The sequence below is a fragment of the Bacillus sp. KH172YL63 genome (assembly GCF_011398925.1).
In the GTDB taxonomy this organism is placed as follows: domain Bacteria; phylum Bacillota; class Bacilli; order Bacillales; family Bacillaceae_B; genus Rossellomorea.
In genome coordinates, this window is sequence record NZ_AP022842.1 from 2,088,653 (window position 1) to 2,143,871 (window position 55,219).

Sequence of the window (55,219 nt, forward strand, 5' to 3'; positions counted from 1 at the left end):
CACATCTTCACTTGTTAATTGAAGGGCGATTTTCACCTTCTTCAGCAGCAGGTTATTACCGTGCTCATACGTGATTTCCGGTGTTGCAGGCTGGCCGGGTCTGGGTTCCTGCTTCCCTCTCTTGAAGGTGATGAAACCGTTCAAAAAGGACTCGTACATTTCATCGTCACAATGAATATGATGTTCATCATCAAGGACGTCTTCTTCCATTTCATCCGGGGATTTGGTTAACACTTTCAGCACTTCCTCTTTGCTGAGCTCAATGCCCCCAAGCTTAAAAATCTCCACCATTTCCGTATTTTTCAAATCGAGCGCATAACGCAGCCGGATTAAAATATCATTATTATCTATGTTCATTTGGAAAACCTCCATAAAATATAATCATTCGTTATTCACTAAATGAATATCTTATCATTTTATCATGCTTTTTCCTATCCCTATTGGAGAAACAAAGGTCCGTCCCTCAATCTCGCTTAGAGGGACGGACCTTTGTTTGGCTTTGAATATTGTGGCGAAAGAAATATTGAGTTCGAAAAAGAGGGGCATAAAAAATGTAGTTCAATCAACTTTTAAAAATGATTCTCGACCGAGATGAATGCAGCCTTATTGTTCCACCTGTGTAAATGTCAATTGAACCTGATCTCCGTCAGGCTCATCTGATGCCATGATATTTACATGCTTCATATATCCCGGTACGACATCTTCAAGAAATTCATTCCTTGTCGGCATATCAATCGGAATCATCCCGGGAAGATCTTCTACACTTTCCCCATCTTTCACAAGTTTTCTCTGAATTGTTTCTTCTGCCCTTGTAGGGGCAAAAATCAATTCTAAAATATAACGCCGTGGAAAATCGGGGCGTTCTAAACCATGGGATTTGAATGAACCGTCTTCACTGATTACCATATAATTATCCGAAATTACTTTCGTATAGGCATCCACTTGAAAGGCTTGAATATCCTTGATGGATGCTTCCTCAGGATATGCCCTGAGTCTCGTGTATAGGATGATACCAGGAGGAAAGGTAGAATTTCCTTCCACATGTATTTCAGTGGAATTCAATGTGACTTCAGCATCAAACGTATATGCTGGTTTCTCTTTTTCACCTGCATCCATTTTGTCATCAGTTTGTCCCTTCCCTTCTGTTTTTCTTTTCTCAAGGTCATCATTTTTCACCATTTGCTGCACACTGCTTTTATTTTCCGTGAAATCCAGTCTGCAACCTGTCAAACTAATGAGCAGGGACGGGAGCAGAAACCAGAAAATCCGTTTCTTTAACACTTCTATGAACACCTTCCTTATATCAATAGTCAGAATATTGTTTACAAATAATATCACTTATTGTAACATGTAATATGGTAAATTTGTATGAAATTGTAATAAATTCGGAGGGGTCTATATGAGAAGGGTCGTTGATCTTTCGTTTCATTTCTTGATTGTCATATTAGGATTATTTTTACTGAGCGGTGTCGGTTCATTGCTTGCATATGATACGCAACTTGTCATCACAATCGGTTATTATTTCAATCAATTGTATGAGTCTATTTCAGAGGTCATGGATCCATCTTCTCTCTCTTTGGGATTGGCAGATGGAGGGAGACAATACCCCTTGATCGAAGCATTCCAGCATACATATGGCTACTCTTTCACGATTCTCATTAGTTCGTTTCTAATAGCGGTTTTATTCTCAGGCTTAATGAGCTATTGCATCATGTTCATGCCGCAGCGGGGATATCGGTATACAATGAAGATGTTGAATGTACTCGACGCACTTCCAGAAGTCTTTATCGTCGTATCATTTCAAATCCTCATTATTTGGTTGTACAAAAAAACAGATATTCTGTTCTTTAACATTTATGCCTTCAATGATGAGCGTTCCTACGTCCTCCCGATAATATGCTTATCGATTCTTCCCATTGTATATCTCGTGAAGCAATTTTTATTTCAGCTTAAAGAAGAGGAAAGCAAGCCGTACGTCGAGTTTTCTTATGCAAAAGGGTTCAGGAAAGCTTATACCATGTGGGTTCACTTATTCCGAAATGTATGGATTCATTTTTTTCTGCATTTAAAACCCATCTTCCTCCTGATGCTTTCAAACTTATTTGTCATCGAGATTCTATTTAATATCAATGGATTCATGATGTTGTTATTTCAAGCTTCCACGACTTCCGGTGCAGCCTTTTTCCTTGGAATGATGATGATTTTCGTGCCTTTTTTTCTCGTCTTTCATATAGGGGCGATCGTTCTTGAGAAATGGCTGAAAGGAGGAAAGGATTATGTATAAAAAGCTGTTCAAAGGCATAACCATCCCATTATGTATGATCATTGCTCTCGTGATTCTCAGCTTTCTCGTTCCTTATTGGTTTCCGGATTACGAAGGAGTTGTAAACTATTTAAAGGGAGACGACGGCAGATTGATCGCGGCTCCACCTTTTTCACCAACGGAAATGGCACCGCTAGGAAGTGACCGCTTAGGGAGGAATTTCGCCCTTTTACTTTTGGCAGGAGCAAAGTATACGATTGCGGCTGCATTGTTTGTTGCGTTGTTGCGGATAATATTGGGCTTTATGTTTGCCGTCCTATACACCTTCGTCCCTTCCATAATTGGTAGATTTGTAAAAGGGTTGGGTGAATCATTTCAATATGTACCTCTTGCCATTATTGTGTTTGCCATTTTGATTCCCCTTGAAAGCTCTTTTCAGCCTGGGTTTCTTTCTTCCAGTGAGTATTTCCTCATTCAATTATGTGTTATAGCGATTGTTGCGATTCCTTCCCTGGGTGTGTATTTGGGTGAAGAAATGAAGCTTTATATGGATCAAGAGTTCATCCAAGTTTCCCGCACAATGGGGGCCGGTGGATTCAGCATCGTAATGAGACACCTGCTTCCACAGTTTATGAGGCATGGGATTGTATTGTTTTCTGAACAGCTCGGACAAGCGCTTTCATTGCTTATACAGCTTGGGATTATGTTGATGGCCCTTGGTGGATTGAAGATTGCCGAGTTTGCGTTTACGGACCTTGACCCGAGCAACCCGGTGTATTTCTCCGAAACCAACGAATGGGCAGCTACCATCAGCATGAATATCCAAATGATATTCTCCCATCCGTTTTTGGTCCTCGTCCCACTGGCCTTTTTCGCTGTTCTCATTTTATGCGTGAATACAATAAGCTCTACGTTGAGACAAGTCATTATCGAGCAGGAATATGCGCTGACCAAAGCCAAGGAAAAAAAAGCAGAAGGCCGAGCACCCGCTTCTTCCCCTTCAAAGGATCTTTTTACATTAAATCACTAGTATAAAAAAAGGCAGAGGGTGCGTCCCTATGCCTTTTTCATTAAAATCGTCTGAGTAATTCATCCAAGCCGTCTATCTTTTCATCTTCCCCAGAGACTTCACCAAACCCATAACTGGCGTAAATGAAAGGGATCCCGGCTTCTTTTGCCGCCTGACGGTCACCTTCTGTATCCCCTACATAGACCGGGTCCTTGAGGTTGTTCCGGCTCATGATCAGCTTGATGTTTTCAGCTTTTGAAAGCCCTGTCCGCCCCGGGTTTTCATAATCGATAAAATACCGGTCGAGGCCATGGTACTTGTAGAAGGCTTCTATGTAACCTGCCTGACAATTACTCACAATGAATAGCTTGTATTTCTTTGACAACCGATCCAGCACTTCTTCCACATTGTTGTATAATTGGCCGCCGTGATCCTGCAGGTGTGCAATTTCATGTGTGGAAAGGTCGTTCAGAAATTGTTCCCGTTCGTCTTCATCCAGTTCGGGGAAAAGCTGTTGACCGATTTCTTTCATTTGAAGGCCCATCGTTTTCTCCAGGTGCTCCCTCGTCAGTCCGTCTTTCAGTTTACTATTTTCGATGATGACCCTGTTCCATGCTTCCAACACGGATTCTATCGGATCCCACAGTGTTCCATCCAGGTCGAATATGATACTATCCATTTAGCTCTCCTCCGATTCTTATGTATTGTAATGTGGAAATTTGTTACATTATATATGGAACAGTATAACAAAACTGTGGCAGGCATTTCTAACTAAAATAAGATAAATCTTATAAAACTTCTGAACTAATTAAACCATTCCATCTTCTCACTCTCAGTAATTAATCGAGTTTAAGTACACCTCCTCCAAAAACTATGTCAATTACTTCTTTAAACCACTGTTCCTACTTAGAGAAGCTGGTCACATTATATAAAAATAACAACAATATATACAAAAGAGCTTTGCGAAAAGAATCTTTTCCAGAGACTGACTTACAGATCAGGGTTGAAGTCCTGATGAATTCCGCAAAAAAACTGCCCATTATCATAAAAGGATCACAGACAGCTTTCTATGAAAACTTCTCAGGATGGCTGTCGTCACTTTTCAAGGGAACGCCTGCCTCTTTCTACGTATTGCTTCCTGATCTCCTCAGGTACGAGCTTTCCGCCGGTCGCCCAGACTAAATGGGTCGCATTTTCAAGCTTTCTTACTGATAGAGAGTGAAGATGCCCTGTGATTTCAGGAAGTGCTGGACCGGCCATACCGGCGAGTGCTGAAGGTTCCAGGAAGATGCCTTCAGATCGGTGCAAGAGCCCGAGCATGCGGAACAAATGGTCATCACTGATGGTGTACACACCATTCACCATGTGCTGAATCATCCTGCCGGCAAGGGCTGACGGGCGGCCGACTGCCAATCCGTCAGCTTCCGTACGGTTGCTCAGTCCGATATCGCTGACGGATACGCCTTCATGTTTCCCTGTGGCGAGCCCAAGGAGCATGCAGGGCGAGTTCACCGGTTCGGCAAAGTAACAATGAACATGGTCACCGAAGACATATTTGAGTCCATAGGTCACACCGCCAGGACCGCCTCCCACCCCGCAGGGCAGATATACGATGAGTGGATGGTCGGCGTCAACGATGATCCCACTTTGATCAAGTTGTTTCTTTAGTCTCAATGCGGCAACTGCATAGCCGATGAAAAGGTCCTTTGAATGTTCGTCATCGATAAAGAAGGCATCCGGGTCGTTCATACTTTGCTTTCTTCCCTCTTCCACCGCTTGGGAGAAATCGCTTTTGTGCTCGATCACGGTCACGCCTTTTTTACGGAGAAGGTCTTTTTTCCATGCTTTTGCGTCATAGGACATATGGACCGTTACCCGGAATCCCAATGCAGCCCCGATCGTTCCGATACTTAATGCAAGGTTCCCTGTGGAGCCCACAACAATCGAATAGCCGCCAAGGAATGATTTGAACCTTTCATTGGAAAGGACAGCATAATCGTCTGTGAGGTGAGTGAGACGATTTTCCACCAGTAGTGTTTCTGCCAGTTTCAGTACTTCGTAGATTCCCCCCCTTGCTTTAATAGAGCCTGCAATCGGGAGTTCATGATCACACTTCAACATGAGTCTGCCACGCACCTCGGTGCCGTAATGAAGCTCGATTGCCTGCTTCATTGCGGGAATCGAGATCAGGTCTGATTCAATAAGCCCGTTCGCCTCCTCTGTTTCAGGAAATGCTTCTTTGAGAAATGGTGCAAACCGCTGCAGCCTTGCTTCCGCATCTTCAATGGCTGTTCCATCAAGAGGTGCCAGTGAAGATTTCCTCCTCAAAGACGGGTTGGTCCATAGCGTTTCTTTCCTGCCTTGAAGCGCTTCAAGCAATTGTGGTGCTAATCCATCCATTCTCTTTCTCCTCCCTCATATTATAGTTAATCAATCGTCAGCTTTATTCAGATTGTGAAGAAATGCATGCACTTCTTCTTTGAATGCTGCCTTCTCTTCCAAAAATGGATAGTGATTACTGCGTTCGAATATGACAAGCTTTGAACCAGGTATGCCTTCCTTCATTTCCACCGAGTATGTAAGCGGACATTGTACATCGTGCCGGCCGCAAATTATCAATGTAGGAGCAGAAATGAGGGGCAGTTTCTTCGTCACATCGAACAGTTGGATTTCTCTACTAAAATAGTTCATTCTTAGAGCAGACATTTTTTTATTCGTTGGACGTGTGAATAATTGATCGTATGAGCCCGGATCATATAATGAATATGTGGTCCGTAACCTTGAAAGGCTCTTCCGTTCACCTATGCTGATACCAGAGGTTTTCAATTTCTCATTGAGTTCCTGCATCTGATGAAAATGGGGATGATCAGCATGATAGATGCACTCCGGGGAGAATGTCATATACTCCCTTGCAGCCCCGCCGACAACCATTAAGAAGGACAGACTCAAAGAATGATAGATAGCATACACAATCCCGAGCATCCCGCCGGTTGAATGACCTGCGAACCCCCATCTGTCGAATCCGATTGCTTTGCGGATCGCCTCGAGGTCAAAGGTCGTTTCAAGCATACTGAGTTGATAGGGCTCTGTCGCTTGAGCAGAGTTCCCTGTTTCCCTTAAGTTTACGAGAATCACACGGTGTGAATCTGTGAATGTATCTGCGAAAATATCGCCCGTTGCATCAAACTCTGAGTAAAGGTGGCAGACACAGATAGGCTCACCTTCCCCTTTCATAAATACTTCAAATTTCCCCCTGGATGTATGAACGAAGCTTCTTTCCCAGCTTTTCATTAGACCCTCCTGTTACAAACAAACTTTACGCTTATTATTTCAAATCATTTCCTTAAGCTCAAGAATATCTTCCACAACAACTAGTTCTTTAGACTTATTTTTCACTACAAATATTATATTAGTATATCTAGCATTCAAAACCATTTTCTTATGAACGATATGTTAATCATCCCTTGCCATCAGTGATGTCCCCGCTGAAAAACTCAGCAATATTGACTATTACAAAGAAATGAATGTATACGATTACAAATATAAAATGATTTTTCTGAATAATTTTCCGGCTATTAACAAATGAGCATAAGGTCCGATAACTACTTTGTATTTATTTGGAGGTGCTTATTTATTATTATTCTAGAAAATCAAATTGTTTCACCATTTCTATTGAAAGCAGCCGTCGATTTAAAGTTGCCAATTTATTTCGACAGTGATCATCGTTCGTTATCCATTCAGGATAAGGTGCTGACCAATTCTGAAAGCTGCTTATCCCTATTAGAAAAGGAAAATCCTTCCCATCCGTTTACCAAAACGGCAAAGATGGTGAAGAACAAAGCAGGCTTCAGAAAATTCCTGGCAAGCGTATACCCGGATTATTATTTCCGGCTTCTCTCACTTGATGACCTGATGACACTTGATAAAAAAGAGATTCCGTTTCCAGTTGTCGTGAAACCGAATAAAGGGTATTCGAGTATCGGCGTCTATATTGTTGAGACAGAACAAGAGTGGGAAAATGCAGTGAAAAGCTTGTATGCAGATATGCTTCTTTCTGCCAATACATACTCTAACGCTGTCATTGACGGTGCAGAAATCATTATCGAGGAGTGGATTGACGGGGAAGAATTTGCAGTGGACTGTTATTTCAATGACTCTGGCAAGCCTGTTATCCTTAACATCCTTACCCGTACTTTTCTGAACAACCAGGATACGTCGGACAGGATCTATTATACGTCGAAAGAAATTATAGCTGACATTAAAGCTGACATTGAAGAATTTCTGCAGATGTTAAGTAAACGGATGGATATGAAAAACTTCCCTTTCCACCTCGAAGTGAGAAAAAGTTCAAAAGGGGTGCGGGCGATCGAACTGAATCCACTGAGATTCGCAGGTGCCGGCACGACTGATGTCAGTCACCACGCCTTCGATGTGAATGGTGCAGCCTACTACTTCACCGGAAAAGAACCGAATTGGGAACGTATTCTTCAAGAAGGCGATCAGAGCTACTATGGATTCTTCTGTGCAGAAATCCCTCCTTCTATCAGCCAGCAGCTCATTGAAGGCATCGACCATGACCGGTTAAGGGATGAGTTCAGTCATGTGCTTGAATACAGGAAGATTCAAGCCAACAATGACCGGACGTTCGCCGTTATTTTCTTTAAAACGGATGATTTGGATGAGTTGCAGCATCTATTGCATCTGGATTTATCCCAATACATACAAGTAAATAAAGTGCAGGAGACCATATTATAATGAAAAAATCATTCAATCCTAAAAAATCCATTCAAGCGAAACTATTTATTAATTTTATCATTCCTTTCCTTGTCCTCGGGGCGCTGGTGTTTATCTTCATCCGCTTGTTGACAGGTTATATCATGGATGAACATGTCCTTCCCCAGTTCGAGCAATTGTTAAAGATCAATGGTGAAAATCTTGCTCACAACCTTGACGGGGACATGGTGAACGAAATCATCATGAATGATGATAAAAACAATGGGGAAATCACCAGGGTGTTAGATCAATTCATTGAAGGTAAAAACGGTATTGAATATGTGTATGTCCTCACTGAAAAGGACGGAAAAGAATATATCGTCGGATTGAATGATAGCCCGGATACGATGATCGAATCACCCTTCACGCCAGATCAGGCGAAGGCATTCAGTAATAAAGAATCGATCCTCTCCCCGATTTATACCGATAAGTGGGGAACGCACAAATCATATTTTGTGCCGATGGAGAACTCAGATGCGATCATCGGAATCGATATGAGTGCACAATTTATTTCACAATTAAAGAAAAATATCACCATTTTCCAAACGATTTTCATCGTGGTTTCCATCCTGCTTGGAGGGATTTTATCTTATGTGTTCGGCAGAGGGCTCAACAAGAATATTCAGCAGCTGCTATCTTCAATGAACAAAGTCGGGAAAGGTGATCTGACAGAAAGCATCCACTCTGACCGTGAGGATGAACTCGGTCTGTTGGCAACCCGTTATGAAGAGATGAGAACAGGTTTGCGAGAAGTCATTCATCACGTGCAGGAGAATTCGAATCAAATTAATGATACGAGTGCCGTCCTTGTCACTGCTTTCGATGAGCTTTCCGATGCATCCAATCAGATTGCCATCGGTACAGGTGAAGAAGCACATGCCAGCGAAAACCGTTCCATGCATATTGATGAAATTTCTAATAAAACGACACTTATGTCCAATAAGATCGCGCTTGTGAACAATCAAACGAAAGAGATTGATCAATTCACCAAGAACACCGGGAAAATTGCAGAAGAAGGTACCGGGAAGATCCAGCAAATCACAGAACAAATGAACAAGATTAAAACAAACGGAGAAACGAACTCCAGTAAGTTGACCCTCCTTGAAGGGAAAATATCTCAAATCAACCGGGACATCGAATTCATCAAGGATGTAGCCGACCAAACGAATTTACTTTCCTTGAATGCTTCCATCGAGGCAGCCAGAGCTGGAGAAGCCGGAAAAGGATTCTCCATTGTTGCCCAGGAAGTTCAGAAATTGGCAAACTTAACGGACAATAATGTGAAAACAATCAATGCCGTGTTAAAAGAAATCAATGAGCAGACATCCGAAATGGTCAAGGCCAATCATGAAATCAATACAGATATCAATGATGGTGTTCAACTCATTTCTACCAGCGGCGAATTGTTTCAACAAATTTTCCATTCGGTCAATAGTTTGACGGAGCAGGTCAATGCAATGGTTACCGATGTAGAAGATATCAGTGATGCCTCGAAGAAAACTGTGGAATCCATACATGAGGTAGCTGCCATCTCTGAGGAAGGTGTGGCAACGATTCAGGAAATCTCCGCTGCATCCCAACAGCAAAGTACAACGGTTAACATGTTAAAAGAGCGCAATGACAAATTAAAAGCCATGGCTCTTTCGTTAAACGATCTTGTAAGGAATTATAAGCTCTAATGAAAAAACAAGGAGACGGAAATTCGTCTCCTTGTTTTTATTTGGCTATGATTTCAAGCATTTCTTTTTTTTGCAATAATAAGGTCACTGTGGTCCCCCACCCTACTTTACTTTTCACCGACATCTCCCCTTCATAATCTTTTACGAGTTTGAAACAGATGGTCAGGCCGATGCCGGTCCCTTTTTCTTTGTTGGTGAAATATGGTTCTCCAATACGGGAAAGGCGTTTTTTGGATATCCCTTTTCCATTGTCGATGATCCGAATCCTGACACAGTCTTTCCACAAGTCCAGTTTGATTTTTATCGTCCCCCGTTCAGGTAAGGCTTCCATGCTGTTTTTAACCGTGTTGATGATCACCTGTTTAAAATGAGAACGATAGAAAGAGATGAGCGTCTCTGCAGGCAGTGAGTTGATTACGACAATTTGTTTATTCTGTTCCATTGCAATTCCTTCAAATAGAATCTTTACATTCATGATTTCCTGAAAGACATCCAAGGATAATTCCTGCTCAGTGGGAACCTCTTCGCTTTTTGCTTCGGGCTTGGCCAGTAACAGGAGCTCTTTCAACACTTCATCGATCCGATCTATTTCTCCAAGCATGATTCCCTCAAAATCACTTTCTTTTTTCCTCTCTTTCATCAGCTGTAAGAAGCCGCGAACGGTGGTTAATGGATTCCTGATTTCATGGGCGATGCTTGCGGCAAGCTCTCCGATGACCTTAGACTTTTCAGATGTAATGAGCAGTTGTTCATTCAGCTTTTGGTTGGTGTAATCAATGCCATAACATAGTGTATAATGCTCTTCATGCTGATGTTCGAACGTCATGATTCCCCAATGAATATAGTGGACCTCCCCGTCTTCCCGGGTAAGCTTTAGAAGCTCGTCATTTCCGCCACATAAAGGGAAGCGCTTTAAAAATGAGGTGAAATCCATACCGATCAACTCTTCACGGGTTACTGCCAGCAGTTGGCAGATGGAATGATTGACTTTTACGATCTTGTCATCCATATCCCGTACGACTAGATAGTTCGGGTTAATATTCATCATTTCTTCTAATAATGTACTCTGTTGTCCAAGGGCAAGATTTACAGAATTCAGCCGTTCAGACTGTAGTTGAAAGAAACTGAGGAAAAGAAGAACGGCGACCAGGATCGAATTGAAACTGGAAAAATATAAGGGATACAGGCCGAACCCGCTGAATACACCATTCAGAAATACAAAGAGTGAGCCAAAAGCAAGTTTCGTATAAAATCCCCTGAAATACGCCTCTTTCACCTTGACCGTGATTCTGAGTAAATAAATGGTATGAATGAAGACGATAAGGATGTTGATCAGGAACAAAGAATGAAGCGATCCATACACTGGTACAAAATGAGAAGGTGCGAATGATGTTTCAGGATGAGTCGTATAGGTCTCTACTCCATAGCTCGTGAAATTGACAATATATACGAGCAAACTGAATGCAAGAGATAGATTCAGGCCAACTTTATTAAATATTTTTCGATAATGATGAAATTCTTGATGCACCTGAACGAGATAATAGACAAAATAATAGGAGAGCGGCATCAACATGATAGAACCTATCCGGAACAATCGAAAAGTCCGGTCAATAAATTCTTGAGAGTAGTAGTCATTGGCATATAGAATCGCAATGTCAATTTGCCAAAAACATAAAGATAATAAGAATAGGGATAATGCCTTTGTTAACTTTGATCTGGAATGAAATAAAAGTGAAATGGATATGATTACGGGAATGATTGAAATTGCGACTAACAGGACAAACTCCATTTACATCCCTCCTTTGTTGACGATCATGCAGTGGTTCAGTTCTCCCTTTCAAAGAAATTGATGATGGACATCTCAATGATTGGTTTATTGATGGGCAAGTTAGTGAAAGAAGCGAGAAATGATGTGTCCGCTTCATCTATTCATGCTTATATCGGTAGTGAAAACATTCTCTTGATGAATCTCTGAGTATATTAACCTAGTTGAATCAATGGTGCTTATTCACCATGATATCAGCAGGAATGAATTCAATCTAGAATGAATATGCAGTCATTGCCAATCTCGATATCCTCCAGGTCATTTAGAATGATATGCTTATAAATTGGCGGAACCAAAAAGGCTTGACTTCTTTTCTCTATTGTACTTCTACTAATGTGAACATAAAATACTTACTCTTCTAAAATCACGCGCGTAAATTTATCCTTTTTTACCAGTGTCAGGAAAACATTATACAGAAAAATCCTTTCAAAAAGAAGGAAAAAATGTATTTAATATTCCCATCCGGGTTTTTCAAATAATTCTTTTTCTAGATCAATTGTCTCATTTTTGCAGTGTATGTGATATAATAACTTTTTGTTATCAGTGCAATTCTGACGACATGTCTAAAATGCTAGAGTCAAAGGTGAAGAAATTGAAAGAACGTGACATGCTGCAATCCATCAATAAATTGGGCTCGCTGTTTAAAGCATTCTATGAATGCAGAAGCCCAGCATTAAAAGATAAAATCAAGAGAGAGATCAACATCCTGAGTGAAAAAATCCATCCGAAAAACGATGGATAAATCAAGAAAAAGTGGATGCATGCAGCATCCACTTTTTTTATGTTTAATGCCTGATCAGCTTCATCTCTCCAACCGGCCAAAAAACGATATTGGTCGTGCCAATGACCTGATCAAGAGGGATGGCACCGATCATCCGGCTATCTTTACTGTATGCCCGGTTATCCCCCATCACGAAGATTTCTCCTTCGGGTACAGTGGCTGCCGCCACCGGTGTGTCTTCCAATGTAAAATTCTTTGTCAACAGCCCGGGTGTGTTATTCTTTTGTTCATCTAAATAGGGTTCTTCATATGCTGCCCCATTAATGTAGAGGGTATCGTCCTTATATTCAATCCGGTCTCCCGGCAGTCCGATCACCCGTTTTATATAGTCTTCTGTTTCACTTGCATGAAACACGACAATGTCGAAACGTTCAGGTTTGTCCAATTTATTGACGATCATCCTGTCATGATCCATCAAAGTGGTATTCATCGATGCACCGTCGACCACGATGGGTGTCAGAATAAATGTCCGGATCAGGACCATCAACAGTATGCCAATTAACAGTGATTTGGCCCATTCCCATATTTCATTTCTGCTGTTGTCCAATTTTTTCACCCTTTCTTTTTTCATAAGGTTGTTTTCGTAAACATTGCTGATTTTACCAAGCGAGAGGCGGTTGATTTCCGCTCCAATCAACTGACGAAGATAAATCTTATTAAACTACTGAACTAACTACTTATTCATTTGGTCCCCAACAGTAAACAATATAATTCAATTATATCTTACTTTATTGGTTACTAAGCCCTCTCTTCTTTAAACAACATCCTGAACGAACAGCGCTAAGTAAAAACTATTCGATGTCACCATTATAAAGTCCTCTTTCATTCCGATCATTTATGATATTCACTTTCTATATAAATCTCATCCGCATCTAAAGATGTCCATTCTTCGATCGTCATGTCTTTGTGATTGTTCAAATATTCCTGCATGATCAAGTTCCCCATACGGTAATTCGCCCATTTGGGAATGTTTAATGAATCATTGCCCATGAACCATTGGTTGTACATGTCTCCGTCCCAATAGGCACCGTTCTCTCTTAATTGTGAAAAAGGCATTTCCATCTTTTCACTGGAGATTTTCTTCGTCCAAGGTGTTTCTGTTTCCGGATAGACAAGTCTTGCAAAGGCATCCCCTTTTCCTTCGAATAATACAAAATCCAGCATATTTGTATAGCCTCCCCCATGTTCCATGGTCACAGCATGGTGGTACTCGTGCGCCATCGTATAGGCCAGTCTTTCATTGGAATATGAAGGGTTGAGCATGAGGAGGATCACGTTTTCATCCAGCGTCCACCCTGCCACACCTTCCATCCCCTCCATATTCACCTGGGGGTTGACGGGAAGGATATAAATGAATTTATCTCCGCCTGGTGATAACAAATGAGTGGAGGTTAAAACAGCGGCTTTGATGATTTCATTTGTTTCATCCTGCCGATTCAACAGACCTGCTGTAAATTCTTTCATTTTACCGACCTTCAGTGTGTTTGTAACGGTTGGAGGAATGTCGAGTTTCATGATCATTTTTTGCTTTCTCATTTCTTTTTTCATCGGGTCCATCACCGTGTAATTCCAGGTGCCGAGTGTATTCAGGTTGCTGTTGTCTTCCGCCACTTCAATATAATCCAGCACTTCCTCATAATAAGGGAGAATATGAAACGTTTGGCTACCTGCTGAGAATGTCACGTCTTCCTGCGGCGGGAGGTCTTTTGTGTTGATGGGAGAAGCCTTCTCCTTTTCTGAACAGGCTGATAGGAAGCTGATCAGCAGGAACAGGATGATCAGTATGATTTTTTTCATGAATCTTCCCTCTCATTTCCTTGAAATATGTATTCATTTCTAAGTTATTGCTTGCGCCTTTTAGATTACGAAACCCAGTCGAGTATGGTAAGATAGCACAATATTTGAATGTAGGTGAATAGTGATGAAAAAAACGATGGATCATATCGGGGTCGCTGTCAGAAGGATAGACGACGCCATTGAATTTTATGAAAATGTATTAGGTGCGACTGTGATCGACAGATACAGAAGCGATGCAAAAGGTGTTGAAAGTGAAATCGCGATCATGGATATCGACGGAGCCCGGACCGAGCTTCTTGCACCGACAAACAACGTCACCTCCCCGATTGCCCGCTTCATCCGCCAAAAAGGGAAAGGCGTGCATCATATCGCCTACCGTGTCGATGACCTTGATGAAGCATTGAAAGAACTGAGCGAAAAAGGGATCAGGACCCTTCCGGACACACTCCGCATCAACAAGCATGGACGGCGGTTGATTTATCTGAATCCTGCAGACACAGAAGGCACAATCATTGAGTATTGTGACTATCCTGATGGTGAAAAAATTTAACCCCTTGGCACTTAAAACATATGCAAACCACATAGCAGGTAACTAAACCTGCTATGATTTTTTCTACAGAATGTCAGTTTCCCTGATAGATAACCAGGAGATGATCGTCAGGACCGGCACCATAAGTGCTAAAAGTATCTTCATACCTTTCTCCCTCTAAATAATCGATATTTTCGACTGCCGTACTAGTTCTGAATCCCGGACTCAATATAACTGCGCAAGAGCGCCCATTCTCCATCCCTACTTTTCTTAAAAGTATTGAAAAATAGGTTCGCTGTCTCCATTTTTTTACCGTCCAATTCAATCGTTGCATGAATGATCGCGATAAATTCATCTTTCTTTAATGGGATGGTGGCTTTAACCTGGAGTATCGATGCTGCACGGTTTTCCTTCACAAAATCAAATCCCTGCTCCCAGCCGCTGATTGATTCTTCATAGCCAAAATCGATGATCTCTCCATGTTTGATTTCCCTTGCACGATACTGCTTTGATATGAATGGTTCAAGCTCGTGTATGGAGGAACTGCGCCAAGCCGCCAAAAATGAGTCAAGACACTCCATAAATGATGTACTTTTGCTGTGCGTTTCCCCCGCCATCCCTGAAGCAAACGTAAACTCCGTATTTCCTTCAGAATTGATTTCCTCATTATACATGCCTTCCGTATAGGAGGATACGGTTGATCTCCAGAACTCTCTGGCAGAATGGTTTTCTTTTAGAACGCCTACGTTCCAATTTCCTTGATAGTGATTGAATAATCGGTTGGCCGCTTGTCTGCCAATCAAGCATGATCGAAATTTCTTCAGCACAAAGAATTCAGCCACGGAATAATACCTTTCATTTTCCTCCTCGATGTGCCTGATAAGGGCAAAGCCTGCAAACGAGCCGTCGATCATGATGAAATAAGGGACTCTGCCTTCTTCGGTCCAATAATGATCCAAATAATCATACTCAAAACGTCCGGTTTCATTCACATCTTCTAATGTGAACGCACTGAATTCATAAAGGTACAATTCCAAAAGTTGCTTCAGAGTCGCTTTCCTGTCGATATCCACCTTTTCCAACTGTAGGTTCATCATTCACCGGGCCTTTCTCTTCCACGCGGGATACGATTCTAGTAACTTTAAGTAGAACTTCAGACGGTCTTTCACTTCTTCAGGCGTCCCGAAGCGTATCGCCTGCTCCCGTGTCATGGAAGATTCCTTCGCCAATTCTAAATGGGTATATGCCATCGTGGAAAGCTTCAGAAACACTTCGACATGAAGGTTTTCTGCTTTCTCGTCCGATCCGTCTGTATAGGCATCAGAGAACCCTTTTGCATGGGCATGCAGCTGCGGGATGCATCGGTGGTAGTTCGCTTTTCCGTACCGCTCCGTATGGGATGCACTGTGGAAGAAGGTTTGATAGTTGAATACATGATTGGCGGCAAGAGACGTTCCCGTGTAGAGAATCGGGAAGGGGTCGATCATTTTTGCTTCTCCTGAAAAGATGATATTTTCTGGCGAAGTGTCCTGGTTTGTCAGGACGATCTTTTCCCCGTTGACCGATCGTTGGGAAATGAGATGTGTACCCAGTTCCAAAACTCTTTCTTTATCAAATTCAAAGGAACTTGAAATCAGTTCATGCAGCTCCTCATCGTATTCTTTCGTTTCTTCAATGATGCATTCCTTCAACGGCATGTCCAATTGACCTTCCAGTTTACCGTCTTCTCCAATCTTCAGGTGACCGATGCCGTTAAAAGGAGATGGCAGGCTTTCAAGTGCCAGGAAAAATGCGCCCAGCTCCCTGCCGTACTTTTCTGCCTCTGTTCTTGATTGTGCCCCGATATTCCGGGATTCTCCAAGGTACGTTTCAACTGTATAGGTGAGTTCTTCATTCACTGAAAATGCAAAATGGGTCGGACATATGCCCAGCTTCGCCCGGTTTCCATGTTCGTAAAATGCCTGCGTCGCCTTGTATTCGCCCGTTAACTCCTCCCCATTGAAATGGACTTCCTGATCGTAAGCCATCTTTTTCGGTATCCGGAGCACGAGCCCTTCTTCCTTTATTAAATACGCTGCGTGCCAGGCACCTTCACCAAGCATGACCCATTTAGAATCTGCTTTCATTCCTATATCGAGCAGTGCGGCTTCAATCAGCTCTTTCTCTGTCACTGCAGCCGTTGTAAGTAAGTTCATTTTTCCCGTGGCTCCTTTTGTATGTATGATCTCTTATCATCTTAACATAATTTACCTTTTATTTTTCCGAAAATTCCAATCTTTGAAAAAGAAGTATGAAACCGTGCCCAGTTCCATACTCCCTCCCTTCAGTACGTATATCCATTACCCTCCATCCCTGCCTCAGCTGCCTCTGCATCCGCCTTGGTCTGGTGAACCGTGCCGTGTGGATGCTGAGGCGGGGCGTATATCGAGTACAGTTTGATTGGTTCTTGTCCTGTATTGATCAGATTATGCCATGTACCCGCAGGGATGATGATGGCATCATCTGTTGATACTACTTTCTCGAAAGTTAATAGATCCTGTCTATCTCCCATTTTGACCACTCCATTTCCCTGTTCGAGACGGAGAAACTGATCAAGGTATGGATGGATCTCAAGACCGATCTCCTCCCCCGGTTTGATGCTCATCAGGGTAACCTGCAAATGTCTCCCTGTCCAGATGGCTTTTCTGAACGCTTCATTGTTCACTGTTGCTTCATCAATATTGATAACATACGGCGCCGGACCGTAATCTTCCGATGTGATCCTGCTCAATTCTCCCGCCAGACTGTTTAACTGTTTTGCATGCGCCCAGCCGTCCATGCATGCATTCATCAAAACGTCATACGCCTCCTGATGCCTTGCATTCAAACAGGCGATCCGGAAGTGCTCATAACCAGCCAGCTCTTTTTCATAGCCCTTGTGTAAACCTTCCAGATAAGTAGAAACTTCAATACGTTCAGGGTGAAAAGACGGCTGTGTGCCGGTCATAGACATGTAGAGATCGGTTAACTGCTGCCAATGACGCTGCTCGTCTTCCAACATACGCTGTAGAGACGTACCGTGGTGTTGGGTCGGAGCGGCACCCATTAACCGGTAATAAAGGTCTGTGGAAGCCGCTTTTCTCTTGATCCCTTCAAGGATGGTATGAGCTGAGTCCGGTTCTGTTATCCCGTAAGGAGCCGATGAAATCGATCTGTGATTCATAACGTTCATTCCCTTCAGATTTTTCCACGATATTATATGCAGAAATGGGCATGGTGTTCCCCGATGTCAGAATCAAGCGGAAACGGGTATATTACATGTTTTAAGCAAAATACTAAGGATACTTAGTAAAGGAGGGGGACCCCATGGACATGGACCTGCTGTGGAAAGCGATCATCATCGTAATCGGCGGAACATTATTACTCCGGATCGCCGGAAGAAAATCGATTTCCCAAATGACCCTGGCCCAGACCGTCATCATGATTGGGATAGGTTCATTGCTCATTCAACCCCTCGCCGGTGAAAGCGTGTTTGCTACACTGGCTGTGGGGATGATGCTTGTACTGTCGCTCGTTATCATAGAATATGTCCAGGTTAAATCTGATACGGTTGAAACATTCATCACCGGAAAGTCGAAAATCCTCATTCAAAACGGTCAGCTCAATGAAACCAATCTCAAAAGCCTGAGGTTCACGGTCGATCAGCTGGAAATGAAACTGCGGCAGCACGGCGTCGCCTCCATCGACAACGTAAAGTGGGCAACCCTTGAACCGAATGGTCAGGTTGGTTATGAATTAAAATCCCATGCACAGCATGCCACGAAACAGGACATCGAACGTCTGCAACAGGAAATCCAGCGCATTCACCTGCTATTGGATCCTTCTAGCACAAATGGAATGCAGATGGAGGCCGGGAAGAAGCAGGACATCTTCAAAGAAGTCGCTGACGGGCATCACAGAAACGAACCGCCGCAGCGCCTGCAGTAATTCCTTTCGTACAACTTTTTGATATAAAAAAATCCGAACGATTATTCGACCTACACACTCATCGAATACGTTCGGATTTTTTATTGGGACATGTGATAACAAGTATGGAATTTGATCCCATTCATGAAGAATCAGGAAACATGATCTACCGTCGTGCCGCCGATTTCAGCTTCCCTGCCAAACAGCCGGGAATAGACGCCTGTTTTATCCTGAAGTAAATCTGTGTGCTTTCCTGCTTCAACGATGCGCCCATTTTCTAAGACGACGATTTGATCGGCAGACAGGACGGTGCTTAACCGGTGAGAAACGATGATGATGGTCTGATGTTTCCCTGATCTCAACACAGCTTCGTTGATTTTAGTTTCAGTGATTGGATCCAGTGCTGAACTCGCTTCGTCGAGGATGAGGATCGGCGCGTCTTTCAGGAGGGCCCTGGCGAGTGAGAGTCGCTGTTTCTGACCTCCTGAAAGCAGGCTTCCCCTTTCACCGACAGGGGTTTCAAGCCCTTCAGGCAATGTGGCAAGAAGCTCTCCCAGTCCGCTGTCTTCCATCACTTCAATGAGTTCTTCATCTGTTGCATCCCGTTTTCCGATCCGTAAATTTTCAGCAAGGGTCCCGCTTCTGAGCATGACGTCCTGCGTCACGATCGCCATCTGGGAACGGAGCCATGCCGTATCCCACTCCCGGATGTCCCGGCCGTCGACTTTGATGCTTCCTGCACCGGTATCGTACAGTTTGAATAAAAGATCCACGATCGTCGACTTCCCAGATCCACTCGGACCGACAAGTGCCCACTTTTCACCTGCCCCGACAGTGAAAGAGATCCCTTTAAGGACTTCTTCATCTTTCCCGGGATAGGAGAATGTGACGTTTTCCAGGGAAAGGTGCCCGCTTGCCCGGCCTCCCCCCATTCCTTCTGTACTCTCAGCGATCGACACTTTCTCTGCGAGGAGAAGTTCAGACCGATCGAGTGCCGGACCTGTTCTTCTCACTGACAGCCAGTTTCGGAGAAGTTTCTGCATTTCATTGGCCGCGATGGTTACGAGTCCTCCTGCAGTCAGCATTTGACCGCTCGTCAGATTTCCATCCCAAATCAATAATGTACTGATCAGATAGACGATTCCGAGGGCAAAGCCGTTGTAGCTCGCGATTACGATCACCGACTGCATCCGTGCCTTCAATTCCTTCACAGAATGGCGGACGAAGCTGTCCCGAATCGTCAACACACTATCCACTTCGCTGTCGGATACCCCCATCACCCGCGATAGATGGATCCCTGTCACGGATTCCCTGAGTCTTTCAAGATACCTCGAAGCTTCTTTCCTTGCATCGGCAGCAGCGGACCTTGTCCGTGCGCCCACCACATTCGATGTCCAATAGAAGATCACGCCGAGGACAACGCTTGTGATCATCAAGTAGGGGTGTATCCACAGGAGGACAAGGCTGTATATGAAGACACCCTGTACGCTCGCCATGAATGTCGAGCCTTCCCACGCAAGGAAATTATGGAGTGTATCAGGATCATCCGACACCCTCGCAAGCATTTCCCCGGTAGAATTATGATGGTAAAAAGAATAAGGCACAATCTGCAGGTGACGGAAAAGTCTGAGCTTCTGCCAATTGGTCACGGTTTTAGCCGTCTGATGGCAGAAGTACTCGTCGATCACCATCATCACGAGATCAAGGACTGCAGACAGGATCAATAACCACATCAAACCCCAAAGCCAGTTGTATTCCTCATTTGGAAGGATCGTATCGATGAGCCAGCTGAGGGCGAGCGTCGGAATCAGTGCTGAAAACACCTGAGAGATGGCAATGACCACAGAATCCGCGATCACCCATTTTTTATAGGGACGAAGGAAGGCGAGAACCCTCCTTCCGTCTCCGTTCTTTTTGCGGGAGACTGAGATCGAACTCATCCAATCATCTCCTTTTCCAGTTCTTTGTATTGAGCCCTGTATAATTCATAATATTTCCCCTTCTGCAGGAGCAGCTCTTCATGGGTGCCCTTTTCGGCTATCACACCTTGATCAAGGAGGATAATCACATCGGCTTTCCTCACTGTGACCAGGCGGTGTGCGATGGTGATCGTCGTACGGCCTGGAATCAGCTTTTCAAGAGATGCCTGCACGCGTTCTTCGGTTTCACCGTCGAGTGAAGAAGTCGCTTCATCAAAGATCAACAGCGGCGGCTGCCGCAGGATCGCCCTTGCCATCGCCACACGCTGACGCTGGCCTCCTGATAGCTTCAGTCCTCTCTCCCCGACAATCGTTTCATATCCTTCTTCCAGGGAGTCAATGAGTTCTTTCAAGCCTGCCGCCTCCACGGCCTTTTCCAATTCTTCGATTGAAGCATCCGGTTTCCCGTATAACAGATTCTGCCGCAGCGTATTGTTGAGCAGGAACGTTTCCTGGGACACGACGCCTACCTGTTTCCTGAAAGAATTCCGGTTATACGAAAACAAGTTCTTATCATCGATTAACACCGCGCCTTGATCCGGTTCATACATGCCGAGCAACAGCTGGACGAGGGTACTCTTCCCTCCGCCGCTCGTCCCTACGATTCCGATATGATTTCCCTGGTCAAGGGAAATGGAGACGCCTTTTAGCACCTGTTTATCAGTGCCTGGATAAGAAAACCACAGATTCTGTAGATCGATCTTTCCTTTCACTTCTCCAAAGGAAGGAAGCTCCTCTTCGTGTTCTTCCGGCAGGTCGAAATATTCATAAATCCTCCGCAGGGCCGGAATCGCCTGCTGTATGGTCAAGGCATGCTCCGCCATCGACCGCACCGGCAGGAACATGATCGGGATGAAGCTCAGACAGGCAACAAGGGTACCGACCGTAATACGCCCGTCCCAGACTGCCCACCCTCCGATCAGCATCACGACGCCCGGTGCCGCAATATTAAAGAGGTTGCCTAGACGCCAGTTCACCTTCCCGATCAGTGCGGCACGGATCGAAAATTGCTTCCAGCGATTGAGCTTCTGCTCCTGGGTGCCGACCTCCAAGTCCTGTGTCTGATAAGTACGTACCAATCTGACACTTTCAATGCTTTCCTGCAGGTGATGATACATATCCGCACTCATTTCCCGCTGAGTCGCACTCATCAGACGCATCTTCTTGCCTAACGTGAAAGAAGGAATAATATAAATGGCAAATACCGCAAACATCACGATCGCAGCTGGCCAGAACAGGATAAAAACGGTTGAGAATGCTGCAACCGCACCCACCACTTGCTGAAGGATACGGGGGACGACCGTATTATTCAAGTTCTGGATGGATTCCACATCATGGGTGAGGCGGAACAGCATATCCCCTCTTGGTGTTTTCGAGAAAAATGACATCGGTGTCCGGTGCAGTCTCCTGAATGCCCTGATCTGCATATCCGTAATCACATCGAGACCGATTTTCACCTGCACATACTCCTGCATCGTTTCAAAAAGTGATTTCCCGAGGTATGCCCCAAGAATCCCACCGACAACCCACAGAAGAAACGCCGTGTCACCTCCGACAATCACATCGTCGACCAGGCGCTTGACGAGGATCGAAGGCACAATCGTAAAGAGACCTCCTATAATGGAAAACAAAAGAGCCACCAACAGTGTTTTCCAATAAGGTTTAAAATGTTTGATCGTTGTATTGAATAAATTCATGATTTCACCCCTCACAAAATTCTATTTTATACCAATCAATGAAAATATTCACTATAAATCGAATTCTGGGAATTCACTGATAATTCGTCCCTTTTATTGTATTCAACCTTTCACCGTCCTCCCCCGGCCTTTCGACAGACTTTTCCTGCAACTTTTGGAGGAGCTCGTCATAAATACGAGAAAAAATTATGCCAGAATCATTTTTTTACTTAATTTTCTCAAAACGTTTGAATATTCAGGCAATATTTAGTATAATTAAAAAAAGGTCAAGGAGTTGATTTTTCATGAAAAAGTATGTGCTTCATTCATCTCAGCATGATGTTGGCTACATGAATTCATTATTCGCAGAAATGGTATTAGACGAGGCTCTACTGACATTCCGGAAAGAGCAACTCGAAAGACAAATCGACCAGGCATTATGTAACAGGGACAAAGCAGCATTCCTCCGCTTAACAGAGGAGTACAACGCCCTTCGTGATTAACATCTACTTCAATCACATCATCCAACAAAGGCCAAAGCGGTTATGGCCTTTGTTGTGCGGAATAAAACAGGTCCGGTCCACTGAAGCGCCACACGCTTTCCAGTGAACCGGACCTTTTCATTTTTCTAGTTTTCCTTCCATTCATAGAGGGTGAATGCATCCTCTTCCATCTCAATGGCAACCAGCTTTTTCCCTTTTTGATAAAAATGGACCGATCCTGCCTGACGATCTTCCTGGCGGATCCAACCCTTCTTTTCCAAGTACTGATGATACGCTTCAGGGAAAACCAAGGCCTGCTCACCGCCTATATTCGCTAAGCTGAATTTCTCCACTCGGTCGATATGGGTGTGATCGGTGTCGGGAGGTGTATTTGATTCAGCATCCATGGGAACCGGAAAACGAAGGAGAGATGATTCTTTAAATCCCCTGCTCTCTTCATAGGCAGGGGAACATCCTGCCAGAAGAATACACGCAAATAATAGTGCTACCTTTGGAAAAGGCTTCATTCCGACTTGAATTCTCCCCTCATTTTATTCTTCATCATCCGGCTATATAGGGACGGCATCACCCGGTGGACTAGGAGAGACATTTTTGCAACCGGGCTGATATAAAGCCTTTTTCTTCTGGACTGAACACCATCCACGATTTTTCCGGCAACATATTCCGGGCTCAGGACGGTCCCGACCGTCTCTTTCTTTCGGGTTACCTGTTTACCGTCCCCTGCCATCGCATGGTGTTCCATCCCTGTCTTCATGAAAGAAGGGCACACCATCAGGACATTCACACCGGCATCCTCCACTTCGACCCGCAGCGTTTCAAAGAAGCCGTGTAAAGCATGCTTACTTGCAGCATACCCTGTCCTTCCCATCAGCGGGGCAAAGCCGGCGACGCTTGATACCACAACATACGTTCCTTGTGTTTCCAGCAAAGCATTCAATGTGAAATGGGTGAGGGCGATCGTTCCGTTTACGTTCACATTCATGATTTGCTCGAGCACATCGATCTTGGTTTCCTTAAAAGGGCTCCGGTGGGAAATCCCTGCATTATGAATCACGATATCAATGGTTGCATGCTCTTTCACTATTTCCTCCACCGTACGCTGACATTGTTCCTTATCAGAAATATCACATGGATATGCCGTGCAGTGGATCTCTTTTTCAGCGAGGAACTCCTTCAGGCTGCTCAGTTGCTGAACGTCCAAATCGAGGGCAAGAATCGTCCCCCCCTTCTTCCCGAAAGCAACGGAAAGGGCGCGGCCGAGTCCGCCGGCAGCCCCGGTGATCATAATCTTCTTACCTGTAAAATCGGGATGTGCTTTCAACCAATCTCCCCCCTTTTCCTGTTATAGCTGATGCTTGGCGCCACCGGTCCCCGTCGACCTCGTGTGAGAGCTATCTGCCTGCGTAGCTGGATCGAAACCTTTATTCTCCATATAGTAAAGGAATACTTCTTTTGACGTCAGTGCCGGCGTATAGCCGAACTCATGCTTTAACCTGCTGTTATCGAGCACCGGGCGATATCTGAGAAAGTTCACCTGCTCCTCACCGTACGCCGTCAGGGAAAGTCTTTTCAGGATAAAAAGGAAGGCTGACAGCAGCCATGCGGGAAAACGGATCACCTTCTTCTTTAATAAAGATGCGATTTCGTCGATGGTGACGGCTCCGTCCCCGGCGACGTTAAAGATGCCGGTTTTGTTACCTGTCACCCCTTTCAACAGGATTTCAACAACATCCTGGTCCCAAATAAACACAAAGGGAGTTTTGGACCCCTTGACGCCGACCAGCAGCTTCTTGTCGAACAGGGCGGTGATCTGGTTATTCGTCCCATCGCCAAGAATGGTCCCAATCCGGAAAATCACTTGTTGAAGTTCAGGGTATTGATCCCTGTATGCTGATAACATCTCTTCTACGAGACGCTTATGATAGGAATAGGCAAATTCTTCATTCCCACGGACCGGATCATCCTCCGTCAGCCACTCCGGCTGGTCTGGATGATACCCATAGGCCGCACCGCTTGATGTCAGCACAATCCGTTTCACCTGATTTTTCACACACGCTTTCAACACATTCTCCGTTCCCAATACGTCGACCGAATACTCGAATGCCCGGCTGCTCTTTTTTCCAGGGGTGACGATTGATGCGAGATGGACGACGGTATCCACATCATACGTCTTCATAACGTCTGAGATGCGTGGTGAACGGATATCCATTTCAACGGCATGCAGATGAGGATGTTCGAGATTGATCCCTCTGATGTCGGTGGCGACGATATTCCAATCTGCACCTTTTTCATCGATGTGTTCAATCATTTTACGGAGCAGCGTATTTCCAAGGTACCCGGCTGCCCCTGTGATCAATACGTTCATAGCTGGACCTCCTTACTGACAGGAATTGCTCCGTGCGGGTCCCTTTTTGACCAGAATGCTGCAAGGGACAATCCGGACAGCAGATGCCATACACCCCACCAGGCGGCGACGATCGCCATCCCGCCGAGCCCGCCAAAGAAATTAAAGATCAATACAAGTCCAAGGGCTGAATTTTGTATTCCGACCTCCACTGCGATGGCTCTGCGATCGGCTTCCGGAAGTCCGAATAGACGTGCAGAGAAATAACCAGACAGAAGGGCAATTAGATTCTGAAGGAACACGACCAGCACGACCATTCCGACATACTCGAGAAAGTAGGTGAAATTTGATGCCAATGCGGCAAGCAGGAACAGGATGAAAAACGCGATAGACAGATATTTCATCCCTTTATTCACTTTTTGTGCCCATAATGGATAGCGGTAACGAACCAGCATCCCGATCATCAGCGGAAGGCCGAGCATCAGGAAGATGGTGAACAGAATTTCCACCGGGTCGATGGTGAAGCTTCTGAGCAGTTCTGACGTCCCTGGATAGAGGGAGCCCCAGAACATCACATTCACCGGCGTCATAAAGATCGCCACAACCGTCGCCACCGCTGACATGGAAATCGAAAGCGGCGTATTGCCTTTAGACAGATAGGTGATGAAATTCGATAAATTCCCTCCAGGACAGGCTGCGATCATGAATAAGCCAAGGGCGATGCTTGGGATCGGTTGGATGAACGATACCAATAGGAACGTGAATGCCGGCAGCAGGAAGAATTGTGCAGTAAGGCCAATCAACATAGGTTTAGGGGTTGAAAATGTCCGTTTAAAGTCCGATGGTTTCAAATCCAGCGCTACACCAAACATAATGAACCCGATGATGACATTCAAGATGGTCAGCGTAGTCGGATTAAAGTTCAGCTGAACCTGATCGATGCCCATTATTTACCCTTCGGCTCCTGATGCATATCCTTGAAGTATTTCAACCCAGGTGCCCACATATGTTTCACAGGATCGACATCCACATGGATCACGGAGCATTTTCCCGTTTCAAGGGAGCGTTCGATGGCTGCCTTCAGGTCCCTCGGGTCGTTGACATACTCCCCGTGCGCACCCATACTTTCTGCAAGCTGATCAAATTGGATGACCCCTAAATCCGCATTGATCGTCTCCTCTGGACTCAATGATTTCTTTATCAATGTTTTGACCGGCTTCAGTGCGAACTGCTGATTCATCTTCACCATTCCCCACTGTTTATCGCACATCACGAGAAAGACGATCTGCAGTTCGTTTCTGACAGCACTTTCAATTTCCTGCGGATGAAAGCCCATCGCCCCGTCCCCGATGATGCAACATACCGGCTGATTCCGGTTTGCTGCGGCTGCACCCAATGCCTGCCCAGGTCCTGCGCCCAACATACCGAATTTGTACGTGGAAAGAACCGATCCGGGTGTTTTGACTTCATAGAAAAAGTTGGACCAGATTACGGTATTGCCGCCATCCAGCACAAACGTCGTTCCCTCGGGAAATGCTTCCTGGCAGATCGAAGGCACATGGGCTGAATTCATCGGAACAGACATATCTTCAAGATGCTGGTCCAGTTTTTTTCGGTTTTTATCTTTTTCCGCTATGATCTTCTCGTTCTTTGCTTTTCTTCCATCCACGGCTATTTCTTCCCGCCGTTTAAACAAGCGCCCGTAAAGCTGGGTCAGGAACGTTTTGGCATCTGCCTGTATCGCCAAATCAACAGGCTTATTGGCTCCGAGGATACCAGGATCCAAATCCACCTGAATGACTTTCTCATTGGAATTCCAATACGGTGCTTTGCCCCACCAATCCGTCTCGCCGAGTCGTGAACCGAGGACAAGGACGACATCTGCTTCATTACGCAGCTTATTGTTAGTGGCAATATGAATCATCGGCAGCATGAGGGGATTGGTTTCAGGCATGCTCCCCCTCGCAGCCCAGCTTGTCGTCACCATGGACTGCAAAAGATTCGACACCATTTCCAGTTCCTCGTACGCACGGGAATGAATGATCCCGCTTCCGGCATGTATCATCGGATAGTCTGCACCTATCAGAAGATCAGCTGCCCTTTCAAGCTGCCCTTCTGACGCACCGGGCAGTTCCGTCACTCTGTATTGCTCCGGTTTCATAAAAGTGAGGTCACACTTCTGCTTTGTATTCAGAATATTTTCCGGAATATCGATATGGACAACACCAGGCCTGCCTTCATAACACTTCCTAAGCGCCGTCCTCATCATTTCAGGGATGCGGTCAAATGACGGGACGGCCTCACTCCATTTCGCGATCTTCGAAATGACACCGGTCTGATCGAAGCATTGATATGTACCTCCCCGGTCAGGATACATGATGCCGGTTCTCCTTGAGCTCGTAATCACAAGCACCCGGTTTCCCTCTCCTTCTTCCACTACGAGGCCGGGCAGGATATTGGCAACACCGGGACCATTGCTTGCCATGCACACACCGACCTTTCCGGTCACACGGGCATATGCCCCGGCCATATGAGCTGCACTCGTTTCGTGCCTCGGAGTGATCAGTTCGACCCCATTGCTTTCAAGGTTTGAATAAAATCCGAAATACGTTCCATCGATGATCCCGAATACTTTATCAACATTTTCCATTCTCAGCATATTGGCGATGACTTCGCCACCACAACGTTCTCCCATCATGTACCCCCTGATATTTGAATTGATAACTCTATGCCTGTTGAAACATATGAAGATGTGAAGCAAGCTTCTGATAAATATTCTCGATATCCTGTCCATCAGGAATTTGCCGATTTGTGAGGATGCCATTTCCTGATAAGGCGTCTCTCACCAAAAGCGCCATGTGAGTCTTGAAATCTTTCAGATCGTGAAAGTACGCTGCCCCGTCTCTCCAAATCTCAAACTCATCATTGAATTCCACCAGTCTGGAAGTTACATTGTTTCCTGGTTTGGATTCCCCTTTGCATCCTAGCGCCTTGGCTATATCATCATAACGTTCCCTGGCGGATGCCATACTGTATTCCACAACGAAAGGCATCAAAAGGGCAACACTCAGACCGTGTGGAATATGAAAGAGAGTCCCGAGCGGACGTGCCATCGCATGTGCAAGATTCGTAGAAGAATTGGAAAAGGCCACACCTGCATGCCAGCTTCCGAGAAGCATCCGTTCTCTCGCTGTCATATCTCCGCCATCACTATAAGCCTTTGGAAGCCACTCCCCGATCAACCTGATCGCTTCTATTGCAAAGAGATCACTCATAGGTGTCGCTTTGACAGATACATAGGCCTCCATTGCGTGAGAGAGTGCATCGAGCCCGGTATAGGCGGTCAAAGCTTTTGGTAAACTCACCGATAATTCCGGATCAAGTATCGCTGCGTCTGGAATCAACCCCGTATGACCGGGATTGAGCTTCACATTCTTGGCCGTGTCTGTAATGACTGTCACCTTCGTCGCTTCAGAACCGGTACCGGCCGTAGTGGGAATGGCAACAAGAGGAAGTCTCTTAAGAGAGGTCATTTCAGGTATGCTAGTCAATTCCATACAGTCTTCCACAGCAAGAACAGAGATTGCCTTCGCTAAATCGATGACACTTCCCCCGCCGATCGCCACCACACAATCTGCTCCTGACTCCTTCAATTTTGAAAGTGCAGCTGTGACATGCTTAGTCGTAGGCTCTCCGTGTATTCCTGTAAAAAAGGTCGATTTTAAAGCGCTTTCATTTATAAGGAATTTTAAGCGGGTTTGAAATGGTTCTTTCGTCATAAGGGATCCGGTGACGATAAATAAATGGGAGGCATGCAGGTCTTTTACAATCTCTCCAAGGTTTCCTAAAGCACCTGGTCCAACCTTCAACCTGGCCGGCAAAAATAGTTCACTCAACTGAACGGTTCACCCCTTCTTCTCAACTTGTTATTTCCTTCGTTTGGTCTTGATTCGAAAAACATACATATCGGGCCTGAAGACACTGGTATAGTATTCAATCTTTTTACCGCCGGCATCGGTCATCACCCTTTCCACGCACAGCACACTCGAACCGTCCGAGATGGCAAGCTCTGCCGCATCTGCTTCAGACACGACTTTACACGAAATGAACTGTTCAGCCTCTTCGATCTCTATGCCTAAATCCTTTTCAAGAAGATCATAAATACTGAGATCGTTTAAATTGAATGCTGTTAGCTTCATTCCGATCTCCTGATGATAAAAATGCCTTTCTATCGCAATCGGCGTCGTATCAGCCGTCCGCAACCTTTCAATCAAAAAGATGTCGTCTGTATCAAGCATTGAGCATATTCCCTCTGTGTCAGTCACCATTCCATACTGCAATAGCTTCGAGCCGGGCACCATCCCCATCTTCCTGATCGTATCGGTCAAACTGCTCAACGAATCGAGCCATTCATGCACCGGTGCCTTGCGGGATATAAAGGTTCCTTTGCCATGAATCTTTTCGAGGACTCCATCACTGACCAGGTGGGAGACCGCTTCCCTAATCGTGGTGCGGCTGACTGAAAATCGATCCATCAAGTCCCTCTCACTCGGTATCCTTTCCTTATACAGTCCATTCACAATTTCCTTACGAAGTATGCTTTTGATCTGGAGGTGATAAGGTACAGGATTATTCTCATCAATCAAATAGACTTCCCTCCTTCCCCTTCCTAAACATCACGACGTCCGTACCACTTAGGCTGCAGGAAACTCATGGAACGATTCACCTTACACTATGAAGAGCTCTTACCGGTGTGAGAAGCCATCAAGATGCACCATTCTTTAAAACGAACACTTCATCTACTTAAAATAGTATTATAATTCAGAATATTCAACAAGTTGTATTTCTCATTTATTTTACATTGGACCGGATAAGGGGTATCCCCGGCCGGTCCAATGCTGTTTCATCCTCCGGTATAAACGCTCGCGCACGTCCCCGCCTTCGGTTCATAATAGCAGTGATTTTTGTATTGGCCGGCAAACGGCTGGCCGTACCAGGTGGGCGGGCAAGGGGCATAGGGATTGAAATACCAAAGGGCATATTTACCCGGATGCTGGCTCCAGTAATCGAGATTTTTCTTCGCTAATTTCTTTTCCACCGATCTCGCCCTGTTGTAGAAAAGATTGCCTTTTTGCACCGCCTCAAAGGAATAATTCCCTCCCTGCACATGAAAGATGACCTGCCTGATGGTCCTTACGTCTTTAAAGTCCAGACAGTCGGCTTTGGCCCGGTTCACGATCACATTTCCGACATAGAGCATCCCCTGCTTCCCTTCACCTTCTGCTTCCGCTCTCATCATCCTTGCCATCAAGGCAACATCTGCGTCTGTATATTTCACTCTGGGCATTTTATTCACCTCGTAAATAGTGTATGAATGAAGAATTAATTCATGTCTTTTAAAAGTTTTCATAAACATGGTGGTTTGAAATAGGTCAGATGCGGTTGATTTCCGCTCCAGATGCTCGCTTTCCGCGGGGCTGGCGGTGAGCCTCCTCGGACTTCGTCCTGCGGGGTCTCACCTGTCCATCAGTTCCCGCAGGAGTCGAGCATCTTCCGCTCCAATCAACCATCGAAGTTAAAAACCATAAATTCACTGGATAAATTCATCTTCTGAATAGTAGTAATTATCGTCATTCAAATACAATGCTCTTGGTTCATTGCTATGGCAATTTATTATTTCACAGTCTCAAATTAGCAATGATGCTCACCTTAAAGTCTAATAGTAGCGACAATCTATGTGAAAAAATCCATCATGATATCAAAAAAGTTACTTGCTATGAAACGCGTTTCATACTTTAGGCTATAGGAAGATGATTGGCGTTACGCATTCGATGCGGCGTGACGGTCATCTGTGTGGTCGAAGTGTTCATGTTGAATGGACACTTTTTATTTTACTCTCAAACTATTTCCTTATTGTGGTAAAATTATTACAAGATGTTTTATATTGGGGAGGGCTTCTGCATATGGAAAATTTAGGGGTATCACTGATTTCCATTTCTTTAAGTTTGATCATGATTGGAATAAACATTCCACTCCTGATCGGTAAAATCAAGATGAATGAACATTATGGTATGCGCCTTGGCAAGGCGTTTGAGTCAGATGAGAACTGGTATGTCATCAACCGATATGGAGCAAAACGGTTCATTTTCTGGTCCGCTTTGATCTTGATTTCCGGCATCAGTTATTTGTTTTTGCCTCCATTCTCGGAAGTTACAGAAACCATCCTCTTATTTGCTCCATGTTTCCTCCTCTTGCCCCCCATATTCGAGACTTACCTGTTCACAAGGAAACTGTGAGATCCAGGTCCGTCCCCCGCCCTTTGCGTAATCAGAAGGGTTGTGGAATAATGGTTCAAGACCGATGGTGCAGGGAAAGTGGGTGCACCTTCGACGATTACGGATGAGTTGGAGGATTTTTTTGTGTTTGGAACATTGAAGAGAACAACTTTAAAGACAGTTGGATTCTACGCTTTCCCGCTGGTGATGGTGATCGGGGCGATCTATTTCGTCAACCATAATCAGGGCCTCTATGATCGGCCAATTGCGGAAGTGACCTCGGTAAAGCAGGCAGAATCCACTGAGATGGAAGATATGACAGGTAATAAAGACAGGCTATACATACAGGAAATTCAAGCTGTGCTGAAGAACGGTACCCATAAAGGTAAGACAATCTCTCTGTCGAACAAGTATTCAGATTCAAGGGCCAATGATCAGCCTTATCACCCCGGGAATGAATTGTTTGTCACCATTCATGACGGAGAAGATGGTTTAACCGGGAATATTGAAGATGTGAAGCGGGATCAATCACTGATGATCATCACCCTGGCTTTCATCCTATTCCTTTTAATTGTAGGAAAAAAGCAGGGGCTGTTCTCCTTGATCACCCTCGGGGTCAATGCGTGGATTCTTTCATACGCCCTGGATGTGTATCTCAACTCTGAAAATATCAGTCTGTTGATTGCGTGCAGTATCGGGGTCATCGCCTTTACGCTTGTATCGCTCCTTTTCGTGAACGGCTTTAACGAGAAAACCTATGCGGCAGTGGTGGCAACCCTGATTGGAACCTTCCTGACGCTTGCAATCAGCTATGTGGCTGTTTCGTTCACCGACGGAAAAGGCCTGCGATATGAGGAAATGCAGTTTCTGACCAGACCTTATCAGATGGTATTTATGGCCGGTATCCTCGTCGGCTGTTTAGGCGCGGTCATGGATGTAGCGATCACGCTTTCTTCCTCCATTTTCGGTTTATACGAAAAGAACCCTGCCATATCAACCAAAGCCCTTACCAAATCAGGGTTTGATATCGGGAAAGACATCATGGGGACGATGACCAATATCCTGTTCTTCGTCTATATCAGCGGCGGGATCCCGATGTTGATCCTGTATTTCAAAAACGCCTCTCCCCTCGGTTTCACCCTTACAATGAATCTTTCCCTCGAGATGACAAGGGCACTGAGCGGAGGCATCGGGATTGTGCTTGCAATCCCGATCGGCATCTTCACGGCGATCTATTTTGTAAATAGGAAGAGGGTGCAATCATGAGCGTACAATACATTCTCGGTATCATCCTTTTCATCCTGATGGTCAGTATCGGGGGCAAAAAAGGTGCACGATCGTTCGTTGCATTATTTTTGAACACAGGGGTACTGCTGCTTGCGATCATTATGATGAATGATCCTGCGATGAACCCGATCGTCCTGACGTTGATTGCATGTGTGTTGATCAGCTGCATTTCCCTTTTTTATATCAGCGAAATCAACATTAAAACAATGACAGCATTCATTTCGACCATCATTACGACAGGTGCTTTGATTTTCTTCATTCTTGCTCTGACAGACGCTGCGATGATCCAGGGCTTCAGTGAGGAAGAAACGGAAGAAATCGGGGCATTCTCCCTTTACGTCGGAGTCGATTTCGTCAAGATCGGTGCATCTATGATTATCATGAGTACGATCGGGGCAATCATTGATGTAAGCATATCAATCTCTTCCCCCATGCGGGAAATCGCTTATCACAACCCTTCGATATCAAGGAAGGCGCTCTTCTCTTCAGGAATGAGCATCGGCAGGGATATTCTAGGTACAAGTGCCAACACCCTCTTCTTTGCTTTCTTTGGAGGCTATCTTGGCCTTTTAATCTGGTTTAAGGATCTTTCCTATTCCATCGGGGAAATCGTGAATTCCAAAGTATTCACGTCAGAAATGATCTTCATCGGATCGGCAGGAATCGGCGTCGCCCTTGCCATCCCGGTCACCTCTGCCATCACCGCATACTATCTGGTGAAAGCGGGCAGGAAAGAACAACTGGAGAATGATACGGTGCATGAAGAATAGAAAGGTCCGTCCCTGTTTATGAGGGACGGACCTTTTGTGCATCATTTAACACATGTTCATACTTTTACTATGTGAAAAATAGCATATAAGAGATGCAGAGTATGAGATTTTTTAATAATCGACATCAAAAATCGACAAAATTATGTTTGAACATTCTGAGAATGGTGAATATAGATAAAAACAACGCAAGGAGCTGATTTTCATGAAAAAGCATTTACTTAATTCCCCACAGGGTGAGGTCAGGCATTTGTATTCATTGTTCGCAGAAATGGTTCTGGAGAAATCCCTGATGACATTTAGGAAAGAACAGATATTAGAGGGAATTGATGATTCATTGTGTAACCGGAATAAAGAGAAGTTTCTCCGATTGACAGAGGAATTGAAATACTTATAGGAAGTTGGGACGGTCATTGGATGAGGACAGTTAAAGGTCAATGCTCTTATTGTGATAATGGGAGTGTTGGCTTTTTTATGTTGGTGAACCTCTAAAAGCATCTATACCAGGAGAGTGGTTTGGGTAAATCCTTATCCCTTTATAAGAAAAACGCCCCAGGATATCCCGAGACGCATATTTGTCAACATTCTATTCGCTATCGCTTTCCAACTTCGAAGTCAATTCCATGAACCATTCTTTATCCCCTGTCGCCAGGGCGAGATCGATCAAGTGTTGGAGTTGTTCTTTATTTTTCACTGGCGCATCAGGGATTTGTGTAACCTGTTTGCTCAGCATCGGGATGGTTTTACCCTCGATTGTTTTGTTATCGCTAGTGACGATCTTTGCTTTGATGGTTCCGCCAGGGAGGTCAAAGTTCTCGATATACCCGATGAATAATTCACCTTCCCGAGAAGTTCCTTTGATCCAGTCGCCTGTTTTTAAGATTGATTGGTTGTTAGACATGTGTAATCTCCTCCCCGATCAGTATGGCTTATTTCTCTCTATTAATTAAATCGACAATGTCCTTGATTGTATAATTCTTTAAGTAATCGCCAAGTTTCTCTTCAGCACCGAGAAAGATGTGAAAGAGGACGCTTTTCATGTTGGCCCCCACGACACAAGCCTCGTTCGATTCGGTGCATTTCGGTTGAAGTGCGCCTTCCGAGGTAAGTCTGTAGATGTCCCACAGATTGATTTCGCTTAATTCCCGGATGAAGATAAATCCTCCGCCTGTACCTTCTTTTGAGGTGATGAATCCTTGTTTTTTCAATAAACTAAGCACTTTACGGATTCGGACCGGATGGACACCGGCACTTTCCGCAATCGCATCGCTTGTAGACATCCGGTCCATCTGCAGTGCAAGATACGTCAGACTGTGAATGGCCAGAGTAAAATTACTATTCATGGGATGCCTCCCCTCGCTGAAATATTACTGCAATGTTATCTGTTACAGTTTAACTTGTCAAGGAGACCGCACGGCGGTTAATTAGCCAATCGTTGTAACTCTTGAAACGAGACTGCACGCACTTTCCTTGGAAGGAAGCTGCGGATTTCTTCATCATTGTATCCTACCTGCAACCGTTTTTCATCTAAGATGATCGGTCTGCGCAACATTTGCGGATTCTCCTGAATGATTGTATATAGTTCCTTAAGCGGCAGCGAATCAATCTCTACGTTCAGCTCCTGATACGCCTTTGACTTCTTCGATATGATCTCTTCTGTTCCATTTTCAGTCAGACGAAGGATTGATTTAATTTCATCCACATTCAACGGTTCATTTATGATATTTCTTTCGGTATATTCGATGGAATGCTCCTCAAGCCACGCTTTTGCTTTCCGGCACGACGTACAGCTTGGCGTCACATATAAATTTACCATAGTAAAAGCACACTCCTTCTAAATAGAATAAAAAAAGTTACAGTTGATCTTTGTACTGTAATAATATGATTTACAGTAGAGAATGTCAATCATATTTTCATAAAAAAAAGAACCCCAAGTTTTCATTGGGCTTCCCTTCCCTGTATCGTACGGGCTCGATCATCCTTTAAAAAAGAGGAGCGTAATGAGAAAAATGATCAACCCGATCATGAAAATGGACCCTACATTGGCACTGTATACAATATAAACCTTCAAATGGAATATCACGTGAACAATGAGGATGACCAAAAGACAAATAAGGCAGATAATGACGAAATTCACACTTCTGTTCCTGTACAAAAGATCAGCACCTTATGATACATAATAGGATAAGCTTTCACTATTATATATTGGGTACCTGCCACGATTATTCATCACAGAAGGAAAATAGCGCAAATAACGGCTGTGATCACAATGAGTGCCGCCAGCAGAAACACCTTCGTATCCTTCTTGAAAGAGATGAAATCTTCCTCCATTTTCTCTTCGCTGCTCTTATACACCTTTCCATTCCTTCGGTCCTGGCGATTTTGAAACACTTGAATGAACGATTCAACAAGATCGATTAACCAATACATCTACACTGCCCCATTTCTGTAAGGTTTGTCTGTATATACGATCCTGCTAAAAAATAGTTTCACTTTACTCAAGGCGTATTCCAAAAAAATGTCGTTACGACCGTCGGGACAAGAATGACAATGACAAGTAATGTTCCATTACCAATCAACCCGATTCGCTTATACAAGCCTTTCTCTGAAAAGAGAGCGGTGATCAATCCAGCAAGGGCTAGCAGCGCCCCCATAAAAAGTAACCCATCATATCCTGTAAGCATGACTACATAGGCAACGGCACTTAATGCGAACAAACTACATGAAATGAGACCCAACCTTTTCTTTATTTCCATTTCTCCATCTCCTTCGATTCATTTGGGCAATGCGATGTCGTGTCTTATTCAGCCACTTTATTCCCCTTCTTTATCTTTATTCCCTACTCTCCATGCTAAGTATAATACTGCAGTTGTTATGACGATGGGTGTGACAAGGTTCATGATATTCGCTCCTTGTAGTATTTTATTAACAAGCGAGGTGCGGTTGATTTCCGCTCCAGATGCTCGCTTTCCGCGGGGATGGCGGTGAGCCTCCTCGGACTTCGTCCTGCGGGGTCTCACCTGTCCATCAGTTCCCGCAGGAGTCGAGCATCTTCCGCTCCAATCAACTGACAAAGAAAAATGCTAAACTCACAGGACTAAACGCTAATTCATTTTCAAAATCAAAGTGCTAAACAGAATTCAAATACTTTGTACCTTTGCTTGCTATGCCTGTAACTTCTTATAACCACCCTCTCGAATTTCAGAAAGTAGTAACGTTATAGTCTTTTAAAAACAATATTTTACACGAAAAGAGCCTTTACAAATACAGCCCTTCCAGTAATGGAGACATTCAGAGAACCGTCATGATTCGCAATATGTACGTGCACCCGTCCATCCTTACCTATTTCCTGTCCTTGCTCAACAATGAGGTCAAGGGAGCCATCATGATGCGGATGGATGTACCGGGCATAATAAGCGCCCATGACGGCAGAGGCCGTACCCGTTACCGGATCTTCAGTTGTACCTGACGACGGGGCCGAAAAGTGCCGACCGTGCATATGGGCTTCCGGATCATATGTTTCAAGGCAAAATGGATGGATCGATGCCTGTGGTATGTCGGATAGTACGAGGGGGAACAATGTATGATCCGGTTTCATAGAGGTAAAGGCTTCCAGAGAATGAATAGGAACGAGCAACGTCCATTTTCCCGTACTCCCAAACATAATCGGATAGTCAGTGTGTAAATCTTCCTCTTTTAGTCCAATAGACTGTGCCAAAATTCTTTTTGAACCTTCATACTCAACCAACTGCGGTTTCGCCTGCGCCATCGTAATAAGTGGTCCGTCCCCATTCCCTGAAGAGATGGTAATTGGGAGAATTCCCGCCTTTGTTTCTATCGTTAATGTCGGTTTGTCACTAAGCAGCCCCCGGGTCTTTAATGCGTAAAGTGCAGCAATCGTTGCGTGCCCACATAAATTCACTTCTGATTCAGGTGTGAAAAATCGGATTTTTATATCAGCAACACCTGACATTAGAGGAAAGGCTGTCTCATTAAACCCGACTTTCTTTGCAATGCTTTGCATCTCATGATCGCTCAGCTTATCTCCGTTCAATACGACCCCTGCCGGATTCCCTTTGTCGGGTATGTTTGTAAATGCATCATAATGAAGAATATGGATCGATTTCATTAGCTCTCCTCCGGCTGGTTAATAGTCGTCAATTCAAGCAACACCAACCCTCTTAAATAAGAATATTGCTCAATCGTAGTATCGGTAAAAGCTTCTTCCCTGCTTGAAGGGATGTCTTCGTATTCCACTGGCTTTTGAAATTGAGAGGAAGTGAAATCATGTCGACAGCCTTCAAATCGGTTGTAATAGTGCCATCCTTCAGTCATTGGGGTTTTAAGGATTTCTCCTCCCAATACATCATTTGCAACCAGGCTTGTTACCCCGCATTGTCCTTTGGCTGGATTACTTTTAATCCATTTTGTGCTGGAGTGGATGGACCAGGTTTTTTGGAAGGTGTTTTGTAAATATGTAATCCGTTCAGGTAATTCTAGTTTGTGAAAACTATTTGATACGATTGAAACCACCCCCATATTAAACTAAACATTTATGGTTATATATTTACCTCATCCACAATCTCATCCGTATCCTTCCGCTCCAACTGAATTATTTCATATGTAACATCAGGATCTTTCTCAAAGTACCATAGATACAATCCTTCAAGGTCATATTCCTCGACCACTTTTGGGTGTAAAAGTGACAGATTGATAACGACCGCACTTTGGTGATCGATTTTCACTGCATGGTCGCCGCCATCTCTGATCAGGCCATACAGTATGCTGTCCCCGTGACTTTTCATGCCTGATAGCTTATGGCGATCTATACTCTGATCCATCGGTCCCCATGTGAGCATGTCACTTTTCCAGCCGAATATGCCTTCATGAGCGTATGCAGCACCTAAATGGTCATGATTTTTGATAAACAAATGGAGTGATTTTCCATTTGTTTTGTAGGCTGTGATTAGCTGAAGATCACTCTCTTCCTCTTGGATGGCTTGATGGGGTTGAGGATAGGAGTCTTGATAGTCCCTGTATAACCAGAAACAAGCGAACGTTATGATGATGCCTGTCAGTGTTGCTGTTTTCGCCATGGTAGACTTGTTCATGGTGATGTCCCCTTTTTATGCTGTATATGTACTTTTCATTGATCTTCTTCACAAGACTTCTTTAAGTTTAATAGTAACTGAGGTTTTGAAGGATAGAGATAAACTTCCTGCAGAGAAACCACTGCAAACCATAGAAGTTTCGGCTATTGTTTGTGCGTCATAAATCAATGCCGCCCTAAGCCGCTTATTTTCTTTGATGGATGTAGAGAGTTCTTTGTAGATACTATTCATCCGTTCATGATCAAATACACTTTCGACCGCGATCTTTCCGCACATGCTATTCCAACAGGCAAGAAACGATTTTACGCTTTCTGCGAATCCGTTTCTGCCTTTATCACTGTCCTCAAACAGTTGGAGGTAAAGCTTAAAATAGCGAGTCCATTGACTTTCCAAGTGTAATGATAGAATCCTTGCATCCACCACATATTGGTCCTCCTTATTTTGTCAGAATAGGGTCCTCCTCCAGCCGGTCCTCTTTTTTACTGCGAATATAAATCATAAACGCAAGTAAGAGATGAACCATGCCCAAAATCATAAAAGTGATGGTGAAAGTCTGTCCACCAGCTGTTGGTGAAGCAGAAACCAATTGGAAAAGAAGGAGATGAATGGCCGCTAGTATTAGGAAAAAAGACATCCTCATGTTGGGACGATGCTTCAAGTACTTCACGCCGCTTATAAGGAGAAGATAAGACATGCTGAGGGCCATGAATATTGGAAAGAACGGATGGAATTTCGCCGCATAAATAAAATGATCGAGCTGTGAAATATCACCGGGCGTGGTGACATCACCGTGCATCATCTTTGAATATAGCGCCGTGTACTTCCACTCGGAGGGGTAATCCCTGATCGCACTGCCTTCGTACCATGCGGAAAAACTTGAAATGGCTAGGATGATGAGGGCTGTTCCGTATTGAATGATGTACTTCAATGCTATGACCTCCTTATAAGTTAGACGATTTTGTTATCAATATAGATTCAATGATTTACAAACTTTTTTTCATCACAATAACTTCATATAAATTATTTCAAATCATTACCATTAAATCAAATATTTCTTAAAAAAAGACTTACCAACTGTAAGGTAAGCCAAAAGTTTAAAATATTATTTATGTGTGACAATTGAGAATCTAAGAGATTTTATGCAGTCTCCTCGGTTACCGGGAATAGCATGACTTTCAGAGAAGCTATTATTCCTACCATCAAGAATATCCATTTATATGCGACAAATGCTAAAATGGCACCGAATACGGCTGGTCCTATGATGGCACCGATATTTAGTAGCACAATACTGAAACTGAAACCTTGGGCCGGCATTGAAGGGAACACCTTTGAACTCCAAATAGCCAGATAAGCTGCATAAATCATAAATGAGCAACCAAACAATAGTCCGGATATGCAAACGAGTAACCAATCTTCAGCTATAAAGAGTAATGCTATGCTCCCTGAATAAAGAAGAACAGTAAAAACAAAACTCACTTTATAACCAAACTTGTTTATGAAGTCACCTGCCCACAGTCCGGCAATCCCTCCGACACCTGCAACTAGAAAGAAAATGGCGTTGGCATGACTTATCGTGAAGTTCTCCTGAACAAAGTCTGCCGAATATGTCCAATAAGTTGCTTCACTGATTCCAAATAAAAGTGAAGCCAAAAAAAGCGGTTTAGATTGATTGGTCATGAATGCCCTAACATTAATCTGTTTACGATCCCCACTAGTCTGCTTATCTTTGAGAACTGGAATAGCTCGATATCCCCATACTAAAATCACAAAACCGATTATTCCTCCGGTTGCCCAGATCAATCTCCATTCTCCATCTGTCAGAAGATAATATGAAGAAATCATCACTAACCCTACGGTAGAACCGGTACTGATGATTGAAAGAGATCGATTCTGGATTCTTTCCTTCACGTGCTGTTTTACACTGTTTGAAAATGATGACCACGTTAATCCAGGACTTAATCCTGCAATCGTACATCCAATAGCAAAGATCATGCTGTTATGTGTTATTGCAGCCATCAACAATCCTGTTGATACTGCAAAAATGCCTGCAAGGATCACAGGACGAGAGCCTTTTCGTGATACCAGGATTATAACAATTAGAGCTCCTACTAAAAAAGATAGAAACGTTAAACTGGAGATAATACCCAGTACAGAAGCAGATAGGTTAAAATCTTCCTTGAATTTTGGCAATAATAAACCAAATCCATATCTGAACCAACCAAAAACAATCGATAAAGCCAATAATCCAATGATGGATATTGTTGGTATTTCTATCTTATTCCCCATAAAGCATCTCCTTGATCAAATGAAATATTTTTTCAGGATAGCTTTACCCTCTGTAGGTTGGCCTAAAACTCCCAGCACCAGGAAGAAAGTGGGTCAACATGAGAGACCAGACAAAGCATGTTTGGTTTCAACTCTATTAAATTTATTTTTGAAAATATGTATTATTCCCCCATCACCTTAAACATGCCTGTCATATTAGGCGAATAATCATTGAATCCATATTTCTCGTAAAACATCCCTTTTCCATTGGACGCGAACAAGCCGATAAAATCTTTTTCAGGAGCATGGTTAGCAAGAAAATTCATTCATGCATCCATAATCTCCCTGCCAATCCCCCGGCCCTGAAAATCTGGATGGACGATAATGTCCTGGATATAAAAATAAATCGCACCGTCCCCTACAATTCTCCCCATGCCGATGATCAGTTGATCCACTTTCACAATCGCTGAAAATAAGGATTGCCGGAGAGATTGCTCTGCTGCATGGAAATTCATATAATCAGTCCACCCGACACTGCTGCACAGGTAGATGTATTCCTCTAAAGTCGGTGATGCGTCTTTCATCACGATAGGTTCATTCATCTTTTTTCTCCCTTTATAGTGCATTCACTACCAATTATTTCAAATATTTAGGTGGAACTCAATGTTTATTTCAAAGGCTCTTTTCGTAAAGATTGTTGCTTTTAATTATAAGAAGGTATAATTTACTTTTTATGGTATTGTATAGAGACGCTTATTCAGATAACAAAAACACAATTGAAGCATTTCACATAATGATAGATGCTTTTTATTTTTGGTTGAATTTGAATAAGTTCATTTTATAAAACAATAAAAATATACTGATAAAATGGATTAAATTGTTGAATAACGATAAATACTTGTTAAAATAAGCTTATGTTAAATTAGCGAGGGGGCAATACTTTTGAAAAAGTTTATGGTGTTAGCATTATTGATATGTGGGGCTATTACTTTAGTTGGCTGCCAATCCACAAAAGAACGAATGACATTATTAGATACAATAACTGAAGTTTCAATTTCAAAATCTGAAGGATATGGTGGGTTAAATGAAAACTATTCCCTAACGATTAATAAAGAAGAAACCATATTAGGTTTTGAAGAAGTTCTGAAAAATACCAAAGGATTAAACCAAGAAATGGATGTGACTAAGGAAAAACCTGACTATGACATGTTGCTTAGTTATGCAAATGGGGAAACTCAAGGATTACATCTCCTACTCGGAAATCCGGGAGAAGAAAGTGTAATAATGTTTATCGGTCAGGAAAAAAATAGGTTTATTGTTTCTGCTAAAGATATAAACGAATTAAGAAAGTTATTAGGTATTTAATAAGACTTCATTCAACGGGGGGTTAACGGAATAAAAAATACAGTCATTCCTACATAGGAATGGCTGTTTTTTATACCTCGCGTAAAAGGATGGTCAAAAAAGCAATAATCTATGCGAATAGAGCCATTTCAAAAGAAGCTGATCCGATTGTGGATTAGCTTCTCTTTTTATTCAGTGACTGCTTATAAATTCCTCATATCCCATTAAAAATTCAGATCCTACAAGCTGAGCGGTGTCTTCAATCTTATTCACGAGCCCCAGCATCCGAATGCCATTATATTGCTTCCCGTCTACTTCATAGTGAAATCCAATGTCTTTCTCCGTGAATGTGTTTAAGTGTTCTCCCCTTTTCCCAAGGACCTTTTTTACTTGAGGAGATTGTTTATGGGGGTATAACTTTACGTCCAGGATATATTCCTGATCCCGTTCCAGTCGATCTGTTGTGTATTGAAAAGTTCCCTCTTTATCCGTTTTGAAGGTGTCATGTGAGATGAGCGTCTTTCCATTCCGTTTTACATGCTCAACCACCAGAACCGTCCCCTCGGGCAGATTACTCGTGCCTTTGATGACAATTTGGTTAGGAAAATTGTACACTTTTCCTGAAAGATTAAACATTTGTGTTGGTCCGGCACCACTCTGTCCTGAACCAGCTGTCGTGTGCTGATTGATTGCATAATACCCAATGAGTGGCGTCATGATGAAGAAAATCAGAAGCAATGCAACATTGTAACGTGCAGATTGAAAGAGTCTGGTTTTCCATTTTGACCGGTGTGCTTTGCGCCACACTGTCTGAAACTCTACCGATGATTTCTCATGTGCATCAATATGATCAAATAATACGTTCAGGTCATCCTTTTTCATATAATCCCGCCTCGGAAAAATCAATTTTCTTCTTTAATTCAAGCTTCCTTAATTGCTTCAGTGCCGTGTGTAGCCGAGATTTCGCTGTCCCAACCGGAATCCCGAGAACATGAGCACACTCCTTTAAGGTCAGCTCCGAGTAAAAATGGAGAATGATGATCTCTTTACTCTTCCAGGAAAGGGAGTTGACCACTTCCCACAGTTCATGCACTTCTGTTTCCTTCTGAAAAACCTCTTCAACTGAATCGATATGATTCGGCGACAGATCATCAGAAAAGAATGATAAACATTTCAAGATTTTCTGTTTTTTCATGACAGTCTTGGCAACATTCATGGTGATCGTATAAATCCAAGGCTTGATCGGCCTCGCCGGGTCGTATGTATCGTAGTTACTCAAGATTTTAATGAAGGTTTCTTGCGTGATATCATCCGCCAGACTTCTCGACCTGGTCAGCAAGAGGGCAGTTCTGTACACATAGTCTCTATATTCGTTGAAGATGGCGGCGGCTTTGGTTTCGTTGATGAACACTAATGATTGTCACTCCTTTTTATTAGAAAGTAATAGATAGTGAGAATGAAAGTCCCATCAGCCTGGACCATTCATTTGATAAAGAGTCTTCTAAACTAATTTCATGCACGTTACAACCACTAAAAATATTAATATTAATCAATCTACCCCCTTCACATTCTTTAAAAGTATTACTATGAAAATTGAAAAAGGGTTCGGTGATTTTGTAATTATTTACAAAATAAAAAGAACATCGATGATTAATGTTCTTTCCGTAATTACTTCTTTCGTGTTTTAAGTAATTCATTTCATTAGAATTCTGAACATAGTAGTATGGTGCAAAGATTTGATTGTTAGACTGTTTACCGTGAAGAATCCTGATTCGTATACCTACGGCCCATAGTGGAAGGATAGAATTTAATATTATACATACTCCCAAGTTCCTTCTTCAATAATTCATATAATTCTACACCATACCTATTATGCTCATCTTCCATCTGAACACCATTTGGTTTTATTTGATCTAAGTCCCAATCGATCCAGTTCCCGTAAGAAGATGCCCACGTGTTAATTTTTTCTTTCAGCTCTGAAGACAATGGTATTTCATCAATATCTAAATTCCATCCACAAAGACTACACCAGAAAGGGTCTGTATCTACGTCGCCTTCTAATTTTATGTCGATTGTTTGTGATGTATTGCAGGCACAGTACATGTGATTGCTCCTTTAATATAAATATGTATAACAATTTTTATGTTAATTTAATCCCAAACTCCCCAATCAAATCCTTCAACGCAGGCCTCTCATTCCCATCCCTTCCCACGACCGATGTGGCGGTGATGAGAGAGTTAAGTACAGCTTCCTCTGTCGCTTCGCCGATCGCCCGGAATGCAAGGTCTATGTCTTCCTCGTGGATCATTGGAAGAGTGAGGCACTGGGACGTTCTTTCATGGGGAATTTTGGTGGCTGTCGAGAATCCGATCACCACTTCCCCGCTTCCGGTGGTGATGGTGGAGCCGGTTCTTGATAATCCGGTCACAGAACGTTTGATGATACGGTTGAGTTGTCTTTCTGATAGAGGCAGATCTGTAGCTGCGATGACGATGATCGAACCCTTGTCCTGTTCTTCGTGCTTTTGGAGAATGGCTTTTTTGAGGTCTTCTCCGACGTGTTTCCCGTTCACTGTGAGGTCACTGAGAATGCCGAAATTGGTTAGCACGAGCACACCCATCGTATAAGTACCGTGCTCAAATTCCATCAGCCTGGACGCGGTGCCGATTCCCCCTTTCAGTGAATAACAAAGCATGCCGGTTCCGGCACCGACCGTTCCTTCTTCTACTGTTTTGCCCGTTGTCTCCAATGCATGATGCACATCTTCTACCGTCACAAATCCGGCCCGGATATCATTTAAGAACATATCATTGCATTCACATACGACTGGATTGAATGTACCCGTCGTTCTCCCGATTTCAGGATTTCTATTCAGCATATATTGAATCAATGCATCTGCCGCCGTTCCGATGCCAAATGTATTGGTGAGCACGATCGGGGATTCAAGGGTGCCCAGTTCATTGATCTGCATCAGTCCCATCGTTTTTCCGAATCCGTTGATTACATGACTTGAGGCAATTAACTTTTCTCTGAATAGGTTTCCCTGGTGGGGAAGGATGGCGGTGACGCCGGTTTGTTTGTCCCCGTCGCTCAGTGTGACCTGACCGACCGTGACCCCTTCCACATCGCTGATTGAATTGGTCACACCCGTTCGTAATTTCCCAATCTCCACCCCATAATCCCTGATCCGTACAGACGATGCCATATATGTTCCTCCTTAATGGATGTAAAATTATACCTTCATTGTACTAAAGATGAATAGGTTCTCAAAGATAAAAAAAAGCCTGCTCCCTTCTTGATTGAAGGAAGCAGTCTGTATGATAGCTATCATGCTAGTTAAGAATTATTTTTTCCTAGGATCCACATAATCAGGATAATCGGTGATGATGGCGTCAACATCCATCTCATACAGGAAATCCACTGCTTCCTGACTGCGTGCAGTCCAGGATGCCATTTGCATATCAAGGGAATGAACGTTTTCGACAACCTCTTCGGTGACGATGCCGTAACTTGGGTTGTACCACTCTGCATAAGCAGAAATTTCCTCCAACGCTTCAGGTGTTGTCGTTGCCGGGTCCCACGCCAGAACACCGACAGGTACTTTCGGAAGCAGCTCGTCCATTTTTTTCATTGATTCAAAATCAAATGACTGCAGCATGATTTTATCGTTTTGAGGGGTGTCCAGGTGATGATCCTTCAATGCCTCAGCCACCTGTTCCTCAATGCCCGGATATAGTGTAGGAGACTTTAATTCTATGACAATCCCAATCTTACCACGATAACGGTCCAGTACTTCTTCGAATGTGGGCAGACGCTCTCCGGCGAACGCTTCCCCTTTCCAGCTTCCAGCATCCAGACTTTCAAGCTCCTCAAGGGTCAGGTCGGCTACTTTTCCACTCCCGTCAGTTGTACGGTCCACTGTCGTGTCATGGATGACGATCAATTCTCCGTCCTTGCTTCTTTGCACATCAAGTTCAATATAATCAGCTTTCATTTTCACTGCCAGATCAAAGCTTGCCAGCGTATTTTCAGGCGCATAACCTGAAGCCCCGCGGTGGGCCACATTCTCTACCTGCTTTTCGTCCCCAATTGTCCGCTCCTCTGCAGAAACCTGGCTCAATGGACTGATCAATAAACTTAATGCCAACCCTGTTCCCAACACGACTTTCCTTTTCACATTCACCATCTCCTATCCCAAATATGTATTCGACTACATGATAGGATAGGGATGTTGAGGTAGTGTTGTGTTTCTCCGTGGTCTTGATGAAGAATACGTTAACAAAATTCGACCTTTTTCACTAAAGATTTTTACAATCAACATAAGAGGTAGGCATTTGCTAGTCTTATATACTCACCCTGATTCTGCCGGGTTCATTTCTTCGACATCATTCGCACCCATTATTTAAATGATTCCGCTACACCAATCATCGTCTCCTTGGTCACTTCCGTGTCTAAACCGACCGTCTGATAGTTTAGCAAATATGTATACTCTCCGTCTTCCCAGACTACCTCAAGTCCGGCTGCATCGTGGTCAGAGAAAAAGCCTTGATCTCCGCTGATTTCAACCTCTTCCTCTTTCATATCTTCCCCAAACGTGACTTCTCCGGTATGCACCCTCAGATTGAAAATCTCTCCGTTCTCCCCAGTGAACATGATTTCATGAATAACCGATTCATGGGGAGGCCGCTGAATCTCATATTTCTCCACTTTCATTGGAAATTGAGTAGGTAATTTTGGGTTGATGCCTTCTTTCTTGAGTTCCTTAGACAGATCGGCATGATCGAATTTGATAGTGTGAGGTGAATTGGTGCATGCGGTTGTGGTAAGGCAGATTATGATGAATAACAGGATCCATTTCTTCATTGAGAGTCCTCCTTTTAAGCTGTATTCAATCATCATTCAAAATCTATTTTTGCTGCTGGCTCAGTTCCCTTCACTTCATGCAAGATGTCTAAAATCCCTCTAACAGCCCCATCCTCCAATTCATATGTAGAGCTGTTATTCGGAATCAGTTCCTGAACATATCCCTCTCCTTCTTCCGTGACCCATAAATGATACTCGCTGTCGGAATCGTCTTCCATGATCAACGTATAGGTCAGCATCGGAGGGGTTTTGATGATTTTCGAGTCATCGAGTTTTTTGGCAGATTTGGTGAGGTTGACGAATTGATCAATTGAGTTTTCATCTTTGAAGAATGCTGTTTCGCTTTGCATTTTCTCACCGGACCAGACTTTTACCTTTACTTCCTGGACATGCTCTTGAGGTGAACATGCAACAATGAAAAGCAGGGAAATCAAAGATACTAATTTTCGTAGTTTTTTCATAGAGAGTCCTCCTCTATTGGTTTGACGCATAAAATTAAAAAGTGACGCATAACTGAGATTTCAGACGCATAAATCCTGAAAGTGACGCAAAAACCAATGAATCACCTTTTTCAGAAAGCTCTCTCACACTCTCTCTATCTCTAAAAACTCACTTCTCAGCATACTCATCCTCAATCGGTCGACATATTCACCGTTTCGCAGCCTGTCTTGTCTTAAAATCCCTTCTTCTATGTAGCCGATCCGCTTGTAGGACTTGATGGCTTTTTCATTATCCACTTCGACCCTGAGCCAGATTTTGTTCAGGTCGAGTTCGCTGAATCCCCAGTGCAGCATGTGGTGCATGGCGGCGATTCCGTATCCTTTTCCCCAATAGCGTTTATCGCCGATTGCGACACCTAATTCTGCGTGTTTGTTTAAGGGGTCGATGTTTTTCAGGTCGATCCAGCCGATGTGGGTACCTGTTTCGGTGAGGATGGCTTTTTGTTCGTAGCCATTGGTTTTGTTGATACTCATGGAGATCCAGGCTTCGGTTTCTTCCCTCGTGAATGGGGGATATTTTTCAGGCATGTTCAGATGTTTGGTCACTTCCCGGTCAAGGCACCATTGATAACGGTCTTCGGTGTCTGTAAGGGCCAGTTCCCTTAGTTGCACGATTGGCCATTGCGTATTCATTGTTTCATCTCCATTTATGATTTGATAGGTGTTTCCTTGTACTTTCCCTGGTCTGAAAATGAACCGCTTGCCTTCACCCGCTTCAGTGAAGCTACAATGAGGAAGCTGACGATCACGAGGAGCAGCCATGAACTCACTTTACCGAGGTGCACGAGGCTCCAGGCATCGGCTTGATTCGGGTATTCCCATGCGCCGAAGAACGTCGCGATATTTTCGGCAACCCAAATGAAGAAGCCGATCAGCACGAAGGAAAGTGCGAGTGGCATCCGGTAGCTTGTTCCTCCGACTTCGTAAGTCACCCATGTCCTCCAGAAAACGACGATTACCAGAAGCGATAACCACCAGCGCAGGTCAATCCAATAATGGTGTGTGAAAAAGTTCAAGTAGATGGCTGTGGCAAGGGGAATGACTGCCCAAGGGGATGGCCAGTGAATCAGTTCTACCCGCAGCCTTCTCCACGCCTGACACAGATAGCTCGCGACACTTGCGTACATGAAGCCGCTATAGAGGGGAACACCGAATATTTTTGAATATCCTGCTTCCGGATAAGACCAGGAACCCATTTGAACCTTAAACAGCTCCAGTGCAAGGCCGATCAAATGAAACACTGTGATCACTTTCAGCTCGTCCTTTGTTTCGAGACCGGAGCGGAGCATCATCCACTGCATTCCGATGCAGTTCAACAGAATCCAGTCGTAGCGCGGAAGGATCGGAAGCGGGATGATTTGTGTGATGGCAAGCGTTGAAAATATGACGACGGGAAAAAGACAGGACAGTGCCTGCTGCCAGCCGAAACGTATGAGTTGTGTGAATGCTGTCATGAGCTGTCCCCCAGGATTCTTTATTGTTAGTATGATTATAGTATATATTTATTGAATTACAACAAATATATGTTCTTCCTCACTAAAAAAGAGCATTTCAAGAATGCTCTTTGAATAACCACATCATGATCCCGGTCTTTTTTCTTCAAGCAGTTCAATAATCCGGTCCAGTTTTTTGTTCATTTCTTCTGATGCGTGGTGATTCATCTGGCTTACTTTACTGCCAATCACAAGTCTCCTGATGAACAGGGTAAATGATACAACGCTCAATGCAAGCAAAGAAAAAACAACGATTAAAAATACGATATCCATTCGACTCACCAGCTTCTGTATGATTTATGTCTTGTTTAATCCCTCACCCGGTACACATTGTTTCCAACCAGGATATACTGATCAGGGTCAATCCCCTTTATAGATTGAATACGAGTACCCGTTGGTGCCATGGTGGCTTCATGATCACGAAGCTCGTAGGCGGGATTCTCTTCTTCCTCACTGCCGACAACTGTAAAAGATACAACGGACAGCTCCTCATGCGGAATGCGGTAATCCCCCTGCCGGGACTTTTCTTCATCAAGCGAATAGGTATTTCCATTCCACCGCACAACATCAGCCCATTCCACGATTACATGCACCTCCGGAGACAAGGTCGTGCACCCCTGGAGAAACAGAAAGAAAAGACAGAAGCAGAACAGCTTCATTTCCCTGGTTCGCATGCACATGTCTATTCGTCCTGCAAAGCAGCCCGTTCATTCACACGTTTTTGGGCCCTCCACGTCTGGATCATGCCCGGAACCCCTGCCATCATACTGACAATCAAACTCCACATGATGTACCGCCAATCCCCTGTGATGACGGCCACCACGATAAACAAACCAAGCTGTCCGACCAGCGCAAACCACGAAGCAATCCAGGCAAGTTGTAAATTTTCTCTCATCTTCTTTCCCCCTAATATAGCCAGCTATAAGTAGTTAAAATACTGATCATTAAAATGATATGATATCCGGTTTCTACGATTGTAAAAGTGGATTCACGTTTGTCATTGAGCCACTTTCTCTCCATATATGCTCTCCATCCTTGTTGGATGACGAAAAATAGGGCTACGATGATATAAGGTCTGAAGAAAAAGGATTCGAAATCACTCATAATGGCCACGATCAACCCAACCAGTAATGTCACTACAGCGACAGATCTGATGAATTTATCCCCTTTTTCATGCTGGGCGTTGATGTACTCGCTTGAAAAGGATTTTCTCTTCTTCACCCTAAACCATCTGGATGCCCCCCGGTGAAATAGATGCACGAGGCATAAGTAAACAATGATGATGAGGAGAATGTGAATGATGGGGTTGAATGGGAGATCCATGTAGTCACCTCCTTGGTGTCGATTTTATAAAAGCCAATCAAATGTATAGCCGACAGAAACAAAAGCAATGAAGAAGACAAGCCCGACGATTGAAATCATATATTCCTTACGCTCAGTGTTGAATTTCCATTCCATGAAAATATCAAACAAACACAGCACCATTATGATGGAGAAATTAATCCACACCGAGCGGACAATGACCGTATTAAGAAAAAAAACAGCCCATAAGGTCCTCTTTCCCCATATATGGATGGAATTGACCCCCTGTAAACCATTTTTATAAGGTGAGCAGATATTCCACTTTTTTCTTATCAACCTTTCGATTAGAAAGAATAAGCCCATCGAGACGATCAAATAAGTGAAAAACTGTAAAAATGAGTTCATCTATACTCCCTCCATTGCGATTGAATCAGATAGAAGGATCAATCACTTCCAATTTTCAAAAATCCCCAAAGCATCTCTCAAAAACCCACCATCATACCCCGTCCTCTCATGAATCCGTGTGACCCATTCCTCCAGTGTTTTGCACGGTTCTTCCTTCATAAGTCCCTCGCTGGTACTCAGGAAGCTTTCCCAGTTATAAAATTCCCAGTGAGCCGTTTCTGATTTGTACGGCACCCGACATTCAAGGAGGGGCTGTGGTTTGATATGTTGTTGGGAATGCTCGGCTGCCTGCAGAAGGTGAGCCAACTCAATCGGTTGGGTGTGGAAAGTTTGCTTGGACACTTTGCCGTTGGGGCGGTGATAGTGTATCGTTACCTCCCTGTCATCCGGCAGCACCATGACGTCCGCTGCCGGGAAGAAGCCGCTCTGCTTTTCCTCAGAATAAGAGTCGGCGTTACTGTCTATTAATATAGGTTTCAACCACTGATCTCCCAAATCGCATAGATAGCGTTGGCCCCTATCATCCAATGCGATGACGGCGACGTGGGCGTCACTGGAATTCAGGTGATGGCCGATTGGGTAAGCTTGAATGCCATCTCTCTTGAATTCGTCCAATAACCAGATGGCAAGGTCAAAGCAGTTGCCGGTGATGCCGTACTGTTCCCTGTGTTCCTTCATCTGGGATACAGCCCTCTGTTTCCGGCTGAATCCCTGCCGGCTGATCCATGCCTTTGTCAACGTCTCCATGGGGAAACCGTCGAACTTTTGCCAGGTTGAGAGAATGCTTTGTGGTGGTAGCATGAGTGTCGCTCCTTCAATTCTAATAGGTATGTAGTGAACTAATCAGGTGAATAGAAACCCTTTGATTGACACCCAAACCGCCAATCCGAACAGAGTAAAAATATAACACTCTTCTCTTTTCGTTCCTTACGAAATTCTTCTAATCCCATGAGCAACATGGTGATGCCCAAAAACATGATCATGATATGTATGTACTCAAAGTGATCACTGATCAGGCCATAAAGCGCAAGCAGTAAAGTCAAAGTCGAGAAGATCATCCGAAACTTTTTCAGCATATTTTTCACCCCCATTGCGTTCAATCGTCTTTCTTGCTTGCAAACATCAGATCAGAAAATGTCAGTCCGACTGAAACACCGAATGGAATGCCGAGATCCCAGATGTCTGAACTGGAATCCTGGATGAAATGGATCAGCAAGAAATGTCCGATACTGAGGGGGATGAACAAGCTGATAAAGATGATAAACTTCTTTCTTACCTGAGGCCCTTTTAATTTCTTCATATTTTTTACGATCATCAAGACCATAAACCCGCATAATAGGAATATATAAATCAGATACCCTATGATAAAACCAAAGAACACCGGATGGTCGAGGTCATTGTAAAGAATGACGGTCGTTCCAACCGAGCCGAAGATAAATAAGATGGATAGAACAAGTTGATGTGAGTTTTCCATATGTAACCTCTTAATATTTTACTGTTATACCAATTATTTCAAACAGCAAGGAGTTTCACAAGTGAAACTTTGAGAAAGTCCATTTACATGGTTAGTTTTCTTCTGGGATATCTCTGTTTTGATAAAATGCTATCATTGAATGTTTTAAATTATTTTCCCTGTCGTGTGTTAATTCCAATCCTTTATCGAAAAGTGCTAAGATGCTCTGTTTTGATTCTTTAAAATTCTGATCACTGATATGTATTCTATCTTCTTCTAGAACTTCCTTGATGAGTGCGATTTTTCTTTCCTCATCTAAATACTCCCAATGCTTCACCAACAACTCATCGTTTTTAATATCTGTATACTGGTTGTCATTTGCACACCCTATTAACAATAGCGCCAGTAGAAGCCATACAATAGGCTTAAAAGAAATAATCATTCAACCTCCTTTATTGGAATTTTTTAATCAACCTCACCATCTGCATCCCATCCGAAGGAAGCCCCCCATATCCTTTCATCCATCCAGGATACGTCATCGGACATGCGGTCAGGAAGAATTGGATGGTGCTGAAAATGGCTGTTCCCCGGAGTATGGAAAAGAGTGCGCCGTCCGGGGTCATGACGGATAACCACCCACAAATTGAAGCGATGAGAAGAGACATCAACGGTCCTCCGGCAAGGGCAGCCAATTTCCTCCGATTGGACAGGCTTCCGTCCCACGAGCAGTATCCGCTGTAAGACCAGATGATGTGAAAGTGCATCCTGCCCAGTTTTACTTGTTCCCTTCCTTCCCTGCTGCCTAAATAGACATGAGCATGGGCGCCCGAACCCACGACTGCCCCAAGCCCATGACCAATCTCATGGAGCAGAACGCATAAGGGGATGACGAGAAGGTAAAAAAGAAGAAACGAAATCATGGACCTCACCTCTTTAAACGTATTCATTCACAATGATTCAGGACGTTGGATGCATCGACATTTCCACCCGGGAAGGTAAGTGAACATGATGCGGTCTGCCGGTGTGACTGCTCATAGTTTTCGTAACCGGTTTCCTTCATATTTCCAAAAAAAGGTTGTGTTTCTTCGTCAAACAGCGCAAAAGACAGCGTAAATTGTTTAAATCTCATTTTCATCAGATCTTGATACACGGCAACCAGTTTTTCACTGTCCACTTCACGGTCCGTTCCGGCTATGATGATGTGGACGGAGAGATCACTGTTTTCCAGTCCCGGGGAACTGCTGAGCAGGTTGACTTCCGAATCAACCTCTAAATAATAACTGTCCATAGAGACGTGACGTTAGACAGTCTCACGGACATCCCGGTACAATCCGTATTCATCCCGGAGGTCTCCATTATCCAGGGAAACGTTAAAACGCCATCCGGTACGCACTGATTGAGCCTCTAATTTGTGCTTGTTGATTGGCTGGACGTAATCAATATATTCAATGTTGGTAAAATCCTCACCGTATCTTTCCTTTAAAGAAGTCAGGACGATGTCTTTTATTTCTTCTTCATCATTGGTGACGTGCTCCCATATCTGATGTCCGGCCAGAAGAAACAGCGGGACGAAGATCGATAGCCCAAAGGCAATGATCAAGGACAGATTGATTTTGGACATAATTCCCTCCTATGAAGCTCATTACTTAAAACAGCTTAGATTGCTGGAATCAGCAGGCTCAATGCAAAGGATAGGACAGCAGCCAATTTACTTTGATTCGCAAGGCGCTCGTCACCGTTTTTTACATATTGAAAGAATGTGAGTGTAAAATAAAAACAGAAAATCAAAGCAAGAAGTGAAAAAAGGCCCTGCCATGTTGTTGGATCGTGGGCTTCAAACATCGTTGCGCCCTACCTTCAACGCCCCTAAATAAGCTTCCCAGGGACCTACATCCTCCCGATACCTCTCTGCCATGACCCTGACGATCTGGGACAGGTGGGTAAGATCATGGACGACCCATGTGGACAGCAGTTCACTGAGCTTCACTTCCCCAAAGGCAGGATGGATTCCGGTACGTTCCAGATCTTCAGGGCAAGAGATCAGCGTGTTTAATCTTTCAACATTCTGCATGCGGAGCTGCGTGAATTCAGAAAGCTTTTGATCGATTGTGCTTGATGGATAGGTGAGGTGTGCGTCCCTGTCAAAAGGCGGGAAATCCCTGTTTCCCCTACTGTCTATGATGGACACGATTCTCGGTATCCAGTTGGTTTTTTCACATTCTATCAAGTGATCGATTACCTGGGATGGTGTCCACGTTCCTTCCCCTTCATTTGCAATCAGCCAGCCGTCCCCCAAACCGGAGAGCAGGGCATGCAATGTAACCGGCGTCCGCCCGAGAAGCTGAACCGCTTCATTTTTTTCAAAATTCATCTGTTTCACCCTTTCCTCTTTATCACAGGGAGTCTCATTTCTCACAGTTAAATGTATAGCTATTCGTCAGGCGATTGTGAATGGTCAGTGTGCTCTCCCCGCCATTTCCCTCACATTTGCTGATGAGCCCATCGACCTCTTTGTTATGTAAATATTCTGAAATCAATAAAAAACAACAGATACCTGTGATCATAAGGAATCCCCTCATCATCACAGCTTTTGACGCTCTCCCTGTCCTCATATATCATTCAGACCCTTTCCGGCAAGAATCTGTTCTGCATATTTCTCAATCCTCGCCACCCGGGTTTTGGATTGCTTCGCTTTGGAGAAATAGAGGATGTACGCACGCTGGCGGCCTGGCGTCAACTTTTGGAATGCTGTTTTTAGATCTGGTGAATGCTCAAATTTTTCAAGAAGCTCTTCCGGCATCGCATATTCTTCCGTCTTCTTCATGTCCACTTCTAGTCCGGCTTTTTCCACGGCAATGGCTTCTTCAATGTAGGCTTTCAAAACCGGCTCCAATTCCAGGATTTCCTCGACGTTTTTGAACCTGATCTGACGGGCTCCCTGTACGTTTTCCGTTTGTTGAATGAGGATTGAGTTTGGATCCTTCATCAGTGCACCTTTATGAAACAGCAAGGCACAGTAATCCTTGAAGCCGTGCATGAGCACGATATTTT

The 55,219-nt window shown here is 43.9% G+C and carries 69 protein-coding genes and 1 pseudogene (2 of these 70 cut by a window edge); 13 read left to right on the forward strand and 57 right to left on the reverse strand.

All coding sequences use genetic code 11. From position 1 onward, the window contains the following. Together KH172YL63_RS10385 and KH172YL63_RS10390 are read right to left on the reverse strand one after the other, a co-directional pair. Window positions 1–351: the 5' portion of a YehS family protein gene (locus tag KH172YL63_RS10385; protein WP_173108131.1), read on the reverse strand. Its footprint begins 150 nt before the window's first position; the window shows 351 of its 501 coding nt (coding positions 1–351); it begins with the start codon at window positions 349–351; the stop codon falls past the left edge of the window. Between the two features lie 252 nt (window positions 352–603). Continuing rightward, window positions 604–1,281: a hypothetical protein gene (locus KH172YL63_RS10390; protein ID WP_173106030.1), complete on the reverse strand. Its 678-nt coding sequence runs from the start codon at window positions 1,279–1,281 to the stop codon at window positions 604–606. Window positions 1,282–1,399: 118 nt separating this feature from the next. On the opposite strand from KH172YL63_RS10390, the gene KH172YL63_RS10395 reads away from it, so the two are divergent. Then, window positions 1,400–2,284: an ABC transporter permease subunit gene (locus KH172YL63_RS10395; protein ID WP_173106031.1), complete on the forward strand. Its 885-nt coding sequence runs from the start codon at window positions 1,400–1,402 to the stop codon at window positions 2,282–2,284. Continuing rightward, window positions 2,277–3,293: a hypothetical protein gene (locus tag KH172YL63_RS10400; protein ID WP_173106032.1), complete on the forward strand. Its 1,017-nt coding sequence runs from the start codon at window positions 2,277–2,279 to the stop codon at window positions 3,291–3,293. Before KH172YL63_RS10395 ends, KH172YL63_RS10400 begins: the two co-directional genes overlap by 8 nt. A 40-nt stretch (window positions 3,294–3,333) precedes the next feature. On the opposite strand, the gene KH172YL63_RS10405 is transcribed toward KH172YL63_RS10400, so the two are convergent. The 3 genes from KH172YL63_RS10405 to KH172YL63_RS10415 form a co-directional block, all read right to left on the reverse strand. After that, window positions 3,334–3,951, reverse strand: coding sequence for an HAD family hydrolase (locus KH172YL63_RS10405; RefSeq protein WP_173106033.1), 618 nt, complete (start codon window positions 3,949–3,951; stop codon window positions 3,334–3,336). A gap of 416 nt (window positions 3,952–4,367) precedes the next feature. After that, on the reverse strand, window positions 4,368–5,672 hold the full coding sequence (locus KH172YL63_RS10410; RefSeq protein ID WP_173106034.1) for a D-serine ammonia-lyase: 1,305 nt from the start codon (window positions 5,670–5,672) through the stop codon (window positions 4,368–4,370). Window positions 5,673–5,702: 30 nt separating this feature from the next. Further along, window positions 5,703–6,563 carry an alpha/beta fold hydrolase gene (locus KH172YL63_RS10415; RefSeq protein WP_173106035.1) on the reverse strand — a complete coding sequence of 287 codons (861 nt, stop codon included), beginning with the start codon at window positions 6,561–6,563 and terminating at the stop codon, window positions 5,703–5,705. Window positions 6,564–6,968: 405 nt separating this feature from the next. Between KH172YL63_RS10415 and KH172YL63_RS10420 the strand changes: the two genes are divergently transcribed. After that, a complete protein-coding gene (locus tag KH172YL63_RS10420) occupies window positions 6,969–8,027 on the forward strand; it encodes an ATP-grasp domain-containing protein (protein ID WP_173106036.1) in 1,059 nt (352 codons plus the stop codon). Then, window positions 8,027–9,724, forward strand: a complete 1,698-nt coding sequence (locus KH172YL63_RS10425) for a methyl-accepting chemotaxis protein (protein ID WP_173106037.1) — start codon at window positions 8,027–8,029, stop codon at window positions 9,722–9,724. The genes KH172YL63_RS10420 and KH172YL63_RS10425 overlap by 1 nt, the downstream gene beginning before the upstream one ends. Before the next feature lie 37 nt (window positions 9,725–9,761). On the opposite strand, the gene KH172YL63_RS10430 is transcribed toward KH172YL63_RS10425, so the two are convergent. After that, window positions 9,762–11,513: an ATP-binding protein gene (locus tag KH172YL63_RS10430; RefSeq protein WP_173106038.1), complete on the reverse strand. Its 1,752-nt coding sequence runs from the start codon at window positions 11,511–11,513 to the stop codon at window positions 9,762–9,764. Window positions 11,514–12,132: 619 nt separating this feature from the next. Between KH172YL63_RS10430 and KH172YL63_RS10435 the strand changes: the two genes are divergently transcribed. Next, window positions 12,133–12,291, forward strand: a complete 159-nt coding sequence (locus tag KH172YL63_RS10435) for a hypothetical protein (RefSeq protein WP_173106039.1) — start codon at window positions 12,133–12,135, stop codon at window positions 12,289–12,291. Between the two features lie 43 nt (window positions 12,292–12,334). On the opposite strand, the gene lepB is transcribed toward KH172YL63_RS10435, so the two are convergent. Further along, window positions 12,335–12,877 (reverse strand): signal peptidase I, encoded by a 543-nt coding sequence (lepB, locus tag KH172YL63_RS10440; RefSeq protein ID WP_232066172.1) that lies wholly within the window; start codon window positions 12,875–12,877, stop codon window positions 12,335–12,337. A gap of 284 nt (window positions 12,878–13,161) precedes the next feature. Beyond that, entirely contained in the window at window positions 13,162–14,127 is a 966-nt protein-coding gene (locus KH172YL63_RS10445) for a DUF2268 domain-containing putative Zn-dependent protease (RefSeq protein ID WP_173106040.1), read from the reverse strand. Window positions 14,128–14,251: 124 nt separating this feature from the next. Here KH172YL63_RS10445 and KH172YL63_RS10450 point away from each other — a divergent pair, with 124 nt between their 5' ends. Further along, window positions 14,252–14,677, forward strand: a complete 426-nt coding sequence (locus tag KH172YL63_RS10450; protein ID WP_173106041.1) for a VOC family protein — start codon at window positions 14,252–14,254, stop codon at window positions 14,675–14,677. Window positions 14,678–14,862: 185 nt separating this feature from the next. Here the strand turns inward: KH172YL63_RS10450 and KH172YL63_RS21610 are convergent, their stop codons facing one another. The 3 genes from KH172YL63_RS21610 to KH172YL63_RS10470 all read right to left on the reverse strand — a co-directional run bounded on the left by KH172YL63_RS21610 (window position 14,863) and on the right by KH172YL63_RS10470 (window position 17,858). After that, window positions 14,863–15,753, reverse strand: a complete 891-nt coding sequence (locus KH172YL63_RS21610; RefSeq protein ID WP_232066173.1) for a GNAT family N-acetyltransferase — start codon at window positions 15,751–15,753, stop codon at window positions 14,863–14,865. After that, window positions 15,754–16,851, reverse strand: a complete 1,098-nt coding sequence (locus KH172YL63_RS10465) for a hypothetical protein (RefSeq protein WP_173106042.1) — start codon at window positions 16,849–16,851, stop codon at window positions 15,754–15,756. A gap of 128 nt (window positions 16,852–16,979) precedes the next feature. Further along, window positions 16,980–17,858, reverse strand: a complete 879-nt coding sequence (locus KH172YL63_RS10470; RefSeq protein WP_173106043.1) for a cupin domain-containing protein — start codon at window positions 17,856–17,858, stop codon at window positions 16,980–16,982. Window positions 17,859–18,001: 143 nt separating this feature from the next. On the opposite strand from KH172YL63_RS10470, the gene KH172YL63_RS10475 reads away from it, so the two are divergent. Next, window positions 18,002–18,622 carry a DUF421 domain-containing protein gene (locus tag KH172YL63_RS10475; protein ID WP_173106044.1) on the forward strand — a complete coding sequence of 207 codons (621 nt, stop codon included), beginning with the start codon at window positions 18,002–18,004 and terminating at the stop codon, window positions 18,620–18,622. Window positions 18,623–18,753: 131 nt separating this feature from the next. Here KH172YL63_RS10475 and KH172YL63_RS10480 read toward each other — a convergent pair whose 3' ends face one another. Together KH172YL63_RS10480 and KH172YL63_RS10485 are read right to left on the reverse strand one after the other, a co-directional pair. Next, window positions 18,754–20,541 carry an ABC transporter ATP-binding protein gene (locus KH172YL63_RS10480; protein WP_173106045.1) on the reverse strand — a complete coding sequence of 596 codons (1,788 nt, stop codon included), beginning with the start codon at window positions 20,539–20,541 and terminating at the stop codon, window positions 18,754–18,756. Continuing rightward, window positions 20,538–22,277 (reverse strand): ABC transporter ATP-binding protein, encoded by a 1,740-nt coding sequence (locus KH172YL63_RS10485; protein ID WP_173106046.1) that lies wholly within the window; start codon window positions 22,275–22,277, stop codon window positions 20,538–20,540. The genes KH172YL63_RS10480 and KH172YL63_RS10485 overlap by 4 nt, the downstream gene beginning before the upstream one ends. A 284-nt stretch (window positions 22,278–22,561) precedes the next feature. Here KH172YL63_RS10485 and KH172YL63_RS10490 point away from each other — a divergent pair, with 284 nt between their 5' ends. Continuing rightward, window positions 22,562–22,759 (forward strand): IDEAL domain-containing protein, encoded by a 198-nt coding sequence (locus KH172YL63_RS10490; protein ID WP_173106047.1) that lies wholly within the window; start codon window positions 22,562–22,564, stop codon window positions 22,757–22,759. 125 nt (window positions 22,760–22,884) lie between these two features. Here KH172YL63_RS10490 and KH172YL63_RS10495 read toward each other — a convergent pair whose 3' ends face one another. From KH172YL63_RS10495 to KH172YL63_RS10530, 8 genes are all read right to left on the reverse strand, one after another. Continuing rightward, window positions 22,885–23,265, reverse strand: coding sequence for a hypothetical protein (locus tag KH172YL63_RS10495; protein WP_173106048.1), 381 nt, complete (start codon window positions 23,263–23,265; stop codon window positions 22,885–22,887). Further along, window positions 23,262–24,080: an SDR family oxidoreductase gene (locus tag KH172YL63_RS10500; RefSeq protein ID WP_173106049.1), complete on the reverse strand. Its 819-nt coding sequence runs from the start codon at window positions 24,078–24,080 to the stop codon at window positions 23,262–23,264. The genes KH172YL63_RS10495 and KH172YL63_RS10500 overlap by 4 nt, the downstream gene beginning before the upstream one ends. A gap of 21 nt (window positions 24,081–24,101) precedes the next feature. Continuing rightward, on the reverse strand, window positions 24,102–25,124 hold the full coding sequence (locus KH172YL63_RS10505; RefSeq protein ID WP_173106050.1) for an SDR family oxidoreductase: 1,023 nt from the start codon (window positions 25,122–25,124) through the stop codon (window positions 24,102–24,104). After that, window positions 25,121–26,050: a bile acid:sodium symporter family protein gene (locus KH172YL63_RS10510; RefSeq protein WP_173106051.1), complete on the reverse strand. Its 930-nt coding sequence runs from the start codon at window positions 26,048–26,050 to the stop codon at window positions 25,121–25,123. Before KH172YL63_RS10510 ends, KH172YL63_RS10505 begins: the two co-directional genes overlap by 4 nt. Further along, complete coding sequence (locus tag KH172YL63_RS10515) at window positions 26,050–27,798, reverse strand: thiamine pyrophosphate-binding protein (protein WP_173106052.1); 1,749 nt, start codon at window positions 27,796–27,798, stop codon at window positions 26,050–26,052. Before KH172YL63_RS10515 ends, KH172YL63_RS10510 begins: the two co-directional genes overlap by 1 nt. Before the next feature lie 31 nt (window positions 27,799–27,829). Then, window positions 27,830–28,999, reverse strand: a complete 1,170-nt coding sequence (locus KH172YL63_RS10520; RefSeq protein ID WP_173106053.1) for an iron-containing alcohol dehydrogenase — start codon at window positions 28,997–28,999, stop codon at window positions 27,830–27,832. 30 nt (window positions 29,000–29,029) lie between these two features. Further along, window positions 29,030–29,749, reverse strand: a complete 720-nt coding sequence (locus tag KH172YL63_RS10525) for a GntR family transcriptional regulator (protein WP_173106054.1) — start codon at window positions 29,747–29,749, stop codon at window positions 29,030–29,032. 257 nt (window positions 29,750–30,006) lie between these two features. Continuing rightward, window positions 30,007–30,450, reverse strand: a complete 444-nt coding sequence (locus tag KH172YL63_RS10530) for a cell wall hydrolase (RefSeq protein ID WP_173106055.1) — start codon at window positions 30,448–30,450, stop codon at window positions 30,007–30,009. A gap of 616 nt (window positions 30,451–31,066) precedes the next feature. Between KH172YL63_RS10530 and KH172YL63_RS10535 the strand changes: the two genes are divergently transcribed. The 4 genes from KH172YL63_RS10535 to KH172YL63_RS10550 all read left to right on the forward strand — a co-directional run bounded on the left by KH172YL63_RS10535 (window position 31,067) and on the right by KH172YL63_RS10550 (window position 33,829). Beyond that, a complete protein-coding gene (locus tag KH172YL63_RS10535; RefSeq protein ID WP_173106056.1) occupies window positions 31,067–31,399 on the forward strand; it encodes an SdpI family protein in 333 nt (110 codons plus the stop codon). 186 nt (window positions 31,400–31,585) lie between these two features. Then, window positions 31,586–32,644, forward strand: a complete 1,059-nt coding sequence (locus KH172YL63_RS10540) for a YibE/F family protein (RefSeq protein WP_173108133.1) — start codon at window positions 31,586–31,588, stop codon at window positions 32,642–32,644. Continuing rightward, window positions 32,641–33,435, forward strand: a complete 795-nt coding sequence (locus tag KH172YL63_RS10545) for a YibE/F family protein (protein WP_173106057.1) — start codon at window positions 32,641–32,643, stop codon at window positions 33,433–33,435. Before KH172YL63_RS10540 ends, KH172YL63_RS10545 begins: the two co-directional genes overlap by 4 nt. 202 nt (window positions 33,436–33,637) lie before the next feature. Continuing rightward, window positions 33,638–33,829 carry an IDEAL domain-containing protein gene (locus KH172YL63_RS10550; RefSeq protein ID WP_173106058.1) on the forward strand — a complete coding sequence of 64 codons (192 nt, stop codon included), beginning with the start codon at window positions 33,638–33,640 and terminating at the stop codon, window positions 33,827–33,829. A 189-nt stretch (window positions 33,830–34,018) separates the two neighbouring features. Here KH172YL63_RS10550 and KH172YL63_RS10555 read toward each other — a convergent pair whose 3' ends face one another. From KH172YL63_RS10555 to KH172YL63_RS10610, 12 genes and pseudogenes are all read right to left on the reverse strand, one after another. Then, window positions 34,019–34,333 carry an IDEAL domain-containing protein gene (locus KH172YL63_RS10555; RefSeq protein WP_173106059.1) on the reverse strand — a complete coding sequence of 105 codons (315 nt, stop codon included), beginning with the start codon at window positions 34,331–34,333 and terminating at the stop codon, window positions 34,019–34,021. A gap of 28 nt (window positions 34,334–34,361) precedes the next feature. Continuing rightward, a complete protein-coding gene (locus KH172YL63_RS10560) occupies window positions 34,362–34,775 on the reverse strand; it encodes an RrF2 family transcriptional regulator (RefSeq protein WP_173106060.1) in 414 nt (137 codons plus the stop codon). A gap of 77 nt (window positions 34,776–34,852) precedes the next feature. Next, window positions 34,853–35,248, reverse strand: coding sequence for a transcriptional regulator SpxA (gene spxA / locus KH172YL63_RS10565; RefSeq protein WP_173106061.1), 396 nt, complete (start codon window positions 35,246–35,248; stop codon window positions 34,853–34,855). 413 nt (window positions 35,249–35,661) lie between these two features. Then, window positions 35,662–35,862: a hypothetical protein gene (locus tag KH172YL63_RS10570; RefSeq protein WP_173106062.1), complete on the reverse strand. Its 201-nt coding sequence runs from the start codon at window positions 35,860–35,862 to the stop codon at window positions 35,662–35,664. A 68-nt stretch (window positions 35,863–35,930) separates the two neighbouring features. Continuing rightward, on the reverse strand, window positions 35,931–36,188 hold the full coding sequence (locus KH172YL63_RS10575) for a hypothetical protein (RefSeq protein WP_232066174.1): 258 nt from the start codon (window positions 36,186–36,188) through the stop codon (window positions 35,931–35,933). A 485-nt stretch (window positions 36,189–36,673) separates the two neighbouring features. Next, on the reverse strand, window positions 36,674–37,561 hold the full coding sequence (locus KH172YL63_RS10580) for a PhzF family phenazine biosynthesis protein (protein WP_173106063.1): 888 nt from the start codon (window positions 37,559–37,561) through the stop codon (window positions 36,674–36,676). Continuing rightward, a complete protein-coding gene (locus KH172YL63_RS10585; protein WP_232065992.1) occupies window positions 37,561–37,971 on the reverse strand; it encodes a YunG family protein in 411 nt (136 codons plus the stop codon). Before KH172YL63_RS10585 ends, KH172YL63_RS10580 begins: the two co-directional genes overlap by 1 nt. A gap of 20 nt (window positions 37,972–37,991) precedes the next feature. Next, window positions 37,992–38,543, reverse strand: a complete 552-nt coding sequence (locus KH172YL63_RS10590) for a hypothetical protein (RefSeq protein ID WP_173106064.1) — start codon at window positions 38,541–38,543, stop codon at window positions 37,992–37,994. 48 nt (window positions 38,544–38,591) lie between these two features. Further along, window positions 38,592–38,966: a hypothetical protein gene (locus tag KH172YL63_RS10595; RefSeq protein ID WP_173106065.1), complete on the reverse strand. Its 375-nt coding sequence runs from the start codon at window positions 38,964–38,966 to the stop codon at window positions 38,592–38,594. A 13-nt stretch (window positions 38,967–38,979) separates the two neighbouring features. Then, on the reverse strand, window positions 38,980–39,471 hold the full coding sequence (locus tag KH172YL63_RS10600; RefSeq protein ID WP_173106066.1) for a YjdJ family protein: 492 nt from the start codon (window positions 39,469–39,471) through the stop codon (window positions 38,980–38,982). A 209-nt stretch (window positions 39,472–39,680) separates the two neighbouring features. Continuing rightward, window positions 39,681–40,829, reverse strand: coding sequence for an MFS transporter (locus KH172YL63_RS10605; protein WP_173106067.1), 1,149 nt, complete (start codon window positions 40,827–40,829; stop codon window positions 39,681–39,683). 161 nt (window positions 40,830–40,990) lie between these two features. After that, window positions 40,991–41,392, reverse strand: a pseudogene (locus KH172YL63_RS10610) (GNAT family N-acetyltransferase). A 358-nt stretch (window positions 41,393–41,750) separates the two neighbouring features. Here KH172YL63_RS10610 and KH172YL63_RS10615 point away from each other — a divergent pair. Then, on the forward strand, window positions 41,751–42,173 hold the full coding sequence (locus KH172YL63_RS10615) for a hypothetical protein (protein WP_173106068.1): 423 nt from the start codon (window positions 41,751–41,753) through the stop codon (window positions 42,171–42,173). 171 nt (window positions 42,174–42,344) lie between these two features. Here the strand turns inward: KH172YL63_RS10615 and KH172YL63_RS10620 are convergent, their stop codons facing one another. The 24 genes from KH172YL63_RS10620 to KH172YL63_RS10735 all read right to left on the reverse strand — a co-directional run. Then, window positions 42,345–43,034: a hypothetical protein gene (locus KH172YL63_RS10620; RefSeq protein ID WP_173106069.1), complete on the reverse strand. Its 690-nt coding sequence runs from the start codon at window positions 43,032–43,034 to the stop codon at window positions 42,345–42,347. After that, complete coding sequence (locus tag KH172YL63_RS10625) at window positions 43,021–43,563, reverse strand: RNA polymerase sigma factor (RefSeq protein WP_232065993.1); 543 nt, start codon at window positions 43,561–43,563, stop codon at window positions 43,021–43,023. Before KH172YL63_RS10625 ends, KH172YL63_RS10620 begins: the two co-directional genes overlap by 14 nt. Before the next feature lie 341 nt (window positions 43,564–43,904). Further along, entirely contained in the window at window positions 43,905–44,255 is a 351-nt protein-coding gene (locus KH172YL63_RS10630; RefSeq protein ID WP_173106070.1) for a hypothetical protein, read from the reverse strand. 37 nt (window positions 44,256–44,292) lie between these two features. Next, window positions 44,293–45,357, reverse strand: a complete 1,065-nt coding sequence (locus KH172YL63_RS10635) for a DmpA family aminopeptidase (RefSeq protein WP_173106071.1) — start codon at window positions 45,355–45,357, stop codon at window positions 44,293–44,295. 138 nt (window positions 45,358–45,495) lie between these two features. Next, window positions 45,496–46,338 (reverse strand): glycerophosphodiester phosphodiesterase, encoded by an 843-nt coding sequence (locus KH172YL63_RS10640; RefSeq protein WP_442858725.1) that lies wholly within the window; start codon window positions 46,336–46,338, stop codon window positions 45,496–45,498. A 212-nt stretch (window positions 46,339–46,550) separates the two neighbouring features. Then, window positions 46,551–47,015, reverse strand: a complete 465-nt coding sequence (locus tag KH172YL63_RS10645; RefSeq protein ID WP_173106073.1) for a hypothetical protein — start codon at window positions 47,013–47,015, stop codon at window positions 46,551–46,553. Window positions 47,016–47,047: 32 nt separating this feature from the next. Continuing rightward, window positions 47,048–47,476 carry a YhfM domain-containing protein gene (locus KH172YL63_RS10650; RefSeq protein WP_173106074.1) on the reverse strand — a complete coding sequence of 143 codons (429 nt, stop codon included), beginning with the start codon at window positions 47,474–47,476 and terminating at the stop codon, window positions 47,048–47,050. A gap of 123 nt (window positions 47,477–47,599) precedes the next feature. Beyond that, a complete protein-coding gene (locus KH172YL63_RS10655; RefSeq protein WP_173106075.1) occupies window positions 47,600–48,148 on the reverse strand; it encodes a GNAT family N-acetyltransferase in 549 nt (182 codons plus the stop codon). A 14-nt stretch (window positions 48,149–48,162) separates the two neighbouring features. Next, complete coding sequence (locus KH172YL63_RS10660; RefSeq protein WP_173106076.1) at window positions 48,163–48,969, reverse strand: DUF817 domain-containing protein; 807 nt, start codon at window positions 48,967–48,969, stop codon at window positions 48,163–48,165. A 123-nt stretch (window positions 48,970–49,092) separates the two neighbouring features. Then, complete coding sequence (locus tag KH172YL63_RS10665) at window positions 49,093–49,281, reverse strand: DUF4083 domain-containing protein (RefSeq protein ID WP_173106077.1); 189 nt, start codon at window positions 49,279–49,281, stop codon at window positions 49,093–49,095. Between the two features lie 35 nt (window positions 49,282–49,316). Continuing rightward, the gene (locus KH172YL63_RS10670) at window positions 49,317–49,589 is read right to left on the reverse strand and encodes a hypothetical protein (protein ID WP_173106078.1); all 273 of its coding nucleotides are present in this window, start codon (window positions 49,587–49,589) and stop codon (window positions 49,317–49,319) included. Window positions 49,590–49,690: 101 nt separating this feature from the next. After that, window positions 49,691–49,903, reverse strand: a complete 213-nt coding sequence (locus KH172YL63_RS10675; protein ID WP_173106079.1) for a hypothetical protein — start codon at window positions 49,901–49,903, stop codon at window positions 49,691–49,693. 11 nt (window positions 49,904–49,914) lie between these two features. Then, a complete protein-coding gene (locus KH172YL63_RS10680) occupies window positions 49,915–50,331 on the reverse strand; it encodes a DUF4181 domain-containing protein (RefSeq protein ID WP_173106080.1) in 417 nt (138 codons plus the stop codon). A 24-nt stretch (window positions 50,332–50,355) separates the two neighbouring features. Next, window positions 50,356–50,715 carry a DUF4181 domain-containing protein gene (locus tag KH172YL63_RS10685; RefSeq protein ID WP_173106081.1) on the reverse strand — a complete coding sequence of 120 codons (360 nt, stop codon included), beginning with the start codon at window positions 50,713–50,715 and terminating at the stop codon, window positions 50,356–50,358. A 42-nt stretch (window positions 50,716–50,757) separates the two neighbouring features. Continuing rightward, window positions 50,758–51,516 (reverse strand): hypothetical protein, encoded by a 759-nt coding sequence (locus tag KH172YL63_RS10690; RefSeq protein WP_173106082.1) that lies wholly within the window; start codon window positions 51,514–51,516, stop codon window positions 50,758–50,760. 38 nt (window positions 51,517–51,554) lie between these two features. After that, window positions 51,555–51,791, reverse strand: a complete 237-nt coding sequence (locus KH172YL63_RS10695; protein ID WP_173106083.1) for a DUF3953 domain-containing protein — start codon at window positions 51,789–51,791, stop codon at window positions 51,555–51,557. Between the two features lie 20 nt (window positions 51,792–51,811). Next, the gene (locus KH172YL63_RS10700; RefSeq protein WP_173106084.1) at window positions 51,812–52,189 is read right to left on the reverse strand and encodes a hypothetical protein; all 378 of its coding nucleotides are present in this window, start codon (window positions 52,187–52,189) and stop codon (window positions 51,812–51,814) included. A gap of 91 nt (window positions 52,190–52,280) precedes the next feature. Beyond that, complete coding sequence (locus KH172YL63_RS10705; RefSeq protein WP_173106085.1) at window positions 52,281–52,610, reverse strand: hypothetical protein; 330 nt, start codon at window positions 52,608–52,610, stop codon at window positions 52,281–52,283. A 10-nt stretch (window positions 52,611–52,620) separates the two neighbouring features. After that, on the reverse strand, window positions 52,621–53,088 hold the full coding sequence (locus tag KH172YL63_RS10710; RefSeq protein ID WP_173106086.1) for a hypothetical protein: 468 nt from the start codon (window positions 53,086–53,088) through the stop codon (window positions 52,621–52,623). Window positions 53,089–53,111: 23 nt separating this feature from the next. Continuing rightward, window positions 53,112–53,456 carry a hypothetical protein gene (locus KH172YL63_RS10715; protein WP_173106087.1) on the reverse strand — a complete coding sequence of 115 codons (345 nt, stop codon included), beginning with the start codon at window positions 53,454–53,456 and terminating at the stop codon, window positions 53,112–53,114. A gap of 12 nt (window positions 53,457–53,468) precedes the next feature. Continuing rightward, window positions 53,469–53,789, reverse strand: coding sequence for a hypothetical protein (locus tag KH172YL63_RS10720; RefSeq protein WP_173106088.1), 321 nt, complete (start codon window positions 53,787–53,789; stop codon window positions 53,469–53,471). A 35-nt stretch (window positions 53,790–53,824) separates the two neighbouring features. After that, window positions 53,825–54,010 carry a hypothetical protein gene (locus KH172YL63_RS10725; protein WP_173106089.1) on the reverse strand — a complete coding sequence of 62 codons (186 nt, stop codon included), beginning with the start codon at window positions 54,008–54,010 and terminating at the stop codon, window positions 53,825–53,827. Continuing rightward, a complete protein-coding gene (locus KH172YL63_RS10730; RefSeq protein ID WP_173106090.1) occupies window positions 54,003–54,539 on the reverse strand; it encodes a DinB family protein in 537 nt (178 codons plus the stop codon). Before KH172YL63_RS10730 ends, KH172YL63_RS10725 begins: the two co-directional genes overlap by 8 nt. Window positions 54,540–54,776: 237 nt before the next feature. Further along, window positions 54,777–55,219, reverse strand: partial view of a YdeI/OmpD-associated family protein gene (locus KH172YL63_RS10735; protein ID WP_173106091.1) — the 3' portion only. It continues 142 nt past the right edge of the window; only the last 443 of its 585 coding nucleotides appear in the window; its start codon lies beyond the right edge, outside the window; the stop codon is at window positions 54,777–54,779.

Bases quoted from the DNA above. Each gene is read 5' to 3' on its own strand.
- KH172YL63_RS10395 (WP_173106031.1), top strand. From the start codon at position 1,400: ATGAGAAGGGTCGTTGATCTTTCGTTTCATTTCTTGATTGTCATATTA.
- KH172YL63_RS10400 (WP_173106032.1), top strand. From the start codon at position 2,277: ATGTATAAAAAGCTGTTCAAAGGCATAACCATCCCATTATGTATGATC.
- KH172YL63_RS10405 (WP_173106033.1), bottom strand. From the start codon at position 3,951: ATGGATAGTATCATATTCGACCTGGATGGAACACTGTGGGATCCGATA.
- KH172YL63_RS10410 (WP_173106034.1), bottom strand. From the start codon at position 5,672: ATGGATGGATTAGCACCACAATTGCTTGAAGCGCTTCAAGGCAGGAAA.
- KH172YL63_RS10415 (WP_173106035.1), bottom strand. From the start codon at position 6,563: ATGAAAAGCTGGGAAAGAAGCTTCGTTCATACATCCAGGGGGAAATTT.
- KH172YL63_RS10425 (WP_173106037.1), top strand. From the start codon at position 8,027: ATGAAAAAATCATTCAATCCTAAAAAATCCATTCAAGCGAAACTATTT.
- KH172YL63_RS10430 (WP_173106038.1), bottom strand. From the start codon at position 11,513: ATGGAGTTTGTCCTGTTAGTCGCAATTTCAATCATTCCCGTAATCATA.
- KH172YL63_RS10445 (WP_173106040.1), bottom strand. From the start codon at position 14,127: ATGAAAAAAATCATACTGATCATCCTGTTCCTGCTGATCAGCTTCCTA.
- KH172YL63_RS10450 (WP_173106041.1), top strand. From the start codon at position 14,252: ATGAAAAAAACGATGGATCATATCGGGGTCGCTGTCAGAAGGATAGAC.
- KH172YL63_RS21610 (WP_232066173.1), bottom strand. From the start codon at position 15,753: ATGATGAACCTACAGTTGGAAAAGGTGGATATCGACAGGAAAGCGACT.
- KH172YL63_RS10465 (WP_173106042.1), bottom strand. From the start codon at position 16,851: ATGAACTTACTTACAACGGCTGCAGTGACAGAGAAAGAGCTGATTGAA.
- KH172YL63_RS10470 (WP_173106043.1), bottom strand. From the start codon at position 17,858: ATGAATCACAGATCGATTTCATCGGCTCCTTACGGGATAACAGAACCG.
- KH172YL63_RS10475 (WP_173106044.1), top strand. From the start codon at position 18,002: ATGGACATGGACCTGCTGTGGAAAGCGATCATCATCGTAATCGGCGGA.
- KH172YL63_RS10480 (WP_173106045.1), bottom strand. From the start codon at position 20,541: ATGAGTTCGATCTCAGTCTCCCGCAAAAAGAACGGAGACGGAAGGAGG.
- KH172YL63_RS10485 (WP_173106046.1), bottom strand. From the start codon at position 22,277: ATGAATTTATTCAATACAACGATCAAACATTTTAAACCTTATTGGAAA.
- KH172YL63_RS10490 (WP_173106047.1), top strand. From the start codon at position 22,562: ATGAAAAAGTATGTGCTTCATTCATCTCAGCATGATGTTGGCTACATG.
- KH172YL63_RS10495 (WP_173106048.1), bottom strand. From the start codon at position 23,265: ATGAAGCCTTTTCCAAAGGTAGCACTATTATTTGCGTGTATTCTTCTG.
- KH172YL63_RS10505 (WP_173106050.1), bottom strand. From the start codon at position 25,124: ATGAACGTATTGATCACAGGGGCAGCCGGGTACCTTGGAAATACGCTG.
- KH172YL63_RS10510 (WP_173106051.1), bottom strand. From the start codon at position 26,050: ATGGGCATCGATCAGGTTCAGCTGAACTTTAATCCGACTACGCTGACC.
- KH172YL63_RS10515 (WP_173106052.1), bottom strand. From the start codon at position 27,798: ATGGGAGAACGTTGTGGTGGCGAAGTCATCGCCAATATGCTGAGAATG.
- KH172YL63_RS10530 (WP_173106055.1), bottom strand. From the start codon at position 30,450: ATGCCCAGAGTGAAATATACAGACGCAGATGTTGCCTTGATGGCAAGG.
- KH172YL63_RS10535 (WP_173106056.1), top strand. From the start codon at position 31,067: ATGGAAAATTTAGGGGTATCACTGATTTCCATTTCTTTAAGTTTGATC.
- KH172YL63_RS10540 (WP_173108133.1), top strand. From the start codon at position 31,586: ATGGTGATCGGGGCGATCTATTTCGTCAACCATAATCAGGGCCTCTAT.
- KH172YL63_RS10545 (WP_173106057.1), top strand. From the start codon at position 32,641: ATGAGCGTACAATACATTCTCGGTATCATCCTTTTCATCCTGATGGTC.
- KH172YL63_RS10550 (WP_173106058.1), top strand. From the start codon at position 33,638: ATGAAAAAGCATTTACTTAATTCCCCACAGGGTGAGGTCAGGCATTTG.
- KH172YL63_RS10555 (WP_173106059.1), bottom strand. From the start codon at position 34,333: ATGTCTAACAACCAATCAATCTTAAAAACAGGCGACTGGATCAAAGGA.
- KH172YL63_RS10560 (WP_173106060.1), bottom strand. From the start codon at position 34,775: ATGAATAGTAATTTTACTCTGGCCATTCACAGTCTGACGTATCTTGCA.
- spxA (WP_173106061.1), bottom strand. From the start codon at position 35,248: ATGGTAAATTTATATGTGACGCCAAGCTGTACGTCGTGCCGGAAAGCA.
- KH172YL63_RS10570 (WP_173106062.1), bottom strand. From the start codon at position 35,862: ATGTATTGGTTAATCGATCTTGTTGAATCGTTCATTCAAGTGTTTCAA.
- KH172YL63_RS10575 (WP_232066174.1), bottom strand. From the start codon at position 36,188: ATGGAAATAAAGAAAAGGTTGGGTCTCATTTCATGTAGTTTGTTCGCA.
- KH172YL63_RS10580 (WP_173106063.1), bottom strand. From the start codon at position 37,561: ATGAAATCGATCCATATTCTTCATTATGATGCATTTACAAACATACCC.
- KH172YL63_RS10585 (WP_232065992.1), bottom strand. From the start codon at position 37,971: ATGGGGGTGGTTTCAATCGTATCAAATAGTTTTCACAAACTAGAATTA.
- KH172YL63_RS10590 (WP_173106064.1), bottom strand. From the start codon at position 38,543: ATGAACAAGTCTACCATGGCGAAAACAGCAACACTGACAGGCATCATC.
- KH172YL63_RS10605 (WP_173106067.1), bottom strand. From the start codon at position 40,829: ATGGGGAATAAGATAGAAATACCAACAATATCCATCATTGGATTATTG.
- KH172YL63_RS10620 (WP_173106069.1), bottom strand. From the start codon at position 43,034: ATGAAAAAGGATGACCTGAACGTATTATTTGATCATATTGATGCACAT.
- KH172YL63_RS10630 (WP_173106070.1), bottom strand. From the start codon at position 44,255: ATGTACTGTGCCTGCAATACATCACAAACAATCGACATAAAATTAGAA.
- KH172YL63_RS10635 (WP_173106071.1), bottom strand. From the start codon at position 45,357: ATGGCATCGTCTGTACGGATCAGGGATTATGGGGTGGAGATTGGGAAA.
- KH172YL63_RS10640 (WP_442858725.1), bottom strand. From the start codon at position 46,338: ATGGTGAATGTGAAAAGGAAAGTCGTGTTGGGAACAGGGTTGGCATTA.
- KH172YL63_RS10645 (WP_173106073.1), bottom strand. From the start codon at position 47,015: ATGAAGAAATGGATCCTGTTATTCATCATAATCTGCCTTACCACAACC.
- KH172YL63_RS10650 (WP_173106074.1), bottom strand. From the start codon at position 47,476: ATGAAAAAACTACGAAAATTAGTATCTTTGATTTCCCTGCTTTTCATT.
- KH172YL63_RS10655 (WP_173106075.1), bottom strand. From the start codon at position 48,148: ATGAATACGCAATGGCCAATCGTGCAACTAAGGGAACTGGCCCTTACA.
- KH172YL63_RS10660 (WP_173106076.1), bottom strand. From the start codon at position 48,969: ATGACAGCATTCACACAACTCATACGTTTCGGCTGGCAGCAGGCACTG.
- KH172YL63_RS10665 (WP_173106077.1), bottom strand. From the start codon at position 49,281: ATGGATATCGTATTTTTAATCGTTGTTTTTTCTTTGCTTGCATTGAGC.
- KH172YL63_RS10675 (WP_173106079.1), bottom strand. From the start codon at position 49,903: ATGAGAGAAAATTTACAACTTGCCTGGATTGCTTCGTGGTTTGCGCTG.
- KH172YL63_RS10680 (WP_173106080.1), bottom strand. From the start codon at position 50,331: ATGGATCTCCCATTCAACCCCATCATTCACATTCTCCTCATCATCATT.
- KH172YL63_RS10685 (WP_173106081.1), bottom strand. From the start codon at position 50,715: ATGAACTCATTTTTACAGTTTTTCACTTATTTGATCGTCTCGATGGGC.
- KH172YL63_RS10690 (WP_173106082.1), bottom strand. From the start codon at position 51,516: ATGCTACCACCACAAAGCATTCTCTCAACCTGGCAAAAGTTCGACGGT.
- KH172YL63_RS10695 (WP_173106083.1), bottom strand. From the start codon at position 51,791: ATGCTGAAAAAGTTTCGGATGATCTTCTCGACTTTGACTTTACTGCTT.
- KH172YL63_RS10700 (WP_173106084.1), bottom strand. From the start codon at position 52,189: ATGGAAAACTCACATCAACTTGTTCTATCCATCTTATTTATCTTCGGC.
- KH172YL63_RS10705 (WP_173106085.1), bottom strand. From the start codon at position 52,610: ATGATTATTTCTTTTAAGCCTATTGTATGGCTTCTACTGGCGCTATTG.
- KH172YL63_RS10710 (WP_173106086.1), bottom strand. From the start codon at position 53,088: ATGATTTCGTTTCTTCTTTTTTACCTTCTCGTCATCCCCTTATGCGTT.
- KH172YL63_RS10715 (WP_173106087.1), bottom strand. From the start codon at position 53,456: ATGGACAGTTATTATTTAGAGGTTGATTCGGAAGTCAACCTGCTCAGC.
- KH172YL63_RS10720 (WP_173106088.1), bottom strand. From the start codon at position 53,789: ATGTCCAAAATCAATCTGTCCTTGATCATTGCCTTTGGGCTATCGATC.
- KH172YL63_RS10725 (WP_173106089.1), bottom strand. From the start codon at position 54,010: ATGTTTGAAGCCCACGATCCAACAACATGGCAGGGCCTTTTTTCACTT.
- KH172YL63_RS10730 (WP_173106090.1), bottom strand. From the start codon at position 54,539: ATGAATTTTGAAAAAAATGAAGCGGTTCAGCTTCTCGGGCGGACGCCG.